The sequence below is a fragment of the Ciceribacter sp. L1K23 genome, assembly GCF_018122705.1.
Lineage (GTDB): Bacteria > Pseudomonadota > Alphaproteobacteria > Rhizobiales > Rhizobiaceae > Allorhizobium.
The window spans coordinates 2,813,963-2,870,177 of the sequence record NZ_JAGRRC010000001.1 but is presented as its reverse complement, the minus strand read 5'-3'; the positions used below and the strand labels follow the sequence as shown (position 1 = coordinate 2,870,177).

Sequence of the window (56,215 nt, the reverse complement as noted above, 5' to 3'; positions counted from 1 at the left end):
GCCGTCCGTGCCCTTCGAACCCGAAGACCTGATGGCCTCGGTTCGCGAGAGATGGAAGAACCGTGGCTGAGGTTCGACTTAGTCCTGCTGCGCGGCAGGACTTTCTCGATATCGGCGACTACACCCGTGATCGTTGGTCCGAGATACAGGCCGAGCGGTACCTGAGGCAGATTCTGCGCATGATAGCCGAAATTGGCGCGCATCCGTTTTCTGGCGGCGAGGTGACATCCTTGAGAACAGGCTATCGTCGTCGTCGTTGCGGCTCGCATCTTATCTTCTATGTCATTCAGGAAGACGGCTTAGTCGAGGTCCTTCGCATACTTCACGAAAGAGCCGACACGCCGCACCACTTGGACGACTAATTTCATGCCCGCCAACATCCTCATCAGCGCCTGCCTGCTTGGTCGCCCCGTTCGCTATGACGGCAAGGGCAAGCCTCTGTCGCATCCCGCCATCGAGCGGTGGTCGGCGGAGGGCAGGCTGGTCGGCTTCTGTCCCGAGCAGGCCGGCGGCCTGCCAACGCCTCGTCCGCCCGCCGAGATCGAGAACGGCATGACGGGTGAGGATGTCCTCTCGGGACGGGCGCGCGTGATTGAGATCACGGGCGGTGACGTGACGGCGCAGTTCATCGCCGGCGGCAAAAAGGCTGTGGCATATGCTCTGGAGCGGGACTGTCGCTACGCCCTCTTGATCGACGGCAGTCCATCCTGTGGCTCCGGCTTCATCTATGACGGCTCGTTTTCTGGCGGCCGCCATGAGGGCAACGGCGTGACCGCGGCCCTTCTTCGCCGTGCCGGCATCGCCGTCTTTTCCGATCGTGAGATCGACCGGCTTGTCGAGCGGATCGACACAGCAGGTGACTAAACCGCCGGCGCACCCTTTATTTACTAGACTGTTTGGTCTAATAAATAGATATGAACCTGATCGCTCAGACAGAGACAATGGAAGACGCCGCGCAGCAACCGCGTCGGCGCGGCCGGCCCCGGCGTGACCTCGCGGATGCCGACGTTCGCCGGCGACTTATCAGGTCCGGTTTGATTTTCCTGACGGAGAAGGGCTATTCCCCCGTTGGCCTCGACGAAATCCTGCGCCATGCCGGCGTGCCCAAGGGCGGCTTCTACCACTACTTTTCCAGCAAGGCCGATTTCGGCCGCGTGCTGATCGCAGCCTATCATGCCTATTTCGCCGAGAAACTGGACCGCTGGTTCCTCGATGAAAGCCTGACGCCGCTCTCGCGCCTGCGGGCCTTCGTCGCCGATGCCGAGCAGGGCATGGCGCGCCACGATTTCCGCCGCGGCTGCCTGATCGGCAACCTCGGGCAAGAGATGGGTGCGCTACCCGAGGAGTTTCGCGACCTGTTGGTTTCCGCCCTCGATGGTTGGCAATCCCGCACCGCTCGATGCCTTCGCGCCGCGCAGGCGGAAGGCGAGGTCGCCAGCCGACACGATGCCGATGCCCTTGCTGCATTCTTCTGGATCGGTTGGGAGGGGGCGGTGCTACGCGCCAAGCTGGAACGCCGCGCTGATCCACTGTCGGCCTTCGCCGACGGTTTCTTCGCCATGCTCACCTGAACACGGGAGGTTCTGATGTTCGATGCAATCCTGATCGACAAGACCGAAGCGGGCCAGACGGTTCGCCTCACGTCCATGGATACGGCGCAACTGCCGGCTGGCGATGTATTGGTCGAGGTCGCGTGGTCTACCTTGAACTACAAGGACGCCCTGGCGATGACGGGGGCCTCGCCCGTCGTCCGCAGCTTCCCCATGGTGCCGGGGGTCGACCTGTCAGGGCTCGTTCTTGAAAGCGACAATCCCGCCTTCAATCCTGATGACCGGGTGGTGCTGAACGGCTGGGGTGTCGGTGAAAAACATTGGGGCGGACTTGCCGGCCGTGCCCGGCTCGACGGAAACTGGCTGGTGCCGCTGCCGGAAGGCATCACCCTGCGCCAGGCCATGGCGATCGGCACGGCCGGCTACACCGCGATGCTTTGCGTGATGGCCCTCGAAAAGCACGGCGTCACCCCGGAAAGCGGCGAAGTGGTGGTGACCGGCGCCGCCGGAGGCGTCGGCAGTGTTGCTGTGGCCTTGCTGGCGAAACTCGGCTACGACGTCGCGGCCGTGACCGGACGTCTGGATGAAACCGACTACCTGACCGGCCTCGGCGCCCGGACCATCGTCGACAGGGCTGAACTGTCCCAGCCGGGGCGGCCACTGGCCAAGGAACGTTGGGCGGGCGGCATCGATGTCGCCGGTGGCGTCGTCCTCGCCAATGTTCTTGCAGCCACCCGTTATCGCGGTACGGTTGCCGCCTGCGGCCTCGCCGGTGGTATGGACCTGCCGACGACGGTCGCACCGTTCATCCTGCGGGGCGTCACGCTTGCCGGTGTTGATAGCGTCATGTGCGCAAAGCCGGACCGCATCGCCGCCTGGCAGCGCCTGGCCAAGGATCTGGATTTCGACAAGCTTGATGCGATGGCCACGGAATTGCCGCTGGCCGACGTCATCGCTCGTGCGCCGGATTTCCTCCAAGGCAAGGTACGCGGCCGCGTCATCGTGCCCATCAATCCCGCGCTCAGATGAAGGCTGCCTGCCTCATTCCGACATTGCCAACCCCGTAGACGGATCTCCGCGCCGATGACACGCCGCCTTTCCGACATGCCCAACTGGACCTACCTGCTCCAGGAGTTCGAGGCGCTCTATCGCTTCGGTTCTGCCGGAGGCAGCAAGGCGATCCGCAGCCATCGCAAGCGCGTGCGCGAAATCCTCGCCGGCATCATCGACGCGGACCCGCCGCTTCTTGACCGTGAGCCGGTTTCGAAGCCGGTGGTCGCGCATTTCGGGCGCGCCATCGATCTGGGCAAGCGTAATGTGATGGCCAATTTCAGCCGGGCGCTGGAGCGATTGCAGGAAGAACTGACCTGGGAATATGGCTACGTGCGGGTGCCGAAGACGCTCGAACGCAAATACGCCTATTGCGAAGTTCTCGGACCGAAGGGACCGGTGAAGTCTGATGCGCTCATTCTCGGCTTCGTACTCTTCGCGCCGAACACGACCTATCCGCAACACAGTCACAAGGGTATCGAGGAAAGTTACCTCTCGATCGCCGGTGCATGGTCGGAAAATGATACTGCCGTCTACGCGCCGGGTTCGCTGATCCTCAACAAGGCCGAGCAAGAGCACCGGATCACGACCGGCGAAACCGAGCCCTGCCTGCTGGCCTATGCCTGGATCGGTCCAAGCGAGCGCCTGGCATCGCCCGGCATGACGTTCTCTGCCACCCGCAAGCCGAAGTGAGGAAAGACGGCGCCAGAACATAAAAAAGACCGCCGGAATTGCTCCCGGCGGTCTTCGGCGGTGGATACTCTTGATCAGCTGGCTCGACGCATCTGCTGGGCTGTGTTGTTAAGGTTGCTGGCGGACGAGCCGGAGACCCTGAAGCTGCGGATGAGGCTCAGCAGGTCGCCAGTGTCGTTGGCAAGCACTTCCGCCGAAGCGGTTGTCTCTTCGGCCATCGCCGCGTTCTGCTGGGTCGCCTGATCGAGCTGGTTCATCGACGACGAGATCGAGCGCAGAGTCGTGTCCTGTTCCTGGGCGCTGTGCGAGATCTTCGAGACGATGTCGTTGGCGCTCGCGATCTGATCGGAGATCCGTTTCAGCGCCTCGCCGGCTTCGCCGACCAGTTGCACACCCTGTTCTACCTGCTGCGACGACCGGGCGATCTGATCCTTGATCTCCTTTGCAGCGGCGGCGGACCGCTGGGCGAGTTCCCGCACTTCCTGGGCTACGACGGCGAAACCCTTGCCGCTTTCCCCAGCGCGAGCAGCTTCGACACCGGCGTTCAATGCCAGCAGGTTGGTCTGGAAGGCGATTTCGTCAATCACGCCGATGATCTTGGTGATCTCGGCGGAGGACTGCTCGATGCCGCTCATTGCGCTGATGGCGCGGCTGACGATCTCGTCGCTCTGGCGCGCCTCGGCGCTGACCGAGCCGACGCGGGTGGCCGCGTCGCGGGCGCCATCTGCCGTCTGGCGTACAGCGACAGTCAGCTCGTCCAGCGCGGCAGAGGTCTCTTCGAGATTGGCCGCCTGGCGCTCGGTACGGCTCGCAAGCTCGCCGGACGCGCGCCGGATTTCTTCCTTGGAGACGGCGATGTCATTGCCCTTGAGGTTGACGCGGGCCATCGCTTCTTCAAGACGGGCAAGGGCGTCGTTGAAGTTATCGCGCAGCGCCGCATATTTCGGTCCTAGGTCGGCACAGCGAACGGTCAGGTCGCCGTCCGCGAGCTTCTCAAGCGACTGGCCGATCGTCGAAACCACGTGCGCCTGCTGGCGAGCTTCGGCGAGCTGCGCCTCGGCATTCTGGCTACGCTCGCTGTCGAGTTCGCGCTTTTGTTCTTCCTGGCGGGCAGCCATGGCATGGCGTTCGCGTACTTTTTCCTGCAGCGACCGCGTTGCCTTGGCCATCATGCCCACTTCATTGCCCATCTCCGTGTGCGGAATGGCGATTGTCACGTTCTCGTCCGCGACCGCTTCGAGCGACCTGTGGATCGCGGCGAGAGGAACCGTAATCCCGCGAATGACGTACCAGGCGGCGGCGGCGAGCAGCAGCATGACAAAAAATCCGATACCTGAGGCTTTCAGGATCATATTGCGAATCTGGGCCTGGAGGTCGTCGACGTAGACACCGGTAGCGAGAACGATGCCCCAAGGCTCGAATGCTTTTGCGTAGGAACTTTTGAGATAGTTGCCCTCGGGCTGACCCGGCTTGACGGTGCTGTAATAGTCGACAATACCACCGCCCGCTTTACCCACGCTCACCATTTCGTCCCGGTACATATGCCCGGTCTGATCGGGCTTGCCCTTGCCGCTTTCTCCGACCTTGCTAGCAACGGGATGGATGCGCATCACCACGTCGTAGTCGTATGCGAAGACATAGCCATCGGGATTGTACCGTATGGTCGATACCGCCCGATACGCCTGTTCCTTCGCCTCTTCAGTGGTCAGCTCGCCCGCCTTTTCGCGATCATGGTAGGACTGCATGATGGAGAGTGCGGATTCCACTTGCGTCCGAAGCATCGCATAGCGCTCGGCATAGATCGAATCGGTCGCCATCTGGATCTGGTAGTAAATCAGACCGGCTGTGGCGACGACCATGCCTATGACCAGCAGGAAGAGCTGGCGGGAAATCTTCAGGTTTTTCATTGGTCGGCCTCGGAAGGGAGTAAGACGAAGGGCTGGCGACGTCCAATCATTTGACGTTTGCCAAAATTTGCATGGGCTCCGGGCCGTCATTGCCTCGTGCACGATCCATTCAGAAGAACATTACAGCGCAATAGGTAATAAAACGATAAAATTGTCTGTAATCCGCCTGATGTTGGTCGTAGACGTGATCGTTGTAGGTTGCTTTCACTAAACGTTCAGCGTGTCGATACTTGGCGCAGGTGTTGATCGCCAAGCGCCAAGGAAAGAGGCCGCCGGAGAATTCGTCCGGCGGCCTTCTGGCGGTAAATACGTTTAATCAGCTTGCGCGGCGCATCTGATGGGCGACGTGGTGAAGGCCGCTGGTAGACCCACCGGACACTTTGAAGCCGCGGATCAGGTTAAGCAGCTCCTCCGTATCGACCGCGAGCGCCTCCGCCGAAGCTGTGGTCTCCTCGGCCATCGCGGCATTGTGCTGCGTCGCCGAGTCGAGCTGGTTCATAGATGACGAGATCGAGCGCAGCGTGGTGTCCTGTTCGGCCGCCGAATGGGCGATCTTGGAGACAATGTCACTTGCCGACTTGATCTGGTCCGAGATGCGCTTCAGCGCCTCGCCGGCCTGGCCGACGAGCTGCACGCCGTTTTCCACCTGGCCCGATGAGTTGGAGATCTGGTCCTTGATCTCCTTGGCGGCAGAGGCCGAGCGCTGCGCGAGTTCACGGACTTCCTGGGCGACGACGGCGAAACCCTTGCCGCTCTCGCCAGCGCGCGCCGCTTCCACCCCGGCGTTGAGTGCCAGCAGGTTCGTCTGGAAGGCGATGTCCTCGATCACGCCGATGATATTGGCGATCTGCTGCGAGGACTGCTCGATGCCGCTCATCGCGTCGATTGCCTGCGAGACGATCCCGTCGGACTTGGATGCCTCGTTCGCAACCGTGCCCACCCGCTTGGCGGCTTCCTGGGCGCCCTCGGCGGTCTGGCGAACAGCAACCGTAAGCTCGTCGAGCGCCGCTGACGTTTCCTCGAGATTTGCGGCCTGCCGCTCGGTGCGCTGCGACAGCTCGTTTGAGGCGCGGCGGATCTCCTCCTTGGAACCGCCGATGTCGATCCCCTTGGCGTTGACCTTGGCCATGGCGGCCTCGAGGTGGGAGAGTGCCTCGTTGAAGTTGTCGCGCAGTGCCGCATATTTGGGGCCGAGATCACCGCAGCGGATCGTCAGGTCGCCGGTGGCGAGCTGTTCGAGGGCAGCACCGATGGTCGAGACGACGCGGGCCTGCTGCTCGGCTTCGGACCGTTGCATATCTGCGTTCTGCTGACGCTCGGCGTCGAGCTGATGCTGCTGCTCTTCCTGACGGGCGGCCATCGCGTGGCGTTCGCGCACCTTCTCCTGCAGCGACCGCGTGGCCTTCGCCATCATGCCGACTTCATTGCCCATGTCGGTGTGCGGTATGGCGATCGCAACATTCTCGTCCGCGACCGCTTCTAGAGACTGGTGAATGGCCTTGAGGGGCTTTGTGATGCCACTGATCAGAATGTAAGCCCCAATCAGGCCGAGCACGACCACGATTCCACCGATCGTTCCCGCTTCGATGATCATCGCATTGATCTTCACCTGCAGGTCGTCGATATAGACGCCGGTGCCGACGACGATCTTCCACGGCTCGAACGCTTGGCTGTAGGCCGCCTTCAGATACACGCTGCCATTCGGCTCCGTCGGCTTTTCCCAGTAGTATTCGGTTACGCCGCCGCCAGCCCGACCCTTGGCGATCATTTCCTCGCGAAACAGATTGCCCATCTTGTCCGGCTGGCCCGCCTGCTTCAGGCCGACCTGCTTTTGAACCGGGTGGAACAGCATCGTCACGTCATAGGCGAGACCGAAGAGGTAGCCATTTGGCTCGTACTTCATCGATGTCAGCGTCTTGAACGCTTCGGCCTGCGCCTGCTCCAGGGACAGCTCGCCACTTTTCACGCGCTCGTCGTAGGCCTTCAGAATGGCGATGCCGCTCTCCACCTGCGTGCGCAGCATGTCCGTGCGCTCCGCATAGATGGCGTGAGACGCCGTGCGGATCTGGAAAATCGTCGCAATGCCGAAAGCAATCATCAGGGCGCCGATCAGCGCGAACAATTGTTGTGAAATCTTGATGTTCTTCATTTTATCCTCGCAATATCAAATTTGTTTTTGCGAAGCGCGAAGAGGAGTCCGTGATGCGGAGCGCTCTTCGGCTCCAGGCCGAAACCTCCCATGGCCTCGGAATCTCCCCTAGAAATGCACGGATTATAGGTAAAATTCTATGAATTGACGTGGCCAAAAACCCAACGATAAGAAATCGTATAAAAGCGATACAGTTGGGATCGACGGGCCTAAAAAAAGAAACGCCCCTGCCGAGGCAGGGGCGTTGGACCGTCTTGCGGCGGTCATCCCCGACGGCCTGGATCGTTGGGCCGGGTGGGGCAGGGAAGGGCGATCCGAACGAGCCTCAGGGTAGCCGAAGTTCGAAGGATGCCAGATCCAAAGTCTTTGTCTGATCGATGGCCGCGGTCGTCGCGGTGCGGTCGATCTCCGATGCCATCGCCATGGCGGTGCCGCTGGCACCTGTCTCCCAGTAGGGAGCCTTGCTGACGAACACCACAGGCGAACCGCCCATCCAGGATTCGGTGCGCAACAGCGTACGCTGGCCATCGCGCTCGACCATTTCCACCTTCTGGGCGCCGGCCGGCAATGCCGGAACGACGTAATCCGCCACCCCTTCCCTTGGCTTCAGCGGTGGGCAGGACTGGCATCCGATTTGCGTGATGCTGGAAGCCGTCACCGAAGCCGATGCAACGACCTCAATGGATGACGCCGCAGCCGGAGCTGCAACGCTGAGCGTCGCGATGGCGGCGAGCATAAGGTGGCGCATGACGAAGACTCCCCTTGATCTTTACCCAGGAGAATATGCGCCGTTCGTTTCCATCGGGTCACGACGAATGGTAAAATTTGAATGAGTTGACGATTTTTGCGGAGCCTGTTCAGGCTTTTTCGCGCTCAATCGCCCGCCAGCCGATATCGCGGCGGCAAAAGCCGTTCTCCCAGGAGACTCTGTCCACGAGGGCGTATGCTTGTCGTTGCGCTTCGGCGACGGTCGGTGCGAGTGCCGTTGCGTTGAGGACCCGGCCGCCGGTCGCGACGAGCTTGCCGTCTTTCAACGCTGTCCCGGCGTGGAACACCTTGGCACCATCAGTCTCGGTGGGGATAGCGTTGATCGCCGTATTCTTGTCGTAGGAACCGGGATAGCCGCGCGAGGCCAGCACAACCGTCAACGCCGGTTGATCATGCCATTCGGCGCGCACCTGATCGAGTGTACCGGTGGCGCAGGCGTAGAGGATCGGCAGCAGGTCGCTCTTCAGCCGCATCATCAGCACCTGGCATTCCGGGTCTCCGAACCGGACATTGTATTCGATCAGTTCCGGTCCCTTCGCCGTGATCATCAGGCCGGCGAAAAAGACGCCCGAGAAGGGGTGACCCATTTCCGCCATACCGTGCATCGTCGGTTCGATGATCTCCCGCATTGTCCGGTCCACCATCTCCGGCGTCATCACCGGTGCAGGAGAATAGGCGCCCATGCCACCGGTGTTGGGTCCGGTATCGCCATCGCCGACCCGTTTGTGGTCCTGCGCGGCGGCAAGTGGCAGCAGCGTCTTGCCATCGCAAAGGCAAAAGAAGCTTGCCTCCTCGCCATCGAGAAAGGCCTCGACCACGACCTCGGCGCCGGCGGCACCGAACGCACCCTCGAAGCAATCGTCGATCGCCGCGAGCGCCTCATCGATTGTCATGGCGACCGTCACACCCTTGCCGGCGGCGAGGCCATCCGCCTTGATCACGATCGGCGCACCCTGATGGCGTACATAAGCCTTTGCCTTCGGCGCGTTGTTGAAGCGCTGGTAGGCGCCGGTCGGAATGTTGAAGCGGGCGCAGATATCCTTGGTGAAGCCCTTCGAGCCTTCGAGCTGGGCTGCGGCAGCGGAGGGACCGAACACGGCGATGCCTTCGCCACGCAGAACATCAGCCAGGCCTGCAACAAGCGGTGCTTCCGGGCCGACGACAACGAAGTCGATCGAGCGCTCCCTACAGAAGCAGAGTACAGCGGCGTGATCATCCACATCGACCGAAACAAGTTCGGCGTGCTCTGCGATTCCGGGATTGCCGGGTGCGGCGAAGAGCTTCGTCAGGAGGGGAGACTGGGCGATCTTCCAGGCCAGCGCATGCTCGCGTCCGCCAGAACCGATCAACAGTACCTTCATTGCCAGATCTCCGCTTGCCTTGATAGCCGGCGGTTAAGGGGGGACGGTGGAAAGGTCAAGGAAAAAGCCGCCGCCGCCCTGGTCGCTTTCCTGTGGAATCGTTGCCTGCGCCGTTGCCTTGCCGTTTTCACGAACTACAGTCCGCCCACACTTTGCGAAGGAACCCCACGCCTCATGGCTGACGACATCAAGTCCATTTCCGGAATAATCGCTGCGGAGATCAAGGCGCGGCCAGAACAGGTGACCGCTGCGATCGGCCTTCTCGATGAGGGCGCGACCGTGCCCTTCATCGCGCGCTACCGAAAGGAAGTAACCGGCGGTCTCGACGATACCCAGCTTCGCGATCTGGCGGAGCGGCTGACCTATCTCCGAGAGCTCAATGCCCGCCGCAAATCGATCTTCGAGTCCATCACCTCCCAGGGCAAGATGACCGACGAACTGGCCGTGAAGATCGCGGGAGCCGTGACCAAGGCGGAGCTGGAGGACCTCTATCTCCCCTACAAGCCGAAGCGTCGGACCAAGGCTGAAATTGCCCGCGAGCGCGGCCTTGGCCCGTTGGCGGAGGCGATCCTCGCCGACCGCATGGTCGATCCGGCAAAACTAGCCGAAGCCTATGTGGCCGGGGAAGTGACGGATGTGAAAACGGCGCTGGAGGGCGCCCGTGACATCGTCGCCGAGCAGATCTCGGAAAATGCCGACCTGCTCGGACGCCTGCGCCAGGACATGCGTGATCGCGCGATACTTTACTCCAAGGTCGTGGACGGCAAGACCGAGGCGGGCGAAAAGTTCGCCGACTATTTCGATCATTCCGAGCGCTGGGCGACGGTTCCCGGTCACCGCGCGCTCGCCATGCTGCGCGGCTGGAACGAGGAGATGCTGACGCTCTCGATCGAGATGGATCGTGACGACGCGTCGCCGGTCAAACCTGCGCAGCGCACCATCGCTGCGGCGCTCGACATCCGCGAACGCGGCCCCGCCGACAAGTGGCTTATGGACGTCGCAGGATGGACGTGGCGCGTAAAGCTTTCGATGTCGCTGTCGCTCGACCTGATGCGGGAACTGCGTGAGCGGGCGGAAGAGGAGGCGATCCATGTCTTCGCCCGCAATCTCAAGGATCTTCTGCTGGCCGCTCCCGCCGGTTCGCGTCCTACCATGGGCCTCGATCCCGGTATCCGCACCGGCGTCAAGGTCGCAGTGGTCGACGGCACCGGCAAGGTGGTCGAAACCACGACGGTTTATCCGTTCCCGCCCAAGAACGACGTGCGCGGCACCCAGGTCGAACTTGCCTCGTTGATCCGCAAGCACAAGGTCGAACTGATCGCGATCGGCAACGGCACTGGCAGCCGCGAAACGGAAAAGCTGGTTGCCGACATGCTGTCGCAGTTTCCGTCGACGCAGCCGAAGCCGACCAAGGTCATTGTGTCCGAGGCGGGCGCCTCGGTCTACTCGGCCTCCGAGCTTGCCGCGAAGGAATTCCCGGGACTCGATGTTTCTCTGCGTGGTGCCGTCTCGATCGCCCGCCGGCTGCAGGACCCTCTCGCCGAGCTCGTGAAGATCGAGCCCAAGTCGATTGGCGTCGGCCAGTACCAGCACGATGTCGACCAGGGTAAACTCGGCCGCTCGCTCGACGCCGTGGTGGAAGATGCGGTGAACGCCGTTGGAGTCGACCTCAACACGGCTTCGGTGCCGTTGTTGTCGCGTGTATCCGGTTTGTCGAACTCGATTGCAGAGGCGATCGTTTCGCACCGGGACGTCACCGGTGCGTTCGAAAGCCGCAAGGATCTCCTGAAGGTCGCGCGTCTCGGTGCCCGCACCTTCGAACAGTGCGCCGGCTTCCTGCGCATCCCGAACGGCAAGGAGCCACTTGATGCATCCTCCGTGCACCCGGAAGCCTATGACGTTGCCAAGCGCATCGTCGCAGCCTGCGGCCGTGACCTTCGCTCATTGATGGGGGATAGCGCAGCACTCAAGAAGCTGGATCCCCGCCAGTTCATCGACGAACGGTTCGGATTGCCGACGGTGAAGGATATTCTTTCGGAACTGGAAAAGCCAGGCCGCGATCCACGCCCGTCATTCAAGACCGCGACTTTTGCCGAAGGCGTAGACGAGATCACCGATCTCAAACCCGGCATGACGTTGGAAGGGACGGTGACCAACGTGGCCGCTTTCGGCGCTTTCGTTGATATCGGTGTGCATCAGGACGGCCTCGTGCATGTCTCGCAACTCGCAGACCGGTTTGTGAAAGACCCGCACGAGGTAGTGAAGGCGGGCGATGTCGTGAAGGTGCGCGTCGTCGAGGTAGACGTGAAGCGCAAGCGCATTGCCCTGTCGATGCGCAAGGACGGGGGCGAAGCACCGCCTCCTTCGATGCGCGAAAACCGGGGCCCTTCCGCCGGGCGGCAGGCACCGGGGCGTGCTCCCTCTCGACCCGAGCAGAATGCCGTCGGTGGTCTTGGCGCGGCTCTGATGGACGCGCTTCGCAAGAAATGAGCGGTTTCGCAGCGCCCCGTCCAGCGAATCTGATCATTTGTTAAGAAAATATGAAGCCTGCAAATGCATCCCAAGCTTGTTTCTTGGGCTGCATGCGCTAACCTCTGGGCATTGGTATCTGTTAAAAATACTGTTTTGTGGAGGTGTTGATGGCCTCATCACTCCGTATTCTTCTCGGTCGCATTATTCGACAAGGCAATTTGAAGGTCGTCGGTGCGGATGGTCACATCCAGCATTTCGGCGATGGCAGCGGAAAACCGCTGACAATCCGCTTTACCGACCAAAAAGCCGAAGACGAGCTTTACAGGGATCCGCAGCTAAAGCTCGGCGAGATCTACATGGACGGTCGCCTCCTCGTCGACGAGGGGGAGATCTATGACCTTCTTGCGCTGGTGAAGTCCAACACGCTTGCTGAGGACCTGTCGTTTGGCATGGTCTGGCGCGGTGTTGCTAGACTTGCGTGGCAACGCTTGAGCGCCGTCATTCCGGTCAACCGCAACAAGCGCAATATTGCGCACCATTACGATCTCTCGGCCAGGCTCTACGACCTCTTTCTCGATCCGGACTGGCAATACTCCTGCGCTTACTTTAACCCGCCCGGGATATCTCTCGAGGAAGCGCAACTCGCCAAGAAACGGCACATCGCGGCCAAACTCATGGCCGAACCGGGCCAGACAACGCTCGAGATCGGCTCCGGCTGGGGCGGCATGGCCCTCTATCTCGCGGAATGCTGCAATGTCGAGGTCACCGGAATCACGTTGAGCGAGGAGCAGCTCAAGATATCCCGGCAGCGGGCGGCAAAACGCGGCCTGGCAAAGAACGTCCGCTTCGAGCTTGAGGACTACTATAATCTGCCGCCCAGCAAACGATACGACCGTATCGTGTCGGTGGGCATGTTCGAGCACGTCGGACGTCGCAACTTCCAGCGATATTTCGACAAGGTGAACGACGTGCTTGCCGATGACGGCGTCATGGTGCTGCACTCGATCGGCCAGCCCTATCCGGCCTTCATGAACAATCCCTGGATCGAAAAATACATCTTTCCCGGCGGCTATATCCCGTCCCTGGCCGAGGTGCTGCCGCGCGTGGAAAAGGCCGGCCTCCTGGTCGCCGACATCGAAATCCTGCCGATGCACTACGCCTACACCCTGCGGCAATGGCGCGAGCGTTTCATGGCCCGGAAACAGGAAGCGATTGCCCTCTATGACGAACGCTTTGTGCGGATGTGGGAGTTTTATCTGGCCGGATCGGAAATGGCCTTCACCCACGAGAGCTTCTTCATCTTCCAGATGCAGATCGTGAAGAGCCGCACGGCAGTTCCGGACAACCGCGACTATATCTATGAGCGGGAGAGGAAGCTCAAGGAGATCGAGCAGCAACGCTCGCCGCTTGACCGGATCGCGGTGTGAGTGTTGGCGCACGCTCCTATCCTCGTCGTCTTGACCGGGCCTGCGGGCAAGCCTAGACCTTGCCCCGTTCGGACGTATCGGGAGCTTTGCCATGACGCATATCGACGATCTCAATGACCGCGTCGTTGATGCGCCTTCCGATAACTGGGTTTACAAGGTCTTGCCGCGCCCGGTCTGGCCGTATGCGCAACTGGCGCGTTGGGACCGGCCGATCGGCTGGCAGCTGCTGATGTGGCCGTGCTTGTGGTCTTCGGCGCTTGCGGCAAACTATCTCGCCGCTGGTGGTGTCCTCGATCTGCGGATTTTCGTCTTCCATCTGGTCCTGTTTGTCATCGGGTCGATCGCCATGCGCGGCGCCGGCTGCACCTACAATGATCTGGTCGATCAGAACATCGATATGGCCGTGGCCCGCACCCGGTCGCGACCGCTACCCTCGGGGCGGGTCAGCCGCACGCAGGCGAAACTCTTCATGGTGGCGCAGTCGTTGACGGGACTTGCCGTTCTGCTTTGCTTCAACGGCTTTGCAATCGTGCTGGGTATCGCCTCGCTGGCGATCGTGGCGATCTATCCCTTTGCCAAGCGCTTCACCGACTGGCCGCAATTCTTCCTGGGGCTCGCCTTTTCCTGGGGCGGTTTGATGGGATGGGCCGCTCTGGTTGGCAGCCTGTCATGGGCGGCGGTCGGCGTTTACGTCGCCGCGATCACCTGGACGATCGGCTACGACACGATCTATGCCCATCAGGACAAGGAGGATGATGCCTTGATCGGCGTTCGATCCACCGCTCGTCTGTTCGGAAAAAGGACGCGTCAGTGGCTTATCGCGCTCTACGGCCTCACTCTTCTTCTGCTGTGGCTTGCCTTCATGCTCGCTGGAGCAGGTATCCTGGCCTATCTGGGACTGGTCATTGCCGGAGGCTTGCTGGCCTGGCAGATCCTGGTGCTCGATATCGATGACCCGGTTCAATGCCTGGCGCTCTTCAAGTTCAATTCGCGTGTTGGCGCCGTCATTTTTGCGGGGCTTGTGCTGTCGCTCGCATTCGTCTGATCGGACAATGGGTTGGATACGCAAAGGCCGCCAGCGTCTTTCGACTGGCGGCCTTTGTCACTAATCGCGACTGCCTTAATTCCGCGCAATGATTTCCTTGCCGGAAATCTTCATCGTCACGCCCAGATTGCCGGTCGAGCGACGCACGAGAAAGCGGGGACGCCGCTTGGCGAAGTAGGAGTGGCGGCGACGGGGCTGCAGGTCCGAGGTCCGGACGCCGCCCAGATGGACTTCCAGCGGGCGCGCGATACCGTCTGCCTCTACCATCAACATCGGAATGCGAAACGCCTCTGCCCAGCTGCGCCAGTCGGCGGCGATGTCGCAAAGATCGTGGGCGACCAGCAGCGGAATGCAGAGTTCCGGATCATCGTGATGCAGTTCCAGCGTCACGGTCACGCCACCGTCACCATGATCTATGGCGCGGGCTGCTACACCCTTGAAGGCGCCGGCCGGGAGGGCGAAGGAAAGCGGCAGGCCGCTGTGCGGAAGGATCTTGCGAAGCACGGCGCCACGTTCGTCGATGGTGATCGACACGTCGCCGGGAGCCCCGCGCAACGCATACGTCACCTGCTGCGGAAACCGTGCGGGATCGAGCCGCAATGTCGCGCCTGCCCATGCGGGCTTCAAAACTGTGTTTGTCATGCTCAAGCTACCCTTGTTTTACCCGAGAGCCGTTTGGGGCCTTCTCGTCGGGACTTTTTCGTCCTCTACCTCCAAGCATAGGGCGGGCCTGTTCCGGACAGCTTAAAAATCGCGGTTAAGAAAACTTTGCCGTGTCAAATGGTTAGCATTCTCGCACGCGTTAGGGTTTCGATTGGGTGAATGGATGGGTCTCTGAAGGTGACAGTTCGGGACAAGCTTTGATCGCTAGGGTCGGTCGACCGCGACGTTTCTCGGAGGCCGTTTCATGGTGTCGACCTATCTCAGCTACAATCTCGTGATGCGCGACCTGAAGTCGAGTCTCGATCGGGTGGAGTCCGACAGTGTCGTCGCACGCGAGTCAGCCTACTACGAGGAAAACATCGGAAAGGTCACCTCACTCGAGGAGTTCCTGGACGACTATCGCCTGTATAATTACGCGATGAAGGCGCATGGCCTCGAAGAAATGGCTTACGCCAAAGCCTTCATGAAAAAGGTTCTGGAAAGCGACCTCTCCGACGAGAACAGCTTTGCCAACCAGTTGTCGGATGAGCGTTACCGTGACTTCGCGCAGGCGTACCAGTTCAATGGCCAGACAAAAGATGCGCAGACAGAGTTTCAGGAAACGGAAATGCTGTCGCTTTACGAGGAAGCCATAGCCGCTGAATCGGACACGATCGAAACCGAGACGAACTACTACGAAAAGACCATCAACACGGTCACGACCGCGCAGCAGCTTGTCCGGAATTCTCGCCTCTTCAACTATATGGTCGAAGCCTACGGCATAGACCCGACCTACTATTCCAAGGACCATTTCGTGAAGGTGCTGACGAGCGACGTCAGTGATCCTGACAGCTATGTCAATCAGTTGGTCGCAAGCGGCGCGGCCTCGGCTGCAGCCTTCCGCCAGATGGCACTGGGTTACAACTTCGAAGCCGATGGAACGCTTGCGAGCGGCGTAAAACCCCAGACGGACTCACAGATGACCTTCACGGTCAATGAGTACATCGACAGTGCACAGACCTATGTCTCGGAGTTCTATCTGGAACGCGAGCGTGAATACTATGCATCAAAGATAGGCAGCATCACCTCCGTCAGTGAGCTGACCAGCGATAGCCGGCTGTTCAATTACGTGAAGACAGCTTTCCAGCTGGATTCGACCGTAACCTCGACCGTCTTTAAAAACATTGTCACGAGCGACCTGTCGGACCCTGCCAACTATGCAAACGTTAATGGTGGCGACGCCTGGGTCAAGGTCGCGCAGGCCTTCAATTTTGCCACCGATGGCACAGTTAAATCCGGTCTGAGCGCCCAGCTCAACTCTCAGATTGTTACGACAAACAGCGGCTTTACGGAATACTACGATGATGCCGATGTCGAGAAGAAGGAATACTTGCTCGGCTACTACACCGACAAGATGGCCGATATCACCGAGGTCGACGACATCTTCGCAAACGAGTCATTGCGCATCGTTCTGCTAAGGGCATTTGGGCTGGAGCCAGACGAATACACCAATGCCGAGCTGAAAAAGGTACTGACCAGCGATATCACCGATCCGAAGAGCTATGCCAACAAGACCAAGGACGATCGCCTGATACAGATGGCGACGCTCTTCAATTTCGACAGCGAAGGACAGGCCGCTGAACCGCTGCTCGCGCAGAACCAGGGCACGATCACCACGGTCGCGGCAAACTACATCATCAACAAGATCATGTTCCTGGAAGGCGACGAGCGGGATGCCGCGCGGGAGAAGGCGGACGCCGAATCGAGCTATTATTCCGAGAACATTCTGGGCATCCGTACTGCGGAGGACTTCCTGGCGGATCGAAGACTCGTGGACGTGGTGCTGATCTCGAACGGCTTTGATCCAGATGAGGTTACGGACGACTTCCTGAAGCAGGTCTTCGCATCCGATCTGACGGACGACAAGAGCTTCGTCAATCAACAGTCCGACGGTGCCTGGGCGGAATTGCTGGCATCGTTCAACTTCGACGTCGAAGGCAACCTGACACGCGACACCGTCGGGACGATCCAGCAGCGGGGTGCCGCCCTCGAAACCATCAACCAGTATGTCCGTCAGACTCTGGAAGAGAACGAAGGAGCGAGCAACGAGGCCGTGCGTCTGGCGCTTTACTTCGAGCGCAAGATCGAGGGCATCACCGACGCCTATGAAATCATCGCCGATGATGCACTTGCGGAAGTCTTCCGCGTCACATTTGGCTACACGGAAGACTTTGCCAATCTTGACGTCGACGTTCAGGCCAAGATCATCGACAAGAACCTTGATCTGTCTGAGATGCGGGATCCCGCCAAGGTCGAGCGCTTCCTTCAGCGGTTCACCGCCATGTGGGATATGGAAAACGGCGCTACCGATCCCGTCCTCAACATCTTTTCCAACGGCTACCAGGGAATTAGCGCCGATCTTTTGATGTCGATCGCATCCCTCCGCTCCGGCTGATCGACGCTCGCGGCTGACTTGCGGACATCCCTCTTTTCGGCTACCGATATATCCAGTGAAATATATCGATTCCGTCGGAGGCGTTATGACATTCATGCTAGGTATCTCGAGTCGCCTGCGCGCGATTTCCTTGGCGCTTGCTTTTGCGTTGGCGTCGCTCGGAACCGCTCTCGCGGAGGGACCGACTGTCTTCGCCGCGGCAAGCCTCAAGAATGTACTCGAAAGCATCGCGACCTCTTGGAAGGACGAAACCGGAAAGGAAGTGACGTTGTCGTTTGCCGGTAGCTCTGCGCTTGCCAAGCAGATAGAGCAGGGCGCTCCCGCCGACCTTTTCATTTCGGCGGACCTCAATTGGATGGACTATCTCGATAAGGCCGGTCTGATCGACAAGGAAAGCCGCCGCAATCTTCTCGGCAACTCCATCGTCCTTGTCGCGCCGAAGGAGTCGCCCGTAGCGCTCGTGATCACCAAAGATTTTCCGCTCGCGGAAACGCTGGGCGCTGAAAAACTGGCGATGGCCAATACCGATTCCGTTCCCGCCGGCGTCTACGGAAAGGCTGCATTGACGTCTCTTGGTGTCTGGGAGGCGGTACAGGGCAAGGTTGCGCAAGCGGAGAACGTCCGCGCGGCTCTGTTGCTGGTTTCGCGGGCTGAGGCGCCCCTTGGAATCGTCTACGCAACGGATGCAAAGGCCGATCCGGATGTAAAGGTTGTGGACACCTTCCCGGAGGACAGTCATCCGCCAATCGTGTATCCGGGCGCCGTCATCAAGGCCTCGCAGAATGCTGATGCAGGTGCCTTCCTTGACTATCTCTCAAGTCCCAAAGCCGTCGAACAGTTCGAAGCCGCCGGATTTACCGCGCTCGCGGCCTCCAACTGATCGTTTGCGGGGCCGGCTTGGCGTTCACCGAAGAAGAAATCACTGCGCTGATGCTCAGCCTGAAGGTGGCCGCCACCGCTGTCGCCTTCTCGATCCCGCTTGCCATCGCCGTGGCCTGGCTGCTGTCGCGGGGTCGGTTCTGGGGGAAGAATTTGCTGGATGCGGTCGTCCATCTCCCGCTGATCATGCCGCCGGTGGTGACCGGTTATCTCCTGCTCCTGACCTTCGGGCGAAAGGGCGCGGTCGGCGCCTTTCTCGACGAGTGGTTCGGCATCGTATTTTCGTTCCGGTGGACAGGGGCGGCCGTCGCTGCCGCCGTCATGGGTTTTCCTCTGATGGTTAGGGCCATCCGTCTCTCGTTCGACGCGATCGACAGCAAGCTCGAGGCGGCCGCATCCACACTCGGCGCCGGTCCCCTTTGGGTGTTCCTCACGGTGACGCTGCCACTCGCTTTGCCTGGCCTCGCGGCCGGTGCCGTGCTCGCCTTCGCCAAGTCCATGGGGGAATTCGGCGCCACCATCACCTTCGTGTCCAATATTCCAGGCGAGACGCAGACGCTTGCTTCCGCCATCTACACCTATACCCAGGTTCCCGGCGGCGAGCTTGGCGCCATGCGTCTCACGATCATTTCCATCGCCGTTTCGATAGCCGCCATGCTTGCGTCGGAATGGCTTTCGCGACGCATCGCAGACAAGGTGGGTGGGCGATGACCCTGTCGATTGCCGTCAGCCATCGGCAGGGTGAGTTCGATCTCAAGGTCGATCTGGAGATCGGCGTCGGATTGACGGCGCTTTTCGGCCCCTCCGGCTCGGGGAAGACCACGCTTATAAACCTTGTCGCAGGGCTCGCTCGTCCGATCTTGGGCCGGATCAGCTTTGCAGGCGATGTCTGGGTCGACACGTCGGACGGTCGCTTCGTACCGGCCCATCGCCGCCGCATCGGCTATGTCTTTCAGGAGGGGCGGCTTTTCCCGCATTTGTCCGTCAATAGCAATCTGCGCTACGGAGTTCGCTTCTCCGCCACGCCACCGTCCTCTCGCGACGTCGACCAGCTCGTGGAGATGCTGGCGATCGGGGCGCTTCTTGGTCGTCGCCCCGGCGACCTGTCGGGCGGCGAAAAGCAGCGGGTCGCTCTCGGACGCGCGCTGATGTCAGGACCACGCCTTCTCCTGATGGATGAGCCGCTCTCGGCACTCGATGAAGGTCTTAAAGGATCGATCCTGCCCTACATTGAGCGCATCCGCGATGAAGCTGGCATTCCGATCATTTATGTCAGTCACTCCATCGAGGAGGTCACCCGTCTCGCCACCCGTGTCATCTCCGTGTCTGAGGGACGCGCCGCGACGGTCATGGACACGGCGTCACACCCAGGCGACACGTCGTTCATTCCCGGCTCCGGCCCGCTCGAAAACTTCATCGAAGCGACGATCATCGAGCAATCGCCGACGGAGGGACTGACCATCGCCGAGAGCCAATCGGGTCGCCTGTTTCTCCGTCATGCCGATCTGCCCGTCGGTCGGAGGGTTCGGGTCTACATACCGGCCTCGGAGATCGTTCTTGCCAAAGGCGAGGTCGGGCAGGTGTCCACCCTCAACCGCCTTTCCGGCTCCGTAGAGCAGCTGGATGAACGACAGGCTGGCGTGTCGGTGCTGGTGAATTGCGCGGGGGAACGACTGGTCGCCAATATAACGAGGAGATCAGCCACATCGCTTGGGCTGGCGGCAGGCATGCCGGTCACCCTCCTGTTCAAGGCTGTCTCGCTTGCGGCCGAGGGGGTCTACCGCCATCCACGGTACTGACGCTGGCTAGTCGTCATCCGCGGCACTGTTCTTTTCGAGCTTATCCTCGTACTCGGACGACATCGCGGCTTCCAGCCACCGAAGATCGTCTCCGATTGCCTTTCGGCTGTCGCTTTCCATCTGTCGCGCCCGCCGCAACAGATCCTCGCCGAACGCGGTCAATACGGCCCCGCCGCCGCTCTTGCCGCCGTGCCGCGTCAGGATCGACGGCTCCCGAAACATGCGGTTTATCTCGTCGCCAAGCAGCCAGGCGCGCCGATACGACATGCCCATCGCCGCGCCGGCGGCCCGGATGGAGCCATGCTCGGCAATGCCGGCGAGCAGCGCGATCTTGCCGGGCCCGAGCCGAGCGCCGTTGATGAGATCGATACGCAGCGTCACGCGGCTGGTCTTGCCCTTCATGGCAGCGGCACCACCTTTCCGGGGTTCATGATGCCGGCGGGGTCAAAGGCCTTCTTGATCCTGATCATCAGTTCCGTCTCTACAGCGGGCCTGCTCGCGGCCAGCTCGTCGCGCTTCAACTGGCCGACGCCGTGCTCCGCTGAAATCGAACCGCCGTGCTTGCGCACGATCGCGTGGACGATCTCGTTGACTTCGCGCCAGCGGGCAATAAAGGCCGCCTTGTCGGCGCCGACCGGCTGGCTGATATTGTAGTGGATGTTACCATCTCCGAGATGGCCGAAGGCGCAGATGCGAGCGCCGGGTACCGCGGCCATGACGGCCGCATCTGCCTCCGCCATGAAGCCGGGCACGCGCGACACCGGCACCGAAACGTCATGCTTGATCGACCCACCTTCAGGCTTCTGCGCATCCGACATGCTTTCCCGCATCCGCCAGATGGCATCCTGCTGCGCCACCGAGGTTGCGATCACGGCATCCTGGACGAGACCGGCCTCGACACCTTTTTCCAGCACGGCCGTCACCATCGTCTGCGCAGTCTCGGCTGAATCGGAGGTCGAGATATCGATGAGGACATACCAGGGGTGCACGGTCGAAAGTGGATCCCGCACGCCCGGTATGTGCCTGGTCGTGAAATCTACGCCGATGCGGGGCATGAGTTCGAAGCCGGTGAGTGCCGCGCCGCAGATGGCCTGGGCATTCTCGAAAAGCGCCAGAGCGTCCTCCGTCGAGTGAAGCCCGGCAAAGGCCACCTGCCGACCCAGGGGTTTCGGAAACAGCTTCAGCACCGCGCCGGTGATAACGCCGAGGGTACCTTCCGCCCCGATGAACAGATCCCTCAGATCGTATCCGCTATTGTCCTTCTTCAGTCGCCGGAGCCCATCCCATATCTCACCCGTCGGCAAAACGACCTCCAGCCCTAGGCAGAGCTGGCGCATATTGCCATAGGCAACGACTGCAGTTCCCCCGGCATTGGTCGACAGGTTGCCGGCGATGCGGCAGGAGCCTTCCGATCCCAGAGAGAGGGGAAAGAGCCGGCCAACATCATCGGCCGCCTTCTGGATATCGGCGAGGATGCAGCCGCCATCCGCGACGATGACGCTGGCCACGGTATCGACCTCGCGGATCCGGTTCATTCTTTCAAGCGAGAGAAGGATGTCGCGGCCGTCGGCACGCGGAACCTGACCACCGACGAGGCCAGTACGCCCGGACACCGGGACGATAGGAGTGCCGGTTTCAGACGCGAGCTTCATGATGGCGGACACCTCGGCGGTCGATCCGGGTTTCAGCACAAGCTGGGTCGCGCCGCGATAGAGGCCGCGACCCTCCACCAGATAGGGCTCTATATCGTCCGAGGTCGTCAGCGCTGCGGCTTCGCCGACGATCGCAACAAAACGGTTGATGAGATCCTGGGGATAGATGGCTGCAGCGGTCATGGTCCCTCTCTGTCAACTGTCCCTGGGTGCTGCGGCGCGCGCCAGACGGTCGTTGATCGCCTCTCCGAGGCCTGCCATCGGAATGGGAGCCACAGCGATCGTCCGCGCGCCAGCGGCATCGGCGCGTTTCATGAAATCGAAAAGGTTGGCCGCCGCCTCTCGCAAATCGCCGGAGGGGCTGAGGTTCAGCACCGCCGAAGCCCGATCCGCACCTGCCACCGTCACGTCGCCAAAAGTGATCAGCGCCTCGTCGGGCGATACGTCCGTCACATCGAGACGCATGCGGGCAGCGGGTGCGTAGTGCGATGCCAGCATGCCGGGAGCCTCGATGGCCGCGCCCGCAGACTGGGGCCGATCAACCTTGATCCCCGTGACAGTCTCGATATCTTCAACCGCGACGCCGCCGGGTCGCAACAGACGGATACGCCCATCCTCGACCTTCACGATGGTCGACTCGACACCGACGCGCGAGGCACCGTCGTCGAGGATCAGATCGATCCGGTCGCCGATATCCTCGTTGACGTGGCGTGCCGTCGTCGGGCTGATCCGTCCTGACAGATTGGCGCTCGGCGCGGCGAGGGGACGGCCGAAGGCAGAAATCAGGCGCCGCATGAACCCGAGCGGCACGCGAATGCCGACCGTATCAAGCCCCGCCGTTGCCAGCGGATGGATTGCCGAACCGTCCCTGATGCTGAGGACCAGCGTCAGCGGCCCCGGCCAGAAATGCTCGGCCAGCCTCCGCGACACCGGATCGAACACTGCATGACGTTCGGCCATGGCGAGATCGGCCATGTGGCAGATCAGCGGGTTGAACTGAGGACGCCCTTTCGTCTCGTAGATCGCGGCGATCGCTTTGGGATTGGTGGCATCCGCCGCCAGTCCGTAGACGGTCTCCGTCGGCAACGCGACGGGGTGGCCGGCGACAAGCAGGGTCAAAGCCTCCGTCAGGGCGACATCGCTTTGCTGTTCGATCGGTATCAGTTTGGCCATCAGTCCTGTCCGGCAGTTCAGGGCTCAATACCGCGTCTAGGGCTTGCTGATCAAACAGTCTTTTTCTCTGCTTCGGATCGTCTTGGACCGATCGTTAAACATTTAAGGATCGTTGTAAGAGAAAGATGGAATTCCTCGTGTACAGTCCGTTTCGTTCTGACCATCGTTTATCTTTCGGGGTATCCAAGTCGATGCAGCCATTGAAAAATCCAGCTTCCAGCATCGCGTTGCGGGTTGCGACCGCCATGCACCAGATGGGCATCGACGGCCTGCCGCGAAACTACGAATTGGTCTACGAAGCCTATTCGGGCAGCAACCCCGACCTGGTGCGCGACTTCATCGCCCTCGGGAAGAACAAGACTCAGGAAGCGCTCGACGAACTCGGCCGCAAATATCTGCCGCATCACCATGAGGAAGGTCTCCTGGCGCAGCAGAACGGCAAGGTCCGCGCCGAGATGAGCAGCTTCATCAGTCTCCTCAACGAGGAAAAGATATCGCTCAGCGACTACGGCCGGCTGATTGGCAACGCCTCGAAGGTGATCCTGACGGACGGCGCGATCGATCACGCCGAACTCGGCCAGTCGATCCAGGCGCTCAAGGTGGCAACGGAAAAGCGTGCCAGCGAGAACAGCAATGTCGTCCGCACCGTTGTCGGGAAGACAGCGGCACTGGCCGACATGCAGCGCCAGGCGGAAGATGCAGAAACGGCGAAATTCGTTGATCCGCTCACCGGTCTCGGTAGCCGCCGTGCCTTCAACAAGGCGCTCGCGAAGGTCTATGTGAACCCCGAGATGCCGGTCTTGTGTGGTCTCGCCGTCGGTGAAATCGATGACTATGCGCGCCTTGCGGAGCAAATGGGCCCGGCTGTCGGGGACCGTTTCCTGAAACAGGTCGCCAAGGTTGTCGAAGCCGTTGCCGGCACCGAGGATCTTGCCTGCCGTTTCGATGGAGGGCGCTTCGGCTTGTTGTTCTATACCAGCGATCAGGACGAGATCAGCCGCATCATCGAACTGGTTCGCTCCAAGTTGCGGGCGACCGCAGTCGTGAATTCCGGCTCGGGACGAGCGACCGGGCAGATCGGCATGTCCTTCGGCATCTGCTTGTCGCCGCAGGCGCCGAATGCGTTCGATTTCATGAGCTTCGCCGAGAAGGCACTGGCCACCTCCAAGGCTGCCGGCGGCAATACCGTCACGATTTACAGCGACGGCTCCTATGTTCCGAAGGATTGGCTGATCTACAAGAAGGAAGTCCGGCCAGCCTGAAGCTGGTCGGCTATCCGCCCACTCAGAGGCGATCGATGGCGGCACGCAGTTCCGGTGTCGCCGCGCCGAGCTTGAGCACGTTCTTCAGCGCCTCTTTTGGATCGTGCGTCCGGAACAGCAGCCCGTTGTCGCGGATGGAGCGATCGATCTTCAGGGTTTTCAGCGCCTTGTCAGGCTCGATGGCCACGGCGAAGTACATCCTCGAATATTGCGTCTGGATTTTCTCGAAGAACTGCTCCGCGTCGCCGATTTCCGAAAAGAAGTTGGCGATGTAGAACGACCATTTCACGTCGGCAAATTTCGCGAAGTTCGTCTTCGCAGCCGTGACGTGGCAGTAGCCGAGATGCGGGCTGTTTGCAAGCGTTCGGTGAAAGATGATCTTCGGGAACTGGATCGAGCGGTGAAAGCCGTTCAGGCGCGTATGTGTCGTCGTCGCGGCGTTTTCCAGTTTTCGGCCGGTCTTTTCAGCCACTTCCTCATAGGTGAGGTAGCGGCGCTCCTCCGGCAGCCAGTCGTCGCGGCGCCTTGATATCCGCCCGGTTCGCAGGAATTCCGAGTGGATGGCGGGCGGTAGACCCGGCTCCGGCGGTTTCTGATCGGTCTTGGCGTAGTATCTGAGTTTGGTCATGCCCCGGCCTCTCCGCCTTGTCGCGGCGAGCTTCATTCTAGTGCGTCGGTGTTAACGCCCGCTTGCTGGCGACCCTGCCACCGGTCGGTTTCGCGAAGCTTGCGGAAACCAAACGCGATCAGATGCGTTATCGGGGCAGCGAAAGCCCGAGTGCGAGATTTTCTTCCGACAACCTCGTTAATCCCGGGTTCAGCTTGGGTTTATTAGCATCTTAAAAGGCTGTGGAGAGCCAGAGCGTACCACTCGGGACGCTCGCCTCTCGATGAGCCCGCGAAGGGAGAAAGTCATGAAGATCTCGATCAAGAGCTTGGCGGCTATGGGACTCGCAGCGGCGATGGCTGCTACGAGCTATCTGCCCGCACAGGCGGCCATGCCGCTTCCGGCACCCGTTCTGCAGAAGTCGACGGATGTGACCCAGGTCCAATATCGTCGCCACTACAACAGGCACGGCAACGGCTATTACCGCGGCTACCGTGGCTATCGCCACCATCGCCACGGCTATCGCTACCACAACGGTTACTGGTTCCCGCTTGCAGCGTTTGCGACCGGTGCAATCATCGGCGGCGCGATAGCCCAGCCGGCACCGCCACGTGCGGCCGGAGTGAACCCGCGTCACTACCAGTGGTGCGCGAACCGGTATCGTTCGTATGACGCCCGGTCGAACACCTTCCAGCCCTACAACGGCCCCCGCCAGCAGTGCTACTCGCCCTACTATTGAGCGAGGCACGAGACAGTGAAGAAGCCCGGCCACCGTGCCGGGCTTTTTCGTTGCCTAAATCAAGGTGTCGGCGCGTTTGGCGGATCATCGCCGTCTTGCGTGGTTCCTGAAGGCTGGACGGCCGGCGCGATTTCGGTTTGCGCGGGGTTTGCTATACCCGTTTCCTGGTTTCCGCCCCGTTGGACCCCGGTTGATCCCCCGTCCTGAAATCCTTCTGCAGAATCGGTCTGATCCAGCGCCGACGTCGAAGCCTGCGGCGATTGCGGTGGCATTCGATCTGTTCCTATGGGCTCCGGAACGACCGTACCGTCTGCGGGCGCGACCCGCCAGACCGTATTGCCCGCGTCGTCGGCCACAAGCAGGGCACCAGTCCCGTCGATGCCGACACCCACTGGCCGCCCCCGTGCCTGATCGCCATCAAGGAAGCCGGTTACGACATCTTGGGCCATACCGGTCGGCATCCCGTTTTCGAAGGGGATGTAAACGACCTTGTAGCCGTTGAAATTCGTCCGGTTCCAGCTGCCGTGCTCGCCGACGAAGGCCCCGTTGGCATAGGCCTCCGGCATTGCAGACCCCATGCTGAAGGTCAGGCCCAGAGCCGCGACGTGGCTGGAAAGCGCATAATCCGGCTTGATAGCCGTCTCCACCATATCGGGACGCGGTGGATGGATACGCTCGTCGACATGGTTTCCGTAGTAGCTCCAGGGCCATCCGTAGAAGCCGCCCTCCTGGACAGAGGTCATGTAGTCAGGAACGAGGTTGGGACCGAGTTCGTCCCGCTCGTTGACAACGGTCCACAGCGCCCCGGACTGGGGGTTGATCGCAAGTCCATTTGGATTTCGAAGGCCGGAGGCAAAAACTTTGGCGGCTCCTGTCTGGCGATCAACGAGCCAGATGGCAGCACGACCTTTTTCGGCTTCCATGCCGCGCTCTGCGGCATTGGAATTGGACCCGACCGAGGCGTAGAGGAAACGGCCGTCGGGAGACAAGGCCAGATCCTTTGTCCAGTGGTGATTGATCGGGCCACCCGGCAACGGTGTCAGCACCGTCGGCTCCGCCGAAATCGTGTTTTCTCCCAGCTTGTAGGGATAGGTGAGGATCGCATCGGCTGCTGCGACATAAAGCGTATCATCGACCCAGGCCACGCCAAACGGGGAGTTGAGTCCGGTCAGGAGGTCGTGGCGCTCGTCGACGGTTCCGTCCCTGTCAGCATCGCGCAGCAAAGTGATGAGATTGCTTTCCTTGCTCTCTCCGCCGCCACCCTTGGCGAGAGACATGATCCACCCGCGGATGTAGTCCTTCGGGCGCTCGAGCGGTTTGCCTCCGGGCGCCTTGCCTTGCACTACCAGGACGTCGCCATTGGGCAATGTGTGGACAGTTCTGGGATTCGCAAGATCCCTTGCATAGGCAGTGACGGTGAAGCCCTCTGGGACGGTTGGCGTTTGCCCGTCTTCCCAGCCGACGACTTCCGCAACCTTGAGGTCCGGCATCAGTTCTGCGCTTGGCTCGGGCAGAACCGGATCTGGCCCGATCTGCTGAGAGATGTCGAAATCATCTGAATCGCCGCAACCCACAAGTAATACGGGGAGTGCGATCGCCGAGGCCATCAGGATGCGGTGGCGATTTTGGACGGGGTGTCTCATGGCAGCCTCCAGTGAATTGCGGTGCGGTGTTCGGCCGAAATGAAAACGGTGACTACGATGACAATGACCGTGACCGCCGAGAGGATGAGGCCATAGGGCACGACCGCGGTCCATCCATCGCCGGCGTGGACGAAGCTGTTGACGAATGCGAGCACGAGGGTCGCGACGAATGCGATCACCGCCGACAGTGTCGGGCGCATATCAAGTGTGCGGGGACGCAGAAGATCTATCGCGCCGGCAATGAGAGCCAATGCCCCGCCCACCAGACCGGCAAAGAGAAGCCAGGCGGAGAAGTTTTGCCACATCAGATATGACGACTGCCAATAGGCGATGTCGGTGAGAAGGGCGAGAAAGAAGCAGACGAATGGAAAAGGGACGAACAGCCCGGAAAGGGGGTATCCCCTGGCGGTCAGGGCCAAAGCTGGCGACGTGCTCATCGAGCGCCTCCCGTTATTGTTTTGATTGGACACAGAAGGTCGTACGGATGAGACGCGGTTTTGTTCCATCCCGTCCAGGAACAGGCGTGGGTCAGGAACGATAGCTAGAGTATCCCGGCGCGCCGCAGCACAAGCCAGGACAGAAAAACTGAGAAAGCGATGAAGCCAAAAGCGCTCAAGGTACCGTGAAGCCCGTCCGCGAACGGAAGGCCGGTCGTGTTCATGCCGAAAAAGCCGGTCACCAGTGATGCCGGCAGCAGGAAGGCCGTCATCAGCGACAGGATATAGAGATGCCGGTTGGTCTCTGACGATAGCTTCGAATCGATTTCTTCGTGGAGCAGGCGGGCGCGTTCCTGCAGAGCATGCACATCGTGGTCCACTGACTCCAGCCGGGCGCACAGCCGTCGCGCGACCTCATCGAAGCCGAAAGGCATGTCTTCCTCGTCGCTGGCGGCGGCGCGGCGCATGAGCGACAGCAGCGTGCGCAGGTGGCGATAAAGCCGCACCACCACCCGCCGCACGGAAGCCAGTTGGCGGCGCTCGTCCCGCAGTTCGCTGTCGTAGACGATATCCTCAATGGCGTTTAGCTCCTCGGTCATCTCCATCACGACCTTGATCAGGCCGCGCTGAAACTCCGCGACCAGCATCTCGAACAGTTGCATCGGGTTGGTGCACTTGGCAGGATTCTTTTCAAGCGCCGTACGCACTCTGTCGATGGAGCGGATCGGTTGCAGGCGGCTGGTGATGATGAACCGGTCCGAGAGCGCGAAATGCAGCCAGCCGATGTCCCGCGTCTCGGCATCGAATTCCCGCTGGAAATCGACCAGCGTCCCGAAGGCCAATTGTTCGTCGACGGTGACCGCTGCATGCGTTTCATGTGTCGTCAGCGCGGTATGCGCTTCGGCTGACAGTCCCGGAAAGTCGTCGAGGAAAGCGCTGACCCGCGTATCGACGAGGTTGAGATGCAGCCAGAGAAACCCGTTTCCGTCGGCGAAAGAGGGAAGTTCGCCGTCCGGCTCCAGGCGATTTGCCGTGCCGCCGGCCGGGTCGACATAGTAAGCCCAGACGAGGCCGGGAATGGAACGGGTTGGCGACAACATGAGCAGCTTTCCTTGATTGCTGGCCGGTCGCGAGAGGCGCCGCTGAACGATTTCTATCGATGTGCATCGCAAACGAAAAGCGCGCCGTCGCCGGCGCGCTTCCAAGTTGGTGGCACTGTGCCGGTATCAGCCGACCAGCGCGTTATCTTCGCGGCGGATCGCCACAATTGTCGACCGGGGTAGCTTGCCGTCGCCATCCGGGAAGGGAGCGGAAGGATGCTGGATGCCCGCGAACATGGTGCGCTTGTCGGCCGTCCAGGTCAGGCCCGTGACTTCCGAACCCTTCGGGCCGGTGAGAAAGCGTTCGATACGGCCGGTGACGGGATCGCCGGCGAGCATCTGGTTGTTGCCCTGGCCGGCGAAATCGCCTTCGTTGGAATCTTCGCCGTCCGTCAGGATCCAGACGAGACCGGTTGAGTCGAACATCATGCCGTCAGGCGAATTGAACATGTTGCCTTCGTTGATATTGGACGAACCGGCATAGAGCGTGCCCTGGTGCACGGCGGGATTGCCCGCCATGGCGAACAGGTCCCACTTGAACGCTTCGCTGGTATGGTCTTCCGCGTCCGGATACCAGCGGACGATCTGGCCATACTCGTTCTTTTCGCGCGGATTGACGGCGTTGAGGGCCATCTCGTCGCCGCCGGCATTGGTGCGCAGCTTGCCATCCTTGACCTCGCCGCGACGACTGTTGTTGGTCAGGCAGCAATAAGCCTCGATGGCGACCGGGTTGACGGCGACCCACTCCGGACGGTCCATGGTCGTTGCGCCGACCTTGGAGGCGGCCATGCGGGTGAAGACGCAAATCTCGTCCATCTTCATGCCGGTCGATTCTTCCGTCAGCGCCAGCCACTGGCCAGTGCCGTCGTCGGAGAACTTGGCGACGTAGAGCGTGCCCTCGTCGAGCAGCTTGGAAGTGTCGCCCCCCGGAACGTAGATGCCGTTGGAGACATACTTGTAGAGGAACTCGCCACGCTCGTCGTCGCCCATGTAGACGACTACGCGACCGTCGCGGGCAATGGTGACGGCAGCGTTCTCATGCTTGATGCGGCCGAGCGCGGTGCGCTTGATCGGGGTCGAAGAGGCGTCCGACGGATCGATCTCGACGACGTAGCCGGCGCGACGCGGTTCGTTCGGGTTCTTGGCGACATCGAAGCGCTCGTCGAACTTTTCGTAGGCGTAGCGGGTTTCAGCGGCGATGCCGTATCGCTTGTAGTCGTCGGGCATCTGGAATTCGGCATTCGTGGTGCCGAAATAGCCGTTGAAGTTTTCTTCGCAGGTGAGGTAGGTGCCCCACGGTGTCTTGCCGGCGCCACAGTTGTTGAAGGTGCCGAGGGAGTCGGTTCCGTTGGGATCAGCTGCGGTTTTCAGGAGCTCGGAGCCTGCTGCGGGACCCGAGATCTTCATTGGTGTATTGTGATGGATGCGGCGGTTGAACGGGCTGTCGAGCACGATTTCCCAGCCGTTTTCCCCTTCGGCGATTTCCATGACGGTAACGCCCTGCATGTTCTGCAGGATCTTCACGTCGTCAGCCGACTGCGGCACACCTTCCGGCGCGTGCGGCAGGTTGATTTCCGGATTGACGTATTCGTGGTTGACCGCGATGACCTGATGGGTGCCGATCAGGAAACTCTCCATGCCATCGGTGTTTTCCCCGAAGACCTTGTCGGAATGCTCGACGGAAACGGCCTTCTCGTGGTCGATATCCGGAACGTTCGAGAACAGCGGCTGGCCCCACTTGGCAAGCGGCTTCCAGCTATAGCCTTCCGGCACATGCACGGTCGCATCCGTCTGGATCGCGATCGGCTTGAACGGGAAGCGCGAGGCGGCTTCCTGCGCCTGGGCCGATGTGGATGACATCAGGTTGCCGAGCGTGCCCATGGCGGCAGCGGCAGAGCCCATGGCGAGAACGCCACCGAGGAAGCCGCGGCGCGAAATTGCGGATTCGACGACGCGGTCGAAATCGGTCACGGCCGGGGGCGGATTGTGCAGTTCGTCCCACTCGTCCCACGATAGGTGGTTCTTGTTCACTTCGGTCATGATGGCCTCCGAGAGTTGGTTTCTGGAATGGTTCCAATCTCTGGACTAGTCACACCGGGTAACAGCGATGTGACGAAATCCCGGCAATGCGGTGGATCAGAATTCACTCATCAAGAGCGAAGCTGCAAGAGGGCAATATTCACGGCTCTAAGTGTTTGACGTCCCTTGCTATTGCCGGTCCGGGTCGGTCGCCGAAATATGCTGCGTTATGGTCCGTTCACATAAGCTTGTTCGCGCGCCGATAGGTTCTTGGCGTGTCCTCGGCAGGAGGGTAAACGAACTTCCAAAAGATTTGACGTTTACGTAAAAATCAACTAGCCAGAAGGATGATTAAGCCGCGCCTCCTGGGTGGGAGTCTGGGCGTGGCATAGAGCATACGCCAGATGGAGGAGCACGTCATGTACAAGGCGCCCGTTGAAGAGATCGCGTTCACCCTGAAGCACGTCGCAGGCCTTAGCAAGGCCATTGAGGACGGCAAGTTGGGCGACCTCAGCGACGACCTGGTCGACGCGATCCTGACAGAAGCCGGCCGCTTCGCCTCCGATGAAGTCGCCCCGCTCGCCGAAATCGGTGACAAGGAGGGTGCCCGCATGGTCGACGGCAAGGTCGTGGTTCCCGATGGCTGGGACAATCTCTATCGCGCCTGGGCCGAAGGCGGCTGGAACTCCCTGACCGCATCCGAAGATTTCGGCGGGCAGGGGCTTCCCCATATGCTGAACGTTGCGGCGCTCGAAATGTGGAATTCCGGCTCCATGGGCTTTGCGCTCGGACCGACGCTCACCATGGGCGCAGTAGATGCCGTCACCGCCCACGGCTCAGACGAATTGAAGGCGAAGTACCTGCCGAAGATGGTGTCCGGCGAATGGACCGGCACCATGAACCTGACCGAGCCCCATGCCGGCTCCGATCTCGGCGTCATGAAGTCCCGCGCCGAGCGCCGCGATGACGGCACCTACCGCATCTTTGGACAGAAGATCTTCATCACCTGGGGCGAGCACGAGATCACCGAGAACATCATCCATCTGGTTCTCGCACGCCTTCCGGATGCGCCCGCCGGCACGCGCGGCATCTCGCTCTTCCTCGTGCCGAAATACCTCGTCAACGACGACGGATCCATCGGCGCCCGCAACGATCTTCACTGCCATTCGCTGGAGCACAAGCTCGGCATCCATGGCTCGCCGACCTGCACCATGATCTATGGCGACGGCAAGTTCGGCGACGAGCCGGGCGCGATCGGCTATCTCATCGGCGAGGAAAACAAGGGCCTCGCCTGCATGTTCACCATGATGAACAATGCCCGCCTCGCTGTCGGCATGCAGGGTGTCGCCATCTGCGAAGCTGCCACCCAGAAGGCCGTGCAGTATGCGAAGGAGCGCACCCAGGGCAAGGCGCCCGGTTGGACTGGGCAGGGCATGTCGCCGATCATCGAACACCCGGATGTCGCCCGCATGCTGGTGACGATGAAGGCGCTGACGCAAGGCTCCCGCGCGATCTGCTACGTCTGCGCCCACGCCACAGACATGAGCCATCACGCAGACGGCGATGAGGCCCGTCATTGGGCCGAGCGCGCAGCGCTGCTCACCCCGATCGCCAAGTCCTTCGCCACCGACGCCGGCGTCGATGTCGCCTCGCTCGGCATCCAGACCCATGGCGGCATGGGCTTCATCGAGGAAACCGGTGCTGCCCGCTTCTGGCGCGACAGCCGCATCGCCCCGATCTACGAAGGCACCAATGGCATTCAGGCCGCCGACCTCGTGACGCGCAAGTTGCCGCTCTCGAACGGCAATCACGTCCGCGGCTTCATCACCGAGCTGAAAGAAATCGTATCCGTTGTCCGCACCTCCAACCTCGAAGGTTTCGGCGACAGCGCAGCCCGTCTCGACGCAAGCCTCGCCGACCTCGAAGACACCACAGAATGGCTGCTCTCGCAGTTGGCCGCCGGCAATGCCTCGGCCGCACTGGCAGGCGCCACACCGTACCAGCGGCTCTTCGGTCTCGCGTTGACGGGCGTCTACCTCGCCAAGGGCGCGCTCGCCGACGAAGACCATGGCCGGGACAACCGTCTCGCGCTCTGCCGCTTTGCCGCGGAGAACCTGATCGCCGAGACCGCGGCGCTGAAGGATCGCGTCATCAATGGCGAGGCGAGCCTCAACGCCGCGCGCGCTCTTTTTGCTTAAGGACCGTCCAATGACCGACCACATTCTCATCGAACGGCCCGACCAGCATCCCGGCGTCCTCATCCTGCGCTTCAACCGCCCGGACAAGAAGAACGCGATCACCCAAGCCATGTACCAGAAGCTGACCGCAGGTCTTCTTGAGGGCGAGCAGGACGACTCGATCCGCGCCATCGCCTTCCTCGGAACCGAAGGCTGTTTCTCTGCCGGCAACGACATGGCCGATTTCCTCGGCTTCGCCATGTCCGGCGCCGTCGGCGAGCCGGCCGCCTTCGGCCTGTTGAAGGCACTCACCGAAGTTACCAAACCGCTGGTCTCGGGAGTCGATGGTCTGGCCATCGGCATCGGCACGACGCTGCACATGCATTGCGACCTGACGGTCGCCTCCGACCGCAGCCTGTTCAAGACGCCCTTCGTCGATCTGGCTTTGGTGCCGGAAGCCGCTTCCAGCTTGATTGCCCCGCGCATCATGGGCCACCAGCGCGCCTTCGCCATGCTCGCCGCCAGCGAAGGCTTCTCCGCTGAACAGGCCCGCGAGGCAGGTCTCATCTGGAAGGTTGTCGCGCCCGATCAGGTCGAGGCCGAAACCCTGAAGATCGCGTCCTCGCTCGCGTCCAAGCCGCCAGCGGCGATGAAGATCGCCCGCGCCTTGGTCAAGGGCAGCGCCGACGAGGTTCGCGCCCGCATGCAGGAGGAGCTCGTCCACTTCGTAGCCCAGCTGAAGAGCGCCGAAGCCCGCGCCGCCTTCGAAGCCTTCATGAAGGGAAGAGGATGACGTCAAAGCCCATCTCCGCCTAAAATGGAACGAAATCGCGCGGCAGGGTTTGAACTGAGACCGGTCGCGCGGTGCGGCCAACGAGGGTTTGGAAGAACATGTTCAAGCGTATTTCCGTCGCCATGATGATTGCGGCTATGACGACTTCGGTTGCTGTCGCGGACCAATTGCTGCCCGCGCAGTCCTACCAGTTGGCACAGGTGCCACAGGACCCTGACTTCAACGGAAGCATCCAGAACGGAGATTCAGATCGTCCTGGCTATCGGCCCGGCTATCGCCCGGGTGCGGTTCGCGACCGATACTACTGTGTTCTCTCCAGCGGAAGCTATTGCTCCGCCGGGGAGCAGCGCGTCGGCGGCGTCTGCCGGTGCCCGAACCAGATCGGCAGCGGACGCGTGATCGTCCGCTGAAGCGGAGCGTCAGCCCTTCGTCAGCGTTGCAACGACCTCCACGTGGGAAGACCAAAGGAACTGGTCGATCGGCGTCACCGTCTCGATCCGATAACTGCCCTCCGCGAGGATTGAAAGGTCGCGCGCCAGCGTCAGCGGATTGCAACTGACGGCAACGATCTTCTTTACCGACGAGCGGGCAAGTTCCTTGCACTGCGCCTCGGCCCCCGCACGCGGCGGATCGAACACCACCGCGTCGAAGGCCTTCAGTTCTTGCGTCATCAGCGGGCGTCGGAAGAGGTCGCGTTTCTCGGCCTTGACCGGTTTGAGCCCCTGGGCGTTGCGGGCCGCGTGATCAAGCGCCTTCATCGCCTTTTCGTCCGACTCGACGGCATGCACCTGACCCACCCGCGCAAGCCGCAATGAAAACGTCCCGGATCCGGCGAACAGGTCGGCAATGCGTTTGGCCTTGCCGACATGCGCCAGCACGAGTTCCGCCATCGCCTGCTCGGCCTTCTGGGTCGCCTGCACGAAGCCTCCCGGTGGCGGATTGACGGTCACGCCGCCAAAATCAAGTGCGGGCTTAACCGGCTCGATCAGGATTTCCCCGTTCGCCGAAACGCGTGCAATGCCACGCAGCGACAGCACGACCTGTGTTACCGCCCGTCGTTGTCCATCGGAAACCCCTTTGAGCCCATCCACCGCGATGTCGAGACCCGAAAGGGTTTCGAGAACGGTCATCCTGAACGGATCGGCGTTCGTTGACAGCGAGAAACCGATCTTGCGGATCGCTTCCAGCCGGGAAACGATTCCCGGCGAGGCGATCGGACATTCCGAGATCGCCACGATGTGATGGCTCTCCGACTGATGGAAGCCGAGAAGCAGACCCTTCTCGGTGCGGCGTGCGGCCAGCACCACCCGTCGTCTTTCGCCTGGCTCAGCTTCGATGATCGGCCGCACGTCGGCGGCTAGTCCCTTGGATTTCAGGGCGGAGATGACGAGGTCGCGCTTGAAGCCGGTGTAGAGCGGACGCGACATATGCTGCAGCGAACATCCGCCACATGTGCCGCCGTCTCCATCCGGTCCGAAATGGCGGCAGGGCGGCGCCACCCGTTCGGAGGACGCCTTCGCCATGGAAATGATCGTGCCTTGCGCCTTTACCCTGGCGATCGCGACGGTCTCGCCGGGCAGCGCGAACGGCACATAAACTGGGCCATTCTCGGCGTGGACAATGCCGTCGCCCTGGGCGCCAAGGCTGTCGATGGTGACTGTTTCGGCACTCATTCGGTCGTCTCCGGTTTCCGTCCCGCCAGCAGGAATTCCTGGTTGCCGTCGCCGCCCGCGATGGGCGAGGGGATGAGCCCTAGGCTTTCCCAGCCCATGTCCTCCACCAGCCATCGTTCCAGCTCGGCCGCCACGGCAGGTGCCGTTTCCGGCTCCTTCAGCAGCCCCGCTTTGCTGATGGCATCCCGGCCCGCCTCGAACTGCGGCTTGACCAGCAGAACGCATCGGGCACCGGGCTCTGCCATATCGAGGGCCGGCGGCAGGGCGAGCTTCAACGAGATGAAGGAGACGTCAGACACGACGAAGTCGATCTGCCTGTCCTCGATGTCCTCTGCCGTCATCGCGCGAGCGTTCAGTCCTTCGATATTGGTCACGCGCGGGTCGTCGGCGACGTCGGGGTGCATCTGCCCATGGCCGACATCTACCGCCGTGACATGGACTGCTCCACGTTCGAGCAGAACCTGCGTGAAGCCGCCGGTCGATGCGCCGACATCGAGACAGTTCTGGTCCCTCGGGCCGAGACCGAAATGATCGAGCGCTGCGACCAGCTTCAGTGCCGCACGCGAGACATAGGCTTGCGCCGGGTCGTCGATCTCGAAGCGATGCTCGTGCGAAAAGACCAGGGCTGGTTTCGTGACGGCCTTACCGTCCACCTTCACCGTCCCTCGCTGAATGGCGTCCCGGGCGCGGGCCCGGCTCGGAAACAGGTTGAGGGCGACGAGCAACTGATCGAGGCGCTGGGGTTCTGGTGGCTTCTGCATGGCCCGTCATGGCTGCGGATGGCGCGACTTGCAAGGCTTTTGTGCGCGGCGCCTCTGCCGATGACGAACGTAAACAAGCAGCAATGCAAATAGACCCTATTCCGGTCGTTGACAGTTTGCCGCTTTGGTCTCTAACTCGCCGCCATCAGCTCGCGCAGGCGATGCTTCTTGGGGGACGTGACGATGGTGAAATCCTTTCTTGCCTTGGCGACAGGCACTTTGATGGCTGGCTCCTGCCTTGCCAACGACACGATGGCGGAAGTGAAAGGCGGCGGGCTCGTTTACGTCGTGTCGCCGGACGTGACCATGGCCGAGGAGGATCTCTTCATTTCGCCGACCAAGGTCACGGTCGACTATGTCTTCCGCAACCAGGGGAACGAAGACGTGGAGGCAACCATTGCCTTCCCCATGCCGGACATCAAGGGCGACCCAAATACGAACGTCGCCATTCCGGACTTTGAAGTGGATAACTTCCTTGGCTTTTCGGTAACCCAGGACGGAGAAGAGATCGAACCCGAGCTGCAGCAGCGGGTGTTGAGCGCGACTGGCGTCGATGTGACCGACGAACTTACCGAACGCGGCGTTCCGCTGCTGCCAATGAGCGATGCCGCGCGCGCCGCTCTTGCCGAGCTTCCGGAGGACGTTCTGGCGGACTGGCTCGTCCGCGGTATTATCATGAAGGATGAGTATGATGCCGGCAATGGCTGGGAAAGCCATCCGACCCCGATCTGGACGCTGCGTTCGGTATATCACTGGCGCACGACATTCCCGGCCGGTGAGGACGTCAACGTCCATCACGAATACAAACCCGGCGTCGGTGGCACGACCGCCATCAGCTTCCTGTATGATGGGAAGCCGAACGACTACAACTTCGAGGACTACAAGACCCGCTATTGCATGGACGATGGCTTTGTCCGCACCGCCACCAAACTCCAGAAGGCGTCGGAGGGTGGCCAGGGACCTTATTACATGGAGCAATGGCTGTCCTACATCCTGACGACCGGCGGGAACTGGGCGGGTTCGATCGGCAAGTTCCGCCTGACGGTCGACAAGGGCTCGGAGAAGAGTTTCATCTCGTTCTGCGGCAAGAATGTGAAGAAGACCGGGCCGACGACCTTCGAGATGACGGCGACGGATTTCTTCCCGGAAAAGGACCTGCAATTTCTTCTGCTTGTCCCGGTTGAGTAAACGGCTCGATCTCTCCATCTGCTAACCAAATGATAACGGCACGCGGCTTTAATGGCGCCGGTGGAGCGCGCGCCCGCGTTCACCGGATGCCAGACACGCCGGTGGCTCAAGCGTCCGGGTGAACAGTGGCAGCGATATCGGCCGTCTGGTTCCTTCCTGATGAGTAATCCCATGTCGTTGAAAAACCTTTCCCTGAGCAAGAAGCTGATCCTGACGTTCGTCGGCATCATGGCGAGCTGCTTCCTGGCAACCGCCATTGTCTTCGTCGAGCAGTACCGAGCGCGTCTTGCCTCCGAAGAGCTGGTGAAATCGGAACAGATTCTGGCCCAGTCGGACCTGGCGCTCGAGGCAATGCTCGAGCAGGTCGCGAACCAGCGCGGTTTCCTCCTGCTTGGCAGCGACAGCACCTACAATGGCGTCCTGGCGAATCGTGAGAAGATGCTGACCAATCTCGCGGAGGCGAAGCGGGTCGCGGCCGGCGAGCCAGCGATCATCGCTTCGCTGGATGCTATGCAGCAGGCTGCGGATGCCTTCCACAACCAGCTGACCGTCCCTCAGCTTGCCGCCCGTAAGGCAGGCGCGCCGCTTGAGGACGTTACAGAACTCGGCCATGATGCGGGTGGGCAGATCGATGCATTCCGCAGCGAAGCGGCGAAGATCAAGGAACTGGTTGGTCAGCTCTCCGCCAGGAACCATGCCGCCCTCGAAAGCGCGCACTTTCAGTTGCAGATGGCGCTTCTGGTTGGCGGCGGCATCGCAGGTGTTGTCGCCGTCGTGCTTATCTGGCTCCTCGCCGGCGCCATCGTCACGCCGATCGTTGGCATGACGCAAGCCATGACCCGCCTGGCGTCCGGTGACCATAATGTTGAGATTCCGGCTCTCGATCGCGGCGACGAGGTCGGCCAGATGGCAAAGGCCGTCGTCGTCTTCAAGGACGCAGCCGTCGAAAAGCTTCGCCTCTCCAACGAAACCGAGGCCATGCGCGCCGCTTCCGAAGAGGAGCGCCGGCGCGCTGAAGCCGAGAAAGCGAGGGAAGCCGCCGAAGTAACCTTCGCGGTGGATAATCTGGCACGCGGTCTGTCGGCGCTCGCCGAAGGCAACGTGGCCTATCGTCTCAATGAGCCGTTTACCGGCCGGCTTGATGAGTTGCGCACCAACTTCAACGCCTCCCTCGACAAGCTTCTGTCCGCCCTGACCGCTGTCGGGCAGACGGCATCGGCAATCAATGCCGGCGCAGCCGAGATCCGCTCCGCCACCAACGACCTCGCCAAGCGCACCGAGCAGCAGGCCGCGTCGATCGAGCAGACGGCGGCCGCACTCGAAGAGGTCACGACGACGACCAAGGACAATGCCGCGCGCGCCGAGAATGTTGGCCACCTCGTGACCACCACCCGCACAGGTGCCGAACGATCCGGTGAGGTTGTTCGCAACGCGGTGGCTGCCATGACGGAGATCGAGACATCCTCCGGCGAGATCGGAAACATCATCGGCGTGATCGAGGACATTGCCTTCCAGACCAATCTGCTTGCGCTGAACGCAGGCGTCGAAGCGGCACGCGCCGGAGAGGCCGGAAAGGGCTTCGCTGTCGTGGCTCAGGAGGTGCGCGCGCTCGCCGAACGGTCGGCCAACGCGGCCAAGGAGATCAAGACTCTGATCGCGAAGTCTTCCGAGCATGTGGGCAACGGCGTGACGCTTGTCGGCGAGACCGGTCGGGAACTCGAAAAAATCGTCGCCGCCGTTCAGGACATCAGCGAACACGTCGCTGCCATCGTAACCTCCAGCCGCGAGCAGTCGACCGGCCTTTCCGAGATCAACAGTGCCGTCAACGCGATGGATCATGGCACGCAGCAGAACGCTGCCATGGTGGAGGAACAGACCGCCGCAAGCCACGGCCTTGCGTCCCAGGCGGAGGCACTGGCCGACCTGCTGCGTCAGTTCAAGCTCGCCGAAGGTGCCATCGGCACGCGTCCCGCGGCCGCCAGATCGTCCGCTCCGACCTCACCCGCGGGCGCTCTCGCCAACCGCGTCGCCCGAGCCTTCTCCGGTGGTTCCGCGGCGGCGGCGAAGCAGGAATGGTCGGAGTTCTGACAACAGAGCTGAAACGCAAAAAAAAGCCGGCTTCGAGCCGGCTTTTTCATTTTATAACAATGGTGTCAGACGTCATCCTCAACATCGGTAACGGGTCTGTCTGCACCGTCGGCGTGTTCACTCCGCCACTGTCCGCTTTCATCCTGATAGCTGATTTCAGCGTCGCTCCCGGAAAGCCGGTGCTCAGCTGCTGCGACCCGAGCTGCTTCCAGGGCTTCCTCGTGCGTGGGAAACGGTTCCGAGTAGACGTCGTCCACCCGGTAAGCATAACCATCGTCATGGGCAACCACGTGGTAGACGACCTCGCTCATCACGACGCCCCTCAGTTCCAGCGCCAGCGGGAATCACGTTCCGGAGTATGGCCCTGGCCGAGCAGGTAGCCGATGACACCACCAATGAGGCCGATGGTCAGCAGGGCTGTCGATGTGGCAGTGGGATGTTCCCGGGCGATTCTCGCCACGCTGCTGGCTTCGTCGCGCGCATAGGACGCGGCGTTGCGGGCGCGGTCGGATGCCTGACGCATCGCGATGCTGCCGCGTTCGCGGATATCGTCCGCTGCAGTGCGGCCCTCTGTTCCGATCATGTCCTTGAAATGTAGAACCTGCGCTTCGAGGCTCTTCAGTTCCTTCATCAGGTCGCGATTGTTCAGGCTCGCCATTTGGATGTCTCCTGTCGTTGAAAAACTCGACAGGGGAACGCAACGAACTCTCGATTGTTCCGCCTTACGGCGTCAACGAAGGACGCCGAGCCCGCGCTCGGTACCGGCCAAGGCGGCGAACACCTTGGATACGATGGCGGGGCTATCAAGCCCAGCCTTGGCATACATCGTTTCCGGCTTAGCCTGATCCATCCATATATCGGGCATGACCATCGAACGGACCCGCAGGCCGTTGTCGAGAAGTCCTTCGTTGACGAGGAAGTGCAGCACCTGCGAACCGAAGCCGCCGACCGACCCTTCCTCGACTGTAATTAGCACGGCGTGCTCGCGCGCAAGACGTCGAACCAGGTCGGCGTCGAGCGGCTTGGCGAAGCGGGCATCGGCGACGGTGGTCGAAAGACCGGCGGCATCGAGATCCTCGGCCGCCAGCAGGCAATCCGCGAGCCGCGTGCCGAACGACAGCAGCGCCACCTTCGTACCTTCCTTGACGATCCGCCCCTTGCCGATCTCGAGAATCTCGCCACGTTCGGGCAATTGCACGCCAACACCTTCGCCGCGCGGATAGCGGAACGAGATCGGGCCGTCGTCGTAGGCGGCGGCGGTCCGCACCATATGCTTGAGTTCTGCTTCATCGGCTGCCGCCATCACGACGAAGCCGGGAAGGCAGGCGAGGAAGGCCGTATCGAAAGAGCCCGCGTGTGTCGGGCCGTCGGCGCCGACGAAACCGGCGCGATCTATCGGGAACCGCACCGGCAGTCCTTGGATTGCAACGTCGTGTACCACCTGATCGTAGCCACGCTGCAGGAAGGTCGAATAGATCGCGCAGAACGGCTTGTAGCCTTCGGCCGCGAGGCCGGCGGCGAACGTTACCGCGTGTTGTTCCGCGATGCCGACATCGAAGGTCCGGGCGGGAAATAGCTCTTGCAGCTTGTCGAGGCCCGTGCCGGACGGCATGGCCGCCGTGATGCCGACGATCTTGTCGTCATGCGTCGCTTCCTGCACCAGCGCTTCTCCGAAAACCGCCGTATAGCTCGGCGCGTTCGGCTTTGCCTTGGCCTGCGTTCCGGTAATGACGTCGAACTTGTTGACCCCATGATACTTGTCGGCCGCGGCCTCGGCTGGCGGATAGCCCTTGCCCTTCTGGGTCACCACGTGGATCAGCACCGGGCCCTTGCCGTTATCGCGGACATTGCGCAGCACGGGCAGCAGGTGTTCGAAGGAATGTCCGTCGATCGGTCCGATATGGTAGAAACCCATCTCCTCGAACATCGTGCCGCCGGTCACGTAGCCGCGAGCATGCTCGACCGCACGCGTAATCGCCCGGTCTATGTTCTTGCCGAGATAGGCTGTCAGCTTCTTGCCGAACTCGCGGAAGCCCATATAGGTCCGCCCGGAGGCAAGGCGCGCGAGATACGCGCTCATGGCCCCCGTTGGCGGGGCAATCGACATGTCGTTGTCGTTGAGGATGACGATCAGCCGCGCGTCGAGCGCACCCGCATTGTTCAGCGCCTCGTAAGCCATGCCGGCACTCAGGGCGCCGTCACCGATCACTGCGATGACCTTTCTGTCGGTCTTCGAAAGATCGGCCGCAACCGCCATGCCGAGACCGGCGGAGATCGATGTGGAGGAGTGCGCCGCGCCAAACGGATCGTATTCGCTCTCCGCACGCTTGGTGAAGCCGGACAGCCCGTCTTCCTGGCGCAAGGTCCTGATACGGTCCCGGCGGCCGGTGAGAATCTTGTGCGGATAACACTGGTGGCCGACGTCGAAGATCAGCCGGTCATCGGGGGTGTTGAAAACTTTGTGGATCGCGATCGTCAGTTCGACGACGCCGAGACCCGCGCCCAGATGCCCGCCCGTTTTCGACACGGCGTCGATCATCTCGTCGCGCACTTCGCGGGCAAGCTGCGGCAGATCCTTGTCCTCGACGGCGCGAAGATCGGCGGGCAGCTTCACCGTGTCCAGGAGCGGCGTATCGGGAAGGGATGTCACGGGCTCTTGCCTCTTTTTGCGTCTTTCGGGTCGGCGATATCATCCCCTGACCATCAGGGCAAATCTTCGGCACCAACCGCTTATATAGACGTCAAAAGCCCTCGGGCAAAGGCACGAATTCCTCTTCGTCACCCGGTACGATGTCGAAGCGTCCGGTTCTCCACTCTTCCTTCGCCTGTTCGATCCGCTCTTTCGACGACGAGACGAAGTTCCACCAGATGTATCGTTTGGAGTTCAGCGTCGCGCCCCCGAAGAGCATCACGTGACAGCCTTGGGCGCCTCCTTCGAGCGTGATAGGATCGCCGGGGCGGAAGACGAGCAACTGGTCGGGCGCGAACCGGTCGCCGGCAACGACCAGTTCTCCGGATAGAATGTAGACGGCCCGTTCCTCCTGCGTCGCGTCGAAGGGAAATCGTCCGCCGGCAGTCAGCGTGACGTCCACGTAAAGCGTGTCGGAGAAGGCTTTGACCGGCGAACTCAAGCCCCCGGTCGAGCCGATCACGACGCGTCCTGTTGCCCCGTCCGCATCGAAATCCGGCATGGCGCTGCGGGCTGTATGCGAAAAAGCTGGATCGATCTCCTCCTGCGCATCGGGCAAGGCGAGCCAGGTCTGCAGGCCGGAGATCGAGAGCGGCCCGCCGCGCAGGTTTTCCGGGGTACGTTCGGAATGCACGATGCCGCGGCCGGCGGTCATCAGATTGATGTCGCCGGGTTCGATCACCAGTTCTGTGCCGAGACTGTCGCGGTGCTTGATCTCGCCGTCGAAAAGATAGGTCACCGTGGAAAGGCCGATATGCGGATGTGGCTTCACATCGAGCGCTTCGCCCGGCTTGAGGATCGCCGGCCCCATTCTGTCGAAAAAGATGAAGGGACCGACAAGCCGTCTCTTGGCGGTCGGCAGCGCGCGCCGCACGGCGAAGCCGCCGATATCGCTGGAGCGGGGAATGATCAGGTTCTCGATGGCATCGCACGCGAAGGCGTCGCCGGGCAGGGGGTCGTTTCCGGGAAAGAAGGACATGATGCACCTCGTGTTTCAGCTGCGGTGAGACTAACACGTCGCGACGGCCGACATAGTGCCCTCTGGCGGAACGGTGTGTCTTCAGACACGCACCGGAGTGCTGTTCATTTCGAACAGGGTGTGATCACGCTGTCCTCGCCGGGCTTCTCTCCAAGCGTCAGGCATCCCTGTGAATGGCACAGTCGCCAGCCCCCGACCGTCGCGCCCGACGATGCCAGTCGGAGCTCCGGGATGGTGGGAAGCTTGGGCGCCCAAGTCCACCAGCCGTTTTCCAACCGGGCATTCTCTCCAGGCTCCATGCCGGCTCCTGAACCTTTGACCGACGCCATCTGCAATTCCAGGCCCGCCTCCGTCACGACCCAGTTCTCTCTCCATTCGATCTTCTCGACGGAATGAACCCACGAGAGAGAGAAGGCTACTGCCGGTATGACAATGGCTTTTCCGGCTATTGCGATGCAGAGGCTCATGCAACGCCTGTCGGAGGCGGGCCCGTTTCGGTCCGGACACCGTCACGTCCCGGGAATTTCCAGGCGAGGAAGCCGAAGAGGAATACGAGTGCGAAGCCGATTTCGTCGGTGATCGGCATGGCTGCGACCAGGAAGAAGGCCGCCATGACAGCGACGATCCGATGCAGCACCGGCAGCGGCGCGTTGAAATAGCCGATGACAGCCACGCCCCAAAGGCCGATGGACAGGCCGGCTTTTATGACAATGTAGATCACGGCGAGGGGATAGCCGATCGCGTTCGCAAGTGCCCCTCCATCCTGCAACATCAGCGCCGGCGTATAGACCGCCATGAACGGGATCACGAATCCGGCCGCCGCCACCTTCACTGCCTCAAGCGAAATCCTCAGCCCCGACTCCTTGGCAATGGGAGCAGCCGCGAAACAGGCCAGCGCCACCGGCGGCGTCAGGTCGGCGAGGATGCCGAAGTAGAAGACGAACATGTGGCTGACGATCAGCGGCACCCCGAGTTCCAGCAATGCGGGTCCGGCGATCGACGAGGTGATGATGTAGTTCGGGATCGTCGGGATACCCATACCGAGCACGATGCAGGTGATCATGGTCAGCACCAGCGACAGGAAAAGACTGTGGGCTCCCACCGCGACCACGAACTGGCCGAAGGTATTGGCGGCCCCGGTCAACGTCATCGTTCCCACGATGATGCCGACCACCGCGCAGGCGATCCCGACCGGCAGCGCCGTCTTCGCCCCGTCCGCCAGACTGTCGACGCTGAGCTTCAGCGCCTGCCGCCCTCCGGATGTCACCGCATTCCAGGCAATCAGGATCAGGATCGCGATCAGCACGGCATTGAACCCGTACCGGAAGAACGCGGCGCCGGCGATGCCGACGCCGATCCAGAAGATGGTTCGGATCACGATGTTCGGCAGGCCGAGCGCGATCGAACTGCCGAGCACCAGCAGCATGGTGAGCGCAAGCCCCGCTGTTCCGGCAAAGAGCGGCGTGTAGCCCGAGAACAGCAGCCAGACGAGGGCGATGAGCGGCAGCAGCAGATACCATTGCTCGCGGATTGCCCGAAGTGGGGAGGGCAGTTGCGCCGGGTCGAGCCCCATCAGACCGCGCTTGCCAGCCTCCAGATGCACCATCCAGAAAACCGAAGCGAAGTAGAGGATAGCCGGAATGAGGGCCGCCTTCACGATCTCGGCATATTCCACGCCCAGCGTCTCGGCCATGATGAACGCGACGGCACCCATGACCGGCGGCATGATCTGCCCGCCCATTGATGAGGTGGCTTCGACCCCGCCCGCGAAGGCCGGCCGGTAGCCGAAACGCTTCATCAGCGGGATGGTGAACTGGCCCGTCGTAACGACATTCGCCACGCCTGAACCCGAAATCGTTCCCATCAATCCCGACGAGATGACCGAAACCTTTGCCGGTCCTCCGCGCTTGTGACCGACCAGACCGAGCGAGACATCGGTGAAGAGCTTGATCATGCCGGCACGCTCGAGGAAGGAACCGAACAGGATGAACAGAAAGATATAGGTCGAAGACACATAGGTCGGCACGCCGTAGATGCCCTCGGTGCCATAGGCCATGTGGTCGATCACCTGGGCGAAGTCGTAACCTCGGTGATTGAGCGGCGCCGGCAAATATTGCCCGAAGAAGCAGTAGGCGAGGAAGATACCGGAAATGATCGGCAGCGCCGGCCCCATGATCAGCCAGGAGGCGGCAAAAACGGTGAAGATCGCGACCACGCCAAAATAAAGGTCCCTCGGTTCGAGGTCTCCGGCGCGGAATATCAGGTCCTCGTATTCGATGAACTGGTAGGCAGCGACAGCGACGCCCAACGCCGCGAGCAGCCAGGCGAGCGCCGTGAACAGCGCCCCTTGCCGAAGATTGGCCATGACCAGCGGAAAGCCGAGCAGCAGCAGGAAACCGACATGCAACGCCCGAACGACCTGGCTCGGCATGTCGACGAGATGGGCCGCCGTTGCGATCTGGAAGAGTGAGAAGACGATCGCTATGCCGTAGAGAAGCCTGCCTTCGATCGTTGCTGGAAACCGCTGTTCGTGACTGTCAGGCGTAACCGCCGCATCGGTTGAGGCGCTCATGGCAAACCCGTCGAAGGATAAGGCTGAGAACCCGGGAGACCTGCGGGCCTCCCGGAAGGATTTTCATCGGCTGCCGCGCTCAGAGCAGGCCCTTTTCCTTGTAGTACCGCTCGGCCCCCGGGTGCAGCGGGATCGGCATGCCCTTGGTGGCATCTTCCAGCTTGATGTCCTTGGCTGCGTTGTGTGCGGCCAGCATGTCCGGCAGGTTTTCGAACAACTGCTTGGTCATCTCGTAGGCAAGGTCGTCGGACACATCTGAGTGCGTGACCAGGAAGTTGACGACGGCGACCGTCGGCACATCTGCCGTCTGGCCCTCGTAGGTGCCGGCCGGGATCGTGGCGGCGATATAGGGGGCGCCGAGTGTGTTGGCGACGTCTGCCGGAACAGCGACCAGCGATACCGGAAGCGAGGTGGAAAGGTCCTTCAGCGAAGCGACCCCGAGACCCGCCGATTGCAACGTCGCATCGAGCTGGCGGTTCTTGATCAGTTCCACCGATTCTGCGAACGGCAGGTATTCCGTCTTGCCAAGATCGTCATAGCTCATGCTTGCGGCGCCGAGGATAGCGCGCGCGTTGAGTTCAGTGCCTGATTTCGGCGCACCGACAGAAATGCTCTTGCCCTTGAGATCGGCGAGCGAGGTGATGCCGGACTCTTGCGTGGCGACGATCTGGATGTAGTTCGGATAGATGGCGGCGATGCCGCGCAACTTGTCGAGTGGTGCCTTGAAGCCCGCATCCGCATTGCCTTCGGCGGCGAGTTTGACGCTGTCGCCGAGCGAGAAGCCGATTTCGCCCTTGCCCTGCTGCAGGAGGTTGAGGTTTTCAACCGAGGCCTTGGTCGCCTGCACCTGCGTGCGAACATCAGGAATTTTCTCGCCGTAAATCTTCGAAAGCGCCACGCCGAGCGGATAGTAGACGCCGGACGTGCCGCCCGTCAGGACATTGATGAACTGTTCCGCCCTCGCCGCGCCGCCGACCATTGTCGCAGCGATGAGCGAGCCTGCAATGACTTTGGAAATTGTGCTGATCTTCATGATGGTCCTCCCAAACCAGTCTGCCGATGACGTCATCATGGGGACGCCACGCGGCTGCGTCAATCTTCGTCATGCGTTTTTAGCAAGGCTCCGCGATTGTTGACGGTCGGCATTGCAAGCGTCATCAGTGCTTTTGACGAAGCGGTGGAGCGAATGAAGATGAACGGATTGCGGGTTCTCGATGGTGGAATGAGCCGTGAGCTTGTCAGACTGGGAGCGGAATTGAAGCAACCGGAGTGGTCGGCGCTGGCCCTGATGGACGCGCCGGATATTGTGCGACAGGTCCACGAGGAGTTCATCGCAGCAGGCGCCGATGTGGTCACCACAAACAGCTATGCACTCGTCCCGTTCCATATCGGAGAGGAGCGGTTTCGGGCGCGGGGCGCGGAGCTCATCCGTCTGTCCGGCAAGCTGGCGCGAGAGGCGGCCGAATCCGCAGCGACCGAAGTGCTTGTCGCCGGTTCGCTGCCGCCGATCTTCGGTTCATACGAACCAGAGCGCTTCGATGCGGAGCGCGTGCAGGGTTATCTCTCGGTGCTGGTCGAAAATCTGGCGCCCTTCGTTGATGTGTGGCTCGGCGAAACGTTGAGCCTCATAGCGGAAGGTGACGCGGTGCGCGTCGCCGTCGCGGGCACCGGCAAGCCCTTCTGGATCTCCTACACGCTGGCCGACGACCCCCTGCAACTCTCGGGTAGCGAGCCGAAGTTGCGGTCCGGCGAGACGGTGCGGGAGGCGGCGAACTGGGCGGCCCGCTCGGGCGCGTCGGCGCTTCTCTTCAACTGCGCGAAGCCGGAGGTCATGCAGGCCGCCGTCGAAACGGCCTCGGCGGTCTTCCGGGAGGCGGGAGCAAATCTGGAGATCGGGGTCTACGCCAATGCCTTCGAAACCGAAGTCGGAGAGCATGCCGCCAATGAGGGGTTGAGCAGCACGCGGGAAGACCTGAACGGTGATGTCTATTCCCGATTCGCCTGCACCTGGGCGGATGCCGGCGCAACGCTCATCGGCGGCTGCTGCGGCATCGGGGCAGCGCACATTCACAGGGTGTCGGAGACGTTGAAGGCGAGGGGCTAAGCGCTCTGCTATTCCCGATCTAGGGGCTCGGTGCCCTGCGGCTTGCCCGCGCGGTCGAGGCGAATCTTCTCGATCCGGTTTTCGGCAGCAGACAGGAGCGTCTCGCAGTGCTTCTTCAAAAGCTCGCCGCGCTCGTAGATCGAGATCGACTCGTCCAGCGCCACATCGCCGCGTTCAAGCCGCGCCACGATACTTTCGAGTTCCGCCACAGCCTTCTCGAACGAATAGGACGCGATGTCGCCTGCCGTCTCGGTCATACTCAACCCTTCATCAGTCTCAGGATATGCAGGCCTGCCGATTCGGCGAGGCCCTCCAGATCATAGCCGCCTTCGAGTAGGCTGACGACCCGGTTATGGGCAAATCTGTCGGCGACTTCCATCAGTCGCCCCGTCGCCCAGTCGAAATCCTCGCCGACCAGATTGATCTGCGCCAGCGGATCGCGATGATGCGCGTCGAAGCCGGCCGAGATCAGGATCAGGTCGGGCGAGAAGTCGTTGAGCGCGGTCAGCACCCGAGATTTGAACGCCTCGCGGAAGTGATCCGAGCCGACATTGGGCGACAGCGGCGCGTTGACGATATTGTTCTTCACGCCTGTTTCGTCCCTGGCGCCGCTGCCCGGATAGAGCGGCATCTGGTGGGTCGAGCAGAACAGCACTGACGGGTCGTCCCAGAAGATGTCCTGGGTGCCGTTGCCGTGGTGTACGTCCCAGTCGACGATCGCGACCCGCTCGACACCATGGACGCGCTGCGCATGGCGGGCGGCGATCGCAACAGTGTTGAAGAAGCAGAACCCCATGGCCTTCGCCTTTTCGGCATGGTGTCCCGGAGGCCGGGCAGCCAGAAAAGCGTTGTCGGCCACGCCGGTCATCACGTCATCGACGGCTGCCATCGCGCCGCCGATCGCCGTCAGCGCCGCCTGCAGGCTTTTGGGAGAGGCATATGTATCGGCCTCGATCTGGTTGATCTCGCCCTCTTCTTCCGGGATTTGCCGCATCACCGAGAACAGATGTTCCTCCGGATGGGCGAGCGTCACCGCATCCTCGTTGGCTTGCGGCGCGTCCTTCCTGTCGAGCCCGGAAAAATGAGGATGTCCAAGCGCGACGTTGAGCGCTCGGATGCGGTCGATCCGCTCGGGATGCCCGGCCGGCGTCACGTGTTCGAGAAAGATCGGATGTTCGTAAAGGCGCGTCGTCATCGTCTATCCCTTGTGGGCCTTACCATAGGCAGCCGTTCCGGTGGGGTCTACTGGAGGTCGTTCCTGGCGGATATTTGTCAACAGATGCTGTCATCGGACTTTTTTGACCTGCCCCTGTTCGGCGTTGATCGTTCGCCCTAGACTGCGGTCAATGGCTTAGCAGGGTTTTTTGCATGGAAGATGTAGAACGCGTCGAAACGAGCGAGGTTCGCATTCCCTATCGGGATATCGACCCGGACGGACGCATGCGCGCCGCCGCCTATGTCGATCATGCCGAAATGGCGCTCGCGCATTTCTGGCGCTATCGGCCGCCGCTCGAGGACGAGCCCCTGTTCGTGACCAGCAAGGTCGAGTGCCGCATCTTCCAGCCGCTTCGCCTCGACGACAAGGTCCGCATGGTGGTGACCATCGACAAGATCGGTGGCAAGTCGATCGGCTTCAACGTCTCGATGGAGCGGGGCAGTACGACCGCCGCCGAGGTCGAACTGGTTCGCACCGCAGTCGAGCGCGACGGCGGCGAGCCGACGGGCCTTCCCGAGGATACGCGCGATTGGCTCTACAGCTACCTGAGGTAGGGGCGGGTCAAGCGCGGTGTGGCAGCAGCGGATAGCCGACCATCACCGTCCGTCCGGCGAGTGCCGCGATCACCGCCTTGATCAGGTCGCCCGGTATGAAAGCCATCGAACCGACGATTGCGTTCCGCAGGCCGACATGGAAGGCGAGAACGCCGATCCCGAGCAGATAGACGACGGCGATGCCACCGATGACCGCTGCCGCGAAGAACCCCACGGTTTGCATCGCCGGCGAGATGGCCCGACCGAACCGTTCCGCGATCAGCCCGGTCACAAAGGCGCCGGGGACCCAGCCGAGGAGGAACCCGACCGTCGGTCCGGCGAACACCGCGAGGCCGCCGCGGCCGCCCGACAGCACCGGAAGCCCGATGACCACCAGCAGGATGACAAGCAGAGCCGCCAGAGCGCCGCGCCGGGCGCCGAGGATGACGCCAGCGAGCATGACGCCCAGCGTCTGCAGCGTGATCGGCACGGGAATGAAACCAAGCGTGATAGGCGGCATCAGTCCGAGCGCCACGATGATGGCGGCAAACAGCGAAACGAGTACGAGGTCGCGGGTTTTCATGGCATCCCCCTGAAACAGTCTTGTCGGTCGTTCATCGCTTGCGAATGCCCCGCGCGTCAATGGCGTCGGCAACCTTATCCGCATCGCGCAGCGTCAGGATGATCAGCGGACCGAGAAGCGTCAGAGGTTTCGATTTCAGTCCGCGAGCCTGGTGGGCAAGCTTCAGCGCGTCGTAGCGGGAGACGATATCGGGAAGGAACCGGATAACAAGACCGACGGCAAGTCCGATATCGTCGGCGCGTACACGTCCGAGGCTTTCGAGCGGACGCGCGGCCATCGTGATCGCGGCGATAAAGTCGCCGATCCGCGTGGTTGCCGTGACGGTCGCGGCCGCAAAAACGAGCGCTGTGAGACGCAGCACCGTGACCAGTGCATCGTCGAGCGAGACGAAGACGAGATTGAAGAGAGCGACGATCGTCACGGTCAGCAGGACGAAGGTCAGCGGTGCGATCGCGGACCGTAACCGCTGTCCTAGGCCGAAATAGGATGCGCCGGCAAGCAGCAGACCGAGGCCGAGCCAAGGCACCTCACGCGTGAGAAACAGAAGAACACCGAAGACCATGAGCGCGGCGATCTTCGCACCGGCGGGCATCCGGTAGAGCAGGCCTCGACCCTCGACATAAAGTGTTCTCATCGGAGCGCGATCTCCCGATAACGCTGTATCGCCTCCAGTGGCTCGCCATCGAAGGCAAGTGCGCCTCTGTCGAATACCAGCACGCGATCGAACCCCTCGACTAGGGCGAGGTCGTGGCTGATGACGATCGCCATGCTGTCCAGTCCGGCGACCGCCCGTTCCACCTGCGCCCGGTTTTTCAGGTCCAACTGGTTGGTCGGTTCGTCGAAGATCACGACATCGGGCTCCGTGACCAGCACCGCGGCCAGCGCCGCCAGCTGCAGTTCGCCGCCGGAGAGCTCGTGCGGCCGCCGCGCCTGCAAATGCGCGATGCCGAGCTTGGAGAGAACCGCCTCGACCTTCTCCACCATCTCTGCCTTTCCGAACCCCTTGCCCTTAAGCCCAAGAGCAACGTCGTCGCCGATGATCGGCAGGACGATCTGGTTCGCCGGATGCTGGAAAATGAATCCAGTCCTGCCGCGCAGCGCTTCCGCGTCGCCTACGGTGTCTAGACCCGCCAAGAGCACGCGCCCCTTTGTTGGCTGCGACAGTCCCGCGAGCAGCCGGGCGAAGCTCGTCTTCCCTGAACCGTTGAGCCCGATCACCCCGATGCGGCGTTCCACAAGCGTCAGGGAGAGCGGTTCGAGGGCGGTGTGACGATCGTAGGTCAGCGTGGCGGCATCGAACGTGATGTTCAAGCGGAATATCCCTTCTTTCTCGCTGTCTTCCTATGACCTGTTGCAGGGGCAGTCAAACTAGCCAAATGCCGGGGTTCCGGCACGAAACGGGAAGCGCTGCCAACAGGTTGAACATATCGGGAACATGAGGTAGCGTCCCGGTATGGCGATTCCGATTTCGAATGCTCACGCGCGACGTATCTTTATGGAACGACAGGCATTGTCGCGACCACCCCAGCGAAGCCTCGGGGCGGCTGAACTTTACCAGCTCATCCACGATCTCGGCTTCGTCCAGCTCGACAGCATTCAATGGGTGGAGCGCGCGCATCACCACATCCTGTTCACTCGCAATCAGACCTACAGGCCGGATCATTTGTCGCCGCTCGTCGAGCGGGATCGCCTTCTGTTTGAGCACTGGACGCATGACGCCTCCTTCATTCCGAGCGCTTTCTTCCCCTATTGGAAGCATCGTTTCGCGCGGGAGGAGGCACGTATCCGGGCCAGCTGGCAGAAATGGCAGGGCGACCGCTTCGACGAGAAGAGTTTCGAGGAGACCTTGTCCCACATCACCGAGCGCGGGCCACTGCTGGCGCGAGACCTCAAGTCGGACGACCACAAGTCGGGCGGCTGGTGGAACTGGCATCCCAGCAAGACCGCGTTGGAATTTCTCTGGCATACCGGCAGGCTTGCCATCAGTGCGCGGGAGAACTTCCAGAAGGTCTACGATCTCTCCGAGCGCGTCATCCCCACGGAACACCATGGTGCCGAGGTCGACCACGTCACCTTTGTGGATTGGGCCTGCCGCGAGGCCCTCAAGCGCCTCGGTTTTGCGACCCATGGTGAACTCGCTGCTTTCTTCGATCTGGTGACGCCGGAGGAAGCCAAGCACTGGGTGTCGGATCATCGCGACGAGCTGGCGGAGGTTTTGATCGAGACGGTCGACGGCAAGCCGCGCGCCTCCTTTTCCTTCGTGGCCGATCTGGACAGGCTGCTGGATGCACCGGAGCCGCCGGCAAGGGTGCGAACGCTCAGTCCCTTCGATCCCCTGATCCGCGATCGCAACCGGACAGAACGGCTGTTCGGTTTCTTCTATCGTATCGAAATCTACGTCCCGGAGCCGAAGCGGCAGTATGGCTACTATGTCTTTCCGATGCTGGAAGGGGACCGCATCATCGGCCGCGTCGATATGAAGGCGGATCGCAAAGCCGGGGTGCTCGACGTGCGGCGGCTCTGGCTGGAAACCGGTGTTCGTGCATCTTCCGGTCGGATTGAGAAGGTAGAGGGCGAGCTTGCGCGTGTCGCGCGGTTCGCCGGCCTGGACAGTGTACGGTTACAGGATGGTTGGCTGGGCTGAGGCGGGTGCTTGTCTCCCCGTTTCATTTCATTATTCCTTGCTTCATCGAAACCGTTCGGAGGACGTCCCGGTGCGCCGCTTCTTGTGCTCTTTGTTTTTCGTGCTGGCGGGAGCGTTGCCGCTTCGCGCTGCCCGGGAAGGCGTCGTGATCAAGCCTTCGGGTTTGTCCCCCGTCACCATGGGGATGACAGTCGAGGCGGCGAAGGCAGCGCTCTCGGACTTCCTCATCCCCGATGAAATCGACGAGGCCTGCTTCCTCGCCGCGACGAGCGCGCCAGAGATGGATATGATGTTCGAGGACGGAACGCTCACACGCATCTACGTGATCGATCCGTCGATCAGGACAGAGAAAGGCGTACATGTCGGCAGCAGCGAAGAGGAGGTCAGGGCTGCCTATGGCGAGGCTTTGAAGATCGAGGTCGGCTTCTACGACGAGACCACCAATGTCATGACATATCTGGACGGCGAAAACGGTCTTGTCTTCGAGACCGACGGGATGTCGGTAATAACGATCAGTGCGGGCACAAGAGCCGCCCTCCAATACGTGGAAGGCTGCTCTTGAGGAATCCGTGCTCTTACGCGATTTCCGTGCCGCTGATGCGGATGCCGAATCCCTCAAGGCCCACATAGTGCCGTTCGCGCGACGCGTAGAGTTTGATTGATGTGACACCGAGATCCTTGAGGATCTGCGCGCCGAGACCGATCTCCAGCCATTCGCTCTCGCGCGCCTGGGCCTCCTGGTGTGCTTCGCGGTCGAACTTGCCAGCACGGGCAGTCGTAGACGCGCCGACACCCACCGATCCCTCACGAAGATAGACGATGACGCCGCGGCCCGCTTCGGCGATCCGCTTCATGATCGCCTCGATCTGTCGATCCTTTCCGAACACATCCTTGCCGACATGCTCTAGGTGCAGACGCACCGGAATGTCCTCTCCGTCCCTGATATCGCCGAAGACAAGAGCGAGATGCTGCATCGGATCCCAGGGCAGCGAATAGGCATGCGCCTTGGCCCGACCATAGGGCGTTTCGACATCGAAGCTCGAAGCAAGCTGGATCAGCGTTTCCTTGCGCTGACGGTAGGCGATGAGGTCAGCGACCGAAACCTGCTTCAGCCCGTGTTTTTCGGCAAAGGCCGTAACCTGCGGCCCCCGGGTGACCGTGCCGTCGTCATTGACGAGTTCGCATATGACGCCAACGGGTGGCAGCCCGGCGAGTTTGCACAGATCGACTGCGGCCTCGGTATGGCCTGAGCGCATCAGCACGCCGCCCTCCCTGGCGACCAGCGGAAAGATATGGCCCGGGCGCACGAAATCGGCCGCCCCGCTGTTCGGATTGGCAAGGTTGCGAACCGTCAGCGTCCGATCGTCGGCAGAGATGCCCGTCGTCGTTCCATGCTTGAAATCGACCGACACCGTGAAGGCTGTCGTGTGGGCACTGTCGTTTTCCGCCACCATGGCGGTCAGGTTGAGACGCTTGGCTTCTTCCCGGGGCATTGGCGCACATACGATGCCGGAGGTGTGGCGGACGATGAATGCCATCTTCTCAGCGGTGCAATGGACGGCCGCGACGATCAGGTCGCCCTCGTTTTCGCGGTCGTCATCATCCGTCACCACGACGATCTCGCCGGCCTCAAAGGCACGGATGGCGTCGACGACGCGTTTCTGGTCATAGGCCATTGGCAAACCTCACTTCAGGCGGCCGGTCTGGCCGCGATCTCTCAGATAATGGTCCGCCAGGATGCAGGCCAGCATCGCCTCACCGACAGGTACCGCGCGGATTCCGACACAGGGGTCGTGGCGGCCCTTGGTGCGGACGTCGACATTCTTGCCATCAGCATCGATCGACTTCCGTTCCGTGAGAATGGAGGAGGTCGGCTTGATGGCGAAACGCGCCACGATGGGTTCACCCGTCGAGATCCCGCCGAGAATGCCGCCGGCATGGTTCGAGAGGAACAGCGGCTTTCCGTCATTGCCCATGCGCATTTCGTCGGCGTTTTCCTCACCGGTGATCGAGGCCGATTCGAAACCGTTGCCGATCTCCACACCCTTGACGGCGTTGATCGACATCAGCCCCGCGGCGATCTCCTGATCGAGTTTGCCGTAGATCGGTGCGCCAAAACCGGCCGGCACACCTTCGGCCACCACCTCGATCACAGCCCCCACGGAGGAGCCGGCTTTTCTGATCTCATCGAGATAAGCTTCCCAGACGGGAACGATGGCAGCGTCCGGAGCGAAGAACGGGTTATTGTTCACCTCGGCCCAGTCCCAGTTGTTTCGGTCGATCCTGTGTTTGCCGATCTGCACAAGCGCGCCGCGGATCGTTACGTTGGGCAAGACGAGCCGGGCAATGCCGCCAGCGGCAACACGGGCTGCTGTCTCGCGCGCCGAGGAGCGCCCGCCGCCGCGATGGTCGCGGACGCCATACTTGACGTCATAGGTGTAGTCGGCATGTCCGGGACGGTACTGACGCGCGATCTCACCATAGTCCTTGGAGCGCTGATCGGTATTCTCGATCATCAGCGAAATGGGCGTGCCGGTCGAAACGAGGCTGCCATCCTCCTGCGGCATGACACCGGAGAGGACCTTGACGAGATCGGCCTCGCGACGCTGCGTCACGAAACGCGACTGGCCGGGTTTCCGCCGGTCGAGCCAAACCTGCAGGTCCTCCGGCGTGAAACGGAGACCGGGCGGGCAGCCATCGACAACGGCGCCGAGCGCGGGGCCGTGGCTTTCGCCCCAGGTGGTGACGCGGAACAGGTGACCGAAGGTATTGTGCGACATCGCGTTTATGACCGGCTGCGGAGCGTCTTTGCCCCTCTGTTTTCAAGCGGGCACACTCTTACGGGAAAGCCGGACGGCGGGAAAGCCCTTCCTGTGCATCCACGCATGACACGCTGTTCACCTGTCGAAGGATCAGGAGGCCTTCGGCAGCACGGTCGTATTGGCGAGTTCGACAAACTCGTCGAACGACAGCGGCTTGGCGAATGCGAATCCCTGCAGGATGTCGCATCCGAGTTCTCGAAGCAGATGCGCGTGTTGCGGTGTTTCCACCCCTTCCGCCACCGACTCGATACCCAGCGAGCGGGCGATGTCGATGATCGAGCGCACCAGCGTCCGTTCCTGAGGAGAGTCGAGGATCGGCATCACAAGCTGCCGGTCGATCTTCAGCCGCTTGGGCTTGAGCTTCAGCAGGCTGACGATGGAGGTGTGGCCGGTGCCGAAATCGTCAATTTCGATGTCGATCCCCAGCGCTTTGATCCGTTCGATGTTGTGGACGGTGACATCGTCGCTGTCATCGAGAAAGATCGATTCCACCAGTTCGAAGCAGATTTCCCCGGGAGACAGGGCAAGCCCTGTCAGGCTGTCGATCAGCGCCTCGTCGTGAAG

54 protein-coding genes (2 of these 54 cut by a window edge) are annotated in these 56,215 nt (G+C 61.5%); 24 read left to right on the top strand and 30 right to left on the bottom strand.

The genetic code is table 11. The features are described from left to right. The 6 genes from J5J10_RS13855 to J5J10_RS13830 form a co-directional block, all read left to right on the top strand. Nucleotides 1–70 carry the end of a type II toxin-antitoxin system ParD family antitoxin gene (locus J5J10_RS13855; protein WP_211930329.1) on the top strand. The gene continues 182 nt to the left of window position 1, outside the view, so the window shows 70 of its 252 coding nt (coding positions 183–252); its start codon lies off the left edge, out of view; it ends in the stop codon at nt 68–70. Next, the gene (locus tag J5J10_RS13850; protein WP_211930328.1) at nt 63–362 is read left to right on the top strand and encodes a type II toxin-antitoxin system RelE/ParE family toxin; all 300 of its coding nucleotides are present in this window, start codon (nt 63–65) and stop codon (nt 360–362) included. The genes J5J10_RS13855 and J5J10_RS13850 overlap by 8 nt, the downstream gene beginning before the upstream one ends. Nucleotides 363–366: 4 nt before the next feature. Beyond that, entirely contained in the window at nt 367–864 is a 498-nt protein-coding gene (locus J5J10_RS13845) for a DUF523 domain-containing protein (RefSeq protein ID WP_211930327.1), read from the top strand. Between the two features lie 77 nt (nt 865–941). Continuing rightward, nucleotides 942–1,571, top strand: a complete 630-nt coding sequence (locus tag J5J10_RS13840; RefSeq protein ID WP_211930326.1) for a TetR/AcrR family transcriptional regulator — start codon at nt 942–944, stop codon at nt 1,569–1,571. A gap of 15 nt (nt 1,572–1,586) precedes the next feature. Continuing rightward, nucleotides 1,587–2,579: an MDR family oxidoreductase gene (locus J5J10_RS13835; RefSeq protein ID WP_211930325.1), complete on the top strand. Its 993-nt coding sequence runs from the start codon at nt 1,587–1,589 to the stop codon at nt 2,577–2,579. Between the two features lie 54 nt (nt 2,580–2,633). Further along, on the top strand, nt 2,634–3,293 hold the full coding sequence (locus J5J10_RS13830) for a dimethylsulfonioproprionate lyase family protein (RefSeq protein WP_211930324.1): 660 nt from the start codon (nt 2,634–2,636) through the stop codon (nt 3,291–3,293). A 74-nt stretch (nt 3,294–3,367) separates the two neighbouring features. Here the strand turns inward: J5J10_RS13830 and J5J10_RS13825 are convergent, their stop codons facing one another. The 4 genes from J5J10_RS13825 to purD all read right to left on the bottom strand — a co-directional run bounded on the left by J5J10_RS13825 (nt 3,368) and on the right by purD (nt 9,478). Beyond that, complete coding sequence (locus tag J5J10_RS13825; protein WP_211930323.1) at nt 3,368–5,200, bottom strand: methyl-accepting chemotaxis protein; 1,833 nt, start codon at nt 5,198–5,200, stop codon at nt 3,368–3,370. Between the two features lie 316 nt (nt 5,201–5,516). Then, on the bottom strand, nt 5,517–7,349 hold the full coding sequence (locus J5J10_RS13820) for a methyl-accepting chemotaxis protein (RefSeq protein WP_211930322.1): 1,833 nt from the start codon (nt 7,347–7,349) through the stop codon (nt 5,517–5,519). Nucleotides 7,350–7,674: 325 nt separating this feature from the next. Beyond that, on the bottom strand, nt 7,675–8,097 hold the full coding sequence (locus J5J10_RS13815) for a plant virulence effector HPE1-like domain-containing protein (RefSeq protein WP_211930321.1): 423 nt from the start codon (nt 8,095–8,097) through the stop codon (nt 7,675–7,677). A 109-nt stretch (nt 8,098–8,206) separates the two neighbouring features. After that, nucleotides 8,207–9,478, bottom strand: a complete 1,272-nt coding sequence (gene purD / locus J5J10_RS13810; protein WP_211930320.1) for a phosphoribosylamine--glycine ligase — start codon at nt 9,476–9,478, stop codon at nt 8,207–8,209. Between the two features lie 174 nt (nt 9,479–9,652). Between purD and J5J10_RS13805 the strand changes: the two genes are divergently transcribed. From J5J10_RS13805 to ubiA, 3 genes are all read left to right on the top strand, one after another. Continuing rightward, complete coding sequence (locus J5J10_RS13805; protein ID WP_211930319.1) at nt 9,653–11,968, top strand: Tex family protein; 2,316 nt, start codon at nt 9,653–9,655, stop codon at nt 11,966–11,968. 149 nt (nt 11,969–12,117) lie between these two features. Then, complete coding sequence (locus J5J10_RS13800; protein WP_208548580.1) at nt 12,118–13,377, top strand: cyclopropane-fatty-acyl-phospholipid synthase family protein; 1,260 nt, start codon at nt 12,118–12,120, stop codon at nt 13,375–13,377. A gap of 91 nt (nt 13,378–13,468) precedes the next feature. Beyond that, a complete protein-coding gene (gene ubiA, locus J5J10_RS13795; RefSeq protein ID WP_211930318.1) occupies nt 13,469–14,422 on the top strand; it encodes a 4-hydroxybenzoate octaprenyltransferase in 954 nt (317 codons plus the stop codon). Between the two features lie 75 nt (nt 14,423–14,497). On the opposite strand, the gene J5J10_RS13790 is transcribed toward ubiA, so the two are convergent. Further along, nucleotides 14,498–15,064 carry a DUF6101 family protein gene (locus J5J10_RS13790; RefSeq protein WP_211930317.1) on the bottom strand — a complete coding sequence of 189 codons (567 nt, stop codon included), beginning with the start codon at nt 15,062–15,064 and terminating at the stop codon, nt 14,498–14,500. A 265-nt stretch (nt 15,065–15,329) separates the two neighbouring features. Between J5J10_RS13790 and J5J10_RS13785 the strand changes: the two genes are divergently transcribed. From J5J10_RS13785 to modC, 4 genes are all read left to right on the top strand, one after another. Continuing rightward, entirely contained in the window at nt 15,330–17,519 is a 2,190-nt protein-coding gene (locus tag J5J10_RS13785) for a DUF1217 domain-containing protein (protein WP_211930316.1), read from the top strand. A gap of 85 nt (nt 17,520–17,604) precedes the next feature. Continuing rightward, entirely contained in the window at nt 17,605–18,399 is a 795-nt protein-coding gene (modA, locus tag J5J10_RS13780; protein ID WP_249116741.1) for a molybdate ABC transporter substrate-binding protein, read from the top strand. Nucleotides 18,400–18,416: 17 nt separating this feature from the next. Beyond that, nucleotides 18,417–19,109 (top strand): molybdate ABC transporter permease subunit, encoded by a 693-nt coding sequence (modB, locus tag J5J10_RS13775; protein ID WP_211930315.1) that lies wholly within the window; start codon nt 18,417–18,419, stop codon nt 19,107–19,109. Continuing rightward, nucleotides 19,106–20,197, top strand: coding sequence for a molybdenum ABC transporter ATP-binding protein (modC, locus tag J5J10_RS13770; RefSeq protein WP_211930314.1), 1,092 nt, complete (start codon nt 19,106–19,108; stop codon nt 20,195–20,197). The genes modB and modC overlap by 4 nt, the downstream gene beginning before the upstream one ends. A 6-nt stretch (nt 20,198–20,203) precedes the next feature. Here the strand turns inward: modC and J5J10_RS13765 are convergent, their stop codons facing one another. Genes J5J10_RS13765 through J5J10_RS13755 form a run of 3 tightly spaced genes read right to left on the bottom strand, consistent with a single transcriptional unit; the run spans nt 20,204 to nt 23,022 of the window. Continuing rightward, on the bottom strand, nt 20,204–20,599 hold the full coding sequence (locus tag J5J10_RS13765; protein WP_211930313.1) for a LysR family transcriptional regulator: 396 nt from the start codon (nt 20,597–20,599) through the stop codon (nt 20,204–20,206). After that, nucleotides 20,596–22,032, bottom strand: a complete 1,437-nt coding sequence (locus tag J5J10_RS13760) for an FAD-binding oxidoreductase (RefSeq protein ID WP_211930312.1) — start codon at nt 22,030–22,032, stop codon at nt 20,596–20,598. Before J5J10_RS13760 ends, J5J10_RS13765 begins: the two co-directional genes overlap by 4 nt. Before the next feature lie 12 nt (nt 22,033–22,044). After that, complete coding sequence (locus J5J10_RS13755) at nt 22,045–23,022, bottom strand: L-threonylcarbamoyladenylate synthase (RefSeq protein WP_211930311.1); 978 nt, start codon at nt 23,020–23,022, stop codon at nt 22,045–22,047. 191 nt (nt 23,023–23,213) lie between these two features. On the opposite strand from J5J10_RS13755, the gene J5J10_RS13750 reads away from it, so the two are divergent. Then, a complete protein-coding gene (locus J5J10_RS13750) occupies nt 23,214–24,284 on the top strand; it encodes a GGDEF domain-containing protein (protein WP_211930310.1) in 1,071 nt (356 codons plus the stop codon). A 22-nt stretch (nt 24,285–24,306) separates the two neighbouring features. Here J5J10_RS13750 and J5J10_RS13745 read toward each other — a convergent pair whose 3' ends face one another. Next, a complete protein-coding gene (locus tag J5J10_RS13745) occupies nt 24,307–24,912 on the bottom strand; it encodes a DUF6656 family protein (RefSeq protein WP_211930309.1) in 606 nt (201 codons plus the stop codon). 286 nt (nt 24,913–25,198) lie between these two features. Here J5J10_RS13745 and J5J10_RS13740 point away from each other — a divergent pair, with 286 nt between their 5' ends. Further along, nucleotides 25,199–25,630: a BA14K family protein gene (locus tag J5J10_RS13740; RefSeq protein ID WP_211930308.1), complete on the top strand. Its 432-nt coding sequence runs from the start codon at nt 25,199–25,201 to the stop codon at nt 25,628–25,630. 59 nt (nt 25,631–25,689) lie between these two features. Here J5J10_RS13740 and J5J10_RS13735 read toward each other — a convergent pair whose 3' ends face one another. The 4 genes from J5J10_RS13735 to J5J10_RS13720 all read right to left on the bottom strand — a co-directional run bounded on the left by J5J10_RS13735 (nt 25,690) and on the right by J5J10_RS13720 (nt 30,850). Then, nucleotides 25,690–27,237, bottom strand: a complete 1,548-nt coding sequence (locus J5J10_RS13735) for a sorbosone dehydrogenase family protein (RefSeq protein WP_249116909.1) — start codon at nt 27,235–27,237, stop codon at nt 25,690–25,692. Nucleotides 27,238–27,269: 32 nt separating this feature from the next. Further along, nucleotides 27,270–27,710 (bottom strand): DUF2231 domain-containing protein, encoded by a 441-nt coding sequence (locus J5J10_RS13730; protein WP_211930306.1) that lies wholly within the window; start codon nt 27,708–27,710, stop codon nt 27,270–27,272. 104 nt (nt 27,711–27,814) lie between these two features. Then, nucleotides 27,815–28,810, bottom strand: coding sequence for a transporter (locus tag J5J10_RS13725; RefSeq protein WP_211930305.1), 996 nt, complete (start codon nt 28,808–28,810; stop codon nt 27,815–27,817). Between the two features lie 126 nt (nt 28,811–28,936). Continuing rightward, the gene (locus J5J10_RS13720; RefSeq protein WP_211930304.1) at nt 28,937–30,850 is read right to left on the bottom strand and encodes a PhoX family phosphatase; all 1,914 of its coding nucleotides are present in this window, start codon (nt 30,848–30,850) and stop codon (nt 28,937–28,939) included. A gap of 398 nt (nt 30,851–31,248) precedes the next feature. On the opposite strand from J5J10_RS13720, the gene J5J10_RS13715 reads away from it, so the two are divergent. From J5J10_RS13715 to J5J10_RS13705, 3 genes are all read left to right on the top strand, one after another. Further along, on the top strand, nt 31,249–33,027 hold the full coding sequence (locus tag J5J10_RS13715; RefSeq protein WP_211930303.1) for an acyl-CoA dehydrogenase: 1,779 nt from the start codon (nt 31,249–31,251) through the stop codon (nt 33,025–33,027). A 10-nt stretch (nt 33,028–33,037) separates the two neighbouring features. Beyond that, nucleotides 33,038–33,799: a crotonase/enoyl-CoA hydratase family protein gene (locus J5J10_RS13710; protein WP_211930302.1), complete on the top strand. Its 762-nt coding sequence runs from the start codon at nt 33,038–33,040 to the stop codon at nt 33,797–33,799. 98 nt (nt 33,800–33,897) lie between these two features. After that, nucleotides 33,898–34,209, top strand: coding sequence for a hypothetical protein (locus tag J5J10_RS13705; protein ID WP_208548599.1), 312 nt, complete (start codon nt 33,898–33,900; stop codon nt 34,207–34,209). Between the two features lie 9 nt (nt 34,210–34,218). On the opposite strand, the gene J5J10_RS13700 is transcribed toward J5J10_RS13705, so the two are convergent. Together J5J10_RS13700 and J5J10_RS13695 are read right to left on the bottom strand one after the other, a co-directional pair. Next, nucleotides 34,219–35,472, bottom strand: a complete 1,254-nt coding sequence (locus tag J5J10_RS13700) for a class I SAM-dependent RNA methyltransferase (protein WP_211930301.1) — start codon at nt 35,470–35,472, stop codon at nt 34,219–34,221. Beyond that, on the bottom strand, nt 35,469–36,233 hold the full coding sequence (locus tag J5J10_RS13695; RefSeq protein WP_211930300.1) for a TlyA family RNA methyltransferase: 765 nt from the start codon (nt 36,231–36,233) through the stop codon (nt 35,469–35,471). The genes J5J10_RS13700 and J5J10_RS13695 overlap by 4 nt, the downstream gene beginning before the upstream one ends. Nucleotides 36,234–36,416: 183 nt before the next feature. Between J5J10_RS13695 and J5J10_RS13690 the strand changes: the two genes are divergently transcribed. After that, nucleotides 36,417–37,421: a DUF4424 domain-containing protein gene (locus J5J10_RS13690; protein ID WP_211930299.1), complete on the top strand. Its 1,005-nt coding sequence runs from the start codon at nt 36,417–36,419 to the stop codon at nt 37,419–37,421. Nucleotides 37,422–37,592: 171 nt separating this feature from the next. Further along, a complete protein-coding gene (locus tag J5J10_RS13685) occupies nt 37,593–39,509 on the top strand; it encodes a methyl-accepting chemotaxis protein (protein WP_211930298.1) in 1,917 nt (638 codons plus the stop codon). A 65-nt stretch (nt 39,510–39,574) separates the two neighbouring features. Here J5J10_RS13685 and J5J10_RS13680 read toward each other — a convergent pair whose 3' ends face one another. From J5J10_RS13680 to J5J10_RS13650, 7 genes are all read right to left on the bottom strand, one after another. Then, a complete protein-coding gene (locus J5J10_RS13680; protein WP_208548604.1) occupies nt 39,575–39,820 on the bottom strand; it encodes a DUF2188 domain-containing protein in 246 nt (81 codons plus the stop codon). An 11-nt stretch (nt 39,821–39,831) separates the two neighbouring features. Beyond that, the gene (locus J5J10_RS13675) at nt 39,832–40,167 is read right to left on the bottom strand and encodes a hypothetical protein (RefSeq protein WP_211930297.1); all 336 of its coding nucleotides are present in this window, start codon (nt 40,165–40,167) and stop codon (nt 39,832–39,834) included. Between the two features lie 72 nt (nt 40,168–40,239). After that, entirely contained in the window at nt 40,240–42,159 is a 1,920-nt protein-coding gene (gene dxs / locus J5J10_RS13670) for a 1-deoxy-D-xylulose-5-phosphate synthase (RefSeq protein ID WP_211930296.1), read from the bottom strand. A 91-nt stretch (nt 42,160–42,250) separates the two neighbouring features. Continuing rightward, on the bottom strand, nt 42,251–43,177 hold the full coding sequence (locus tag J5J10_RS13665) for a pirin family protein (RefSeq protein WP_211930295.1): 927 nt from the start codon (nt 43,175–43,177) through the stop codon (nt 42,251–42,253). A 104-nt stretch (nt 43,178–43,281) separates the two neighbouring features. Beyond that, nucleotides 43,282–43,644, bottom strand: coding sequence for a DUF1850 domain-containing protein (locus J5J10_RS13660; RefSeq protein ID WP_211930294.1), 363 nt, complete (start codon nt 43,642–43,644; stop codon nt 43,282–43,284). Beyond that, nucleotides 43,641–45,749: a TRAP transporter permease gene (locus tag J5J10_RS13655; protein WP_211930293.1), complete on the bottom strand. Its 2,109-nt coding sequence runs from the start codon at nt 45,747–45,749 to the stop codon at nt 43,641–43,643. The genes J5J10_RS13660 and J5J10_RS13655 overlap by 4 nt, the downstream gene beginning before the upstream one ends. 79 nt (nt 45,750–45,828) lie before the next feature. Then, nucleotides 45,829–46,782 carry a TAXI family TRAP transporter solute-binding subunit gene (locus J5J10_RS13650; RefSeq protein WP_211930292.1) on the bottom strand — a complete coding sequence of 318 codons (954 nt, stop codon included), beginning with the start codon at nt 46,780–46,782 and terminating at the stop codon, nt 45,829–45,831. 159 nt (nt 46,783–46,941) lie between these two features. Here J5J10_RS13650 and J5J10_RS13645 point away from each other — a divergent pair, with 159 nt between their 5' ends. Next, entirely contained in the window at nt 46,942–47,853 is a 912-nt protein-coding gene (locus tag J5J10_RS13645; protein ID WP_211931242.1) for a homocysteine S-methyltransferase family protein, read from the top strand. A gap of 8 nt (nt 47,854–47,861) precedes the next feature. Here J5J10_RS13645 and J5J10_RS13640 read toward each other — a convergent pair whose 3' ends face one another. Together J5J10_RS13640 and J5J10_RS13635 are read right to left on the bottom strand one after the other, a co-directional pair. Further along, complete coding sequence (locus tag J5J10_RS13640) at nt 47,862–48,110, bottom strand: exodeoxyribonuclease VII small subunit (protein ID WP_208548611.1); 249 nt, start codon at nt 48,108–48,110, stop codon at nt 47,862–47,864. Between the two features lie 2 nt (nt 48,111–48,112). Beyond that, entirely contained in the window at nt 48,113–49,048 is a 936-nt protein-coding gene (locus J5J10_RS13635; RefSeq protein ID WP_208548612.1) for a histone deacetylase family protein, read from the bottom strand. A 173-nt stretch (nt 49,049–49,221) separates the two neighbouring features. On the opposite strand from J5J10_RS13635, the gene J5J10_RS13630 reads away from it, so the two are divergent. After that, nucleotides 49,222–49,623: a thioesterase family protein gene (locus J5J10_RS13630; RefSeq protein WP_211930291.1), complete on the top strand. Its 402-nt coding sequence runs from the start codon at nt 49,222–49,224 to the stop codon at nt 49,621–49,623. Nucleotides 49,624–49,630: 7 nt separating this feature from the next. On the opposite strand, the gene J5J10_RS13625 is transcribed toward J5J10_RS13630, so the two are convergent. From J5J10_RS13625 to J5J10_RS13615, 3 genes are read right to left on the bottom strand one after another with little or no spacing between them, the layout of a single operon-like run. Next, nucleotides 49,631–50,185, bottom strand: coding sequence for a biotin transporter BioY (locus tag J5J10_RS13625; protein WP_211930290.1), 555 nt, complete (start codon nt 50,183–50,185; stop codon nt 49,631–49,633). A gap of 31 nt (nt 50,186–50,216) precedes the next feature. Further along, a complete protein-coding gene (locus J5J10_RS13620; RefSeq protein ID WP_211930289.1) occupies nt 50,217–50,819 on the bottom strand; it encodes an energy-coupling factor transporter transmembrane protein EcfT in 603 nt (200 codons plus the stop codon). After that, complete coding sequence (locus J5J10_RS13615; RefSeq protein ID WP_211930288.1) at nt 50,816–51,496, bottom strand: ABC transporter ATP-binding protein; 681 nt, start codon at nt 51,494–51,496, stop codon at nt 50,816–50,818. The genes J5J10_RS13620 and J5J10_RS13615 overlap by 4 nt, the downstream gene beginning before the upstream one ends. A gap of 142 nt (nt 51,497–51,638) precedes the next feature. Here J5J10_RS13615 and J5J10_RS13610 point away from each other — a divergent pair, with 142 nt between their 5' ends. Together J5J10_RS13610 and J5J10_RS13605 are read left to right on the top strand one after the other, a co-directional pair. Continuing rightward, entirely contained in the window at nt 51,639–52,829 is a 1,191-nt protein-coding gene (locus J5J10_RS13610) for a winged helix-turn-helix domain-containing protein (RefSeq protein WP_211930287.1), read from the top strand. A gap of 145 nt (nt 52,830–52,974) precedes the next feature. After that, the gene (locus J5J10_RS13605) at nt 52,975–53,391 is read left to right on the top strand and encodes a hypothetical protein (protein WP_208548618.1); all 417 of its coding nucleotides are present in this window, start codon (nt 52,975–52,977) and stop codon (nt 53,389–53,391) included. Nucleotides 53,392–53,404: 13 nt separating this feature from the next. Here the strand turns inward: J5J10_RS13605 and ribB are convergent, their stop codons facing one another. The 3 genes from ribB to J5J10_RS13590 all read right to left on the bottom strand — a co-directional run. Further along, on the bottom strand, nt 53,405–54,505 hold the full coding sequence (gene ribB / locus J5J10_RS13600; protein WP_208548619.1) for a 3,4-dihydroxy-2-butanone-4-phosphate synthase: 1,101 nt from the start codon (nt 54,503–54,505) through the stop codon (nt 53,405–53,407). Between the two features lie 9 nt (nt 54,506–54,514). Then, the gene (gene aroC / locus J5J10_RS13595; protein WP_211930286.1) at nt 54,515–55,609 is read right to left on the bottom strand and encodes a chorismate synthase; all 1,095 of its coding nucleotides are present in this window, start codon (nt 55,607–55,609) and stop codon (nt 54,515–54,517) included. Nucleotides 55,610–55,741: 132 nt separating this feature from the next. Beyond that, nucleotides 55,742–56,215, bottom strand: partial view of an EAL domain-containing protein gene (locus J5J10_RS13590; RefSeq protein WP_349252069.1) — the end only. The gene runs 2,682 nt beyond the window's last position; 474 of the gene's 3,156 nt are visible here — the last part of the coding sequence; its start codon lies off the right edge, out of view; the stop codon is at nt 55,742–55,744.

Bases quoted from the DNA above. Each gene is read 5' to 3' on its own strand.
- J5J10_RS13750 (WP_211930310.1), top strand. From the start codon at position 23,214: ATGCAGCCATTGAAAAATCCAGCTTCCAGCATCGCGTTGCGGGTTGCG.
- J5J10_RS13705 (WP_208548599.1), top strand. From the start codon at position 33,898: ATGTTCAAGCGTATTTCCGTCGCCATGATGATTGCGGCTATGACGACT.
- J5J10_RS13635 (WP_208548612.1), bottom strand. From the start codon at position 49,048: ATGACGACGCGCCTTTACGAACATCCGATCTTTCTCGAACACGTGACG.
- J5J10_RS13665 (WP_211930295.1), bottom strand. From the start codon at position 43,177: ATGTCCTTCTTTCCCGGAAACGACCCCCTGCCCGGCGACGCCTTCGCG.
- J5J10_RS13675 (WP_211930297.1), bottom strand. From the start codon at position 40,167: ATGGCGAGCCTGAACAATCGCGACCTGATGAAGGAACTGAAGAGCCTC.
- J5J10_RS13825 (WP_211930323.1), bottom strand. From the start codon at position 5,200: ATGAAAAACCTGAAGATTTCCCGCCAGCTCTTCCTGCTGGTCATAGGC.
- ribB (WP_208548619.1), bottom strand. From the start codon at position 54,505: ATGGCCTATGACCAGAAACGCGTCGTCGACGCCATCCGTGCCTTTGAG.
- aroC (WP_211930286.1), bottom strand. From the start codon at position 55,609: ATGTCGCACAATACCTTCGGTCACCTGTTCCGCGTCACCACCTGGGGC.
- J5J10_RS13710 (WP_211930302.1), top strand. From the start codon at position 33,038: ATGACCGACCACATTCTCATCGAACGGCCCGACCAGCATCCCGGCGTC.
- J5J10_RS13755 (WP_211930311.1), bottom strand. From the start codon at position 23,022: ATGGCCAAACTGATACCGATCGAACAGCAAAGCGATGTCGCCCTGACG.
- J5J10_RS13820 (WP_211930322.1), bottom strand. From the start codon at position 7,349: ATGAAGAACATCAAGATTTCACAACAATTGTTCGCGCTGATCGGCGCC.
- J5J10_RS13740 (WP_211930308.1), top strand. From the start codon at position 25,199: ATGAAGATCTCGATCAAGAGCTTGGCGGCTATGGGACTCGCAGCGGCG.
- J5J10_RS13840 (WP_211930326.1), top strand. From the start codon at position 942: ATGGAAGACGCCGCGCAGCAACCGCGTCGGCGCGGCCGGCCCCGGCGT.
- J5J10_RS13630 (WP_211930291.1), top strand. From the start codon at position 49,222: ATGGAAGATGTAGAACGCGTCGAAACGAGCGAGGTTCGCATTCCCTAT.
- J5J10_RS13720 (WP_211930304.1), bottom strand. From the start codon at position 30,850: ATGACCGAAGTGAACAAGAACCACCTATCGTGGGACGAGTGGGACGAA.
- J5J10_RS13765 (WP_211930313.1), bottom strand. From the start codon at position 20,599: ATGAAGGGCAAGACCAGCCGCGTGACGCTGCGTATCGATCTCATCAAC.
- J5J10_RS13800 (WP_208548580.1), top strand. From the start codon at position 12,118: ATGGCCTCATCACTCCGTATTCTTCTCGGTCGCATTATTCGACAAGGC.
- J5J10_RS13785 (WP_211930316.1), top strand. From the start codon at position 15,330: ATGGTGTCGACCTATCTCAGCTACAATCTCGTGATGCGCGACCTGAAG.
- J5J10_RS13745 (WP_211930309.1), bottom strand. From the start codon at position 24,912: ATGACCAAACTCAGATACTACGCCAAGACCGATCAGAAACCGCCGGAG.
- J5J10_RS13620 (WP_211930289.1), bottom strand. From the start codon at position 50,819: ATGAGAACACTTTATGTCGAGGGTCGAGGCCTGCTCTACCGGATGCCC.
- J5J10_RS13835 (WP_211930325.1), top strand. From the start codon at position 1,587: ATGTTCGATGCAATCCTGATCGACAAGACCGAAGCGGGCCAGACGGTT.
- J5J10_RS13685 (WP_211930298.1), top strand. From the start codon at position 37,593: ATGTCGTTGAAAAACCTTTCCCTGAGCAAGAAGCTGATCCTGACGTTC.
- J5J10_RS13645 (WP_211931242.1), top strand. From the start codon at position 46,942: ATGAACGGATTGCGGGTTCTCGATGGTGGAATGAGCCGTGAGCTTGTC.
- modC (WP_211930314.1), top strand. From the start codon at position 19,106: ATGACCCTGTCGATTGCCGTCAGCCATCGGCAGGGTGAGTTCGATCTC.
- J5J10_RS13730 (WP_211930306.1), bottom strand. From the start codon at position 27,710: ATGAGCACGTCGCCAGCTTTGGCCCTGACCGCCAGGGGATACCCCCTT.
- modA (WP_249116741.1), top strand. From the start codon at position 17,605: ATGACATTCATGCTAGGTATCTCGAGTCGCCTGCGCGCGATTTCCTTG.
- ubiA (WP_211930318.1), top strand. From the start codon at position 13,469: ATGACGCATATCGACGATCTCAATGACCGCGTCGTTGATGCGCCTTCC.
- J5J10_RS13790 (WP_211930317.1), bottom strand. From the start codon at position 15,064: ATGACAAACACAGTTTTGAAGCCCGCATGGGCAGGCGCGACATTGCGG.
- J5J10_RS13695 (WP_211930300.1), bottom strand. From the start codon at position 36,233: ATGCAGAAGCCACCAGAACCCCAGCGCCTCGATCAGTTGCTCGTCGCC.
- J5J10_RS13660 (WP_211930294.1), bottom strand. From the start codon at position 43,644: ATGAGCCTCTGCATCGCAATAGCCGGAAAAGCCATTGTCATACCGGCA.
- J5J10_RS13625 (WP_211930290.1), bottom strand. From the start codon at position 50,185: ATGAAAACCCGCGACCTCGTACTCGTTTCGCTGTTTGCCGCCATCATC.
- J5J10_RS13700 (WP_211930301.1), bottom strand. From the start codon at position 35,472: ATGAGTGCCGAAACAGTCACCATCGACAGCCTTGGCGCCCAGGGCGAC.
- J5J10_RS13815 (WP_211930321.1), bottom strand. From the start codon at position 8,097: ATGCGCCACCTTATGCTCGCCGCCATCGCGACGCTCAGCGTTGCAGCT.
- J5J10_RS13640 (WP_208548611.1), bottom strand. From the start codon at position 48,110: ATGACCGAGACGGCAGGCGACATCGCGTCCTATTCGTTCGAGAAGGCT.
- J5J10_RS13650 (WP_211930292.1), bottom strand. From the start codon at position 46,782: ATGAAGATCAGCACAATTTCCAAAGTCATTGCAGGCTCGCTCATCGCT.
- J5J10_RS13680 (WP_208548604.1), bottom strand. From the start codon at position 39,820: ATGAGCGAGGTCGTCTACCACGTGGTTGCCCATGACGATGGTTATGCT.
- J5J10_RS13760 (WP_211930312.1), bottom strand. From the start codon at position 22,032: ATGACCGCTGCAGCCATCTATCCCCAGGATCTCATCAACCGTTTTGTT.
- J5J10_RS13845 (WP_211930327.1), top strand. From the start codon at position 367: ATGCCCGCCAACATCCTCATCAGCGCCTGCCTGCTTGGTCGCCCCGTT.
- J5J10_RS13655 (WP_211930293.1), bottom strand. From the start codon at position 45,749: ATGAGCGCCTCAACCGATGCGGCGGTTACGCCTGACAGTCACGAACAG.
- J5J10_RS13830 (WP_211930324.1), top strand. From the start codon at position 2,634: ATGACACGCCGCCTTTCCGACATGCCCAACTGGACCTACCTGCTCCAG.
- J5J10_RS13715 (WP_211930303.1), top strand. From the start codon at position 31,249: ATGTACAAGGCGCCCGTTGAAGAGATCGCGTTCACCCTGAAGCACGTC.
- J5J10_RS13610 (WP_211930287.1), top strand. From the start codon at position 51,639: ATGGCGATTCCGATTTCGAATGCTCACGCGCGACGTATCTTTATGGAA.
- J5J10_RS13735 (WP_249116909.1), bottom strand. From the start codon at position 27,237: ATGGCCTCGGCGATCGCACTCCCCGTATTACTTGTGGGTTGCGGCGAT.
- J5J10_RS13805 (WP_211930319.1), top strand. From the start codon at position 9,653: ATGGCTGACGACATCAAGTCCATTTCCGGAATAATCGCTGCGGAGATC.
- purD (WP_211930320.1), bottom strand. From the start codon at position 9,478: ATGAAGGTACTGTTGATCGGTTCTGGCGGACGCGAGCATGCGCTGGCC.
- J5J10_RS13725 (WP_211930305.1), bottom strand. From the start codon at position 28,810: ATGTTGTCGCCAACCCGTTCCATTCCCGGCCTCGTCTGGGCTTACTAT.
- J5J10_RS13690 (WP_211930299.1), top strand. From the start codon at position 36,417: ATGGTGAAATCCTTTCTTGCCTTGGCGACAGGCACTTTGATGGCTGGC.